This window comes from Vibrio sp. B1Z05 (assembly GCF_052955985.1).
The window spans coordinates 403,700-461,370 of record NZ_CP130464.1; the positions used below are offsets into that span (position 1 = coordinate 403,700).

Annotated in this window: 59 protein-coding genes, 1 pseudogene and 1 riboswitch (2 of these 61 running past the window's edge); of the genes and pseudogenes, 27 read left to right on the top strand and 33 right to left on the bottom strand. The window is 42.1% G+C overall.

Features of this window, described 5'->3' with window-relative positions; genetic code table 11:
* The 3 genes from QV280_RS14600 to QV280_RS14610 all read left to right on the top strand — a co-directional run.
* On the top strand, positions 1 to 531 hold the 3' portion of the coding sequence (locus tag QV280_RS14600) for a cation:proton antiporter (protein WP_152820712.1). It extends 1,257 nt beyond the left edge of the window; the window shows 531 of its 1,788 coding nt (coding positions 1,258–1,788); the start codon falls outside the window, past its left edge; the stop codon is at positions 529 to 531.
* 176 nt (positions 532 to 707) lie between these two features.
* Positions 708 to 1,367 carry an NAD(P)H-dependent oxidoreductase gene (locus tag QV280_RS14605; RefSeq protein WP_152820714.1) on the top strand — a complete coding sequence of 220 codons (660 nt, stop codon included), beginning with the start codon at positions 708 to 710 and terminating at the stop codon, positions 1,365 to 1,367.
* 298 nt (positions 1,368 to 1,665) lie between these two features.
* Complete coding sequence (locus QV280_RS14610) at positions 1,666 to 2,421, top strand: SDR family NAD(P)-dependent oxidoreductase (protein WP_023404652.1); 756 nt, start codon at positions 1,666 to 1,668, stop codon at positions 2,419 to 2,421.
* Positions 2,422 to 2,719: 298 nt separating this feature from the next.
* On the opposite strand, the gene QV280_RS14615 is transcribed toward QV280_RS14610, so the two are convergent.
* Complete coding sequence (locus QV280_RS14615; RefSeq protein ID WP_152820715.1) at positions 2,720 to 3,682, bottom strand: transposase; 963 nt, start codon at positions 3,680 to 3,682, stop codon at positions 2,720 to 2,722.
* Positions 3,683 to 3,961: 279 nt separating this feature from the next.
* Positions 3,962 to 4,789, bottom strand: coding sequence for an ammonia-dependent NAD(+) synthetase (gene nadE, locus QV280_RS14620; RefSeq protein ID WP_152820718.1), 828 nt, complete (start codon positions 4,787 to 4,789; stop codon positions 3,962 to 3,964).
* 94 nt (positions 4,790 to 4,883) lie between these two features.
* On the opposite strand from nadE, the gene QV280_RS14625 reads away from it, so the two are divergent.
* Positions 4,884 to 5,408, top strand: coding sequence for a nicotinate-nicotinamide nucleotide adenylyltransferase (locus tag QV280_RS14625; RefSeq protein ID WP_152820720.1), 525 nt, complete (start codon positions 4,884 to 4,886; stop codon positions 5,406 to 5,408).
* A 45-nt stretch (positions 5,409 to 5,453) separates the two neighbouring features.
* On the top strand, positions 5,454 to 5,933 hold the full coding sequence (locus QV280_RS14630; protein ID WP_367869568.1) for a hypothetical protein: 480 nt from the start codon (positions 5,454 to 5,456) through the stop codon (positions 5,931 to 5,933).
* Between the two features lie 72 nt (positions 5,934 to 6,005).
* On the opposite strand, the gene QV280_RS14635 is transcribed toward QV280_RS14630, so the two are convergent.
* On the bottom strand, positions 6,006 to 6,605 hold the full coding sequence (locus QV280_RS14635) for a hypothetical protein (RefSeq protein WP_152820722.1): 600 nt from the start codon (positions 6,603 to 6,605) through the stop codon (positions 6,006 to 6,008).
* Between the two features lie 199 nt (positions 6,606 to 6,804).
* On the opposite strand from QV280_RS14635, the gene QV280_RS14640 reads away from it, so the two are divergent.
* Positions 6,805 to 7,938: a 1-acyl-sn-glycerol-3-phosphate acyltransferase gene (locus tag QV280_RS14640; RefSeq protein ID WP_023404658.1), complete on the top strand. Its 1,134-nt coding sequence runs from the start codon at positions 6,805 to 6,807 to the stop codon at positions 7,936 to 7,938.
* A gap of 86 nt (positions 7,939 to 8,024) precedes the next feature.
* On the opposite strand, the gene QV280_RS14645 is transcribed toward QV280_RS14640, so the two are convergent.
* Positions 8,025 to 8,327: a DUF406 family protein gene (locus QV280_RS14645; protein WP_023404659.1), complete on the bottom strand. Its 303-nt coding sequence runs from the start codon at positions 8,325 to 8,327 to the stop codon at positions 8,025 to 8,027.
* A gap of 217 nt (positions 8,328 to 8,544) precedes the next feature.
* Here QV280_RS14645 and QV280_RS14650 point away from each other — a divergent pair, with 217 nt between their 5' ends.
* The 4 genes from QV280_RS14650 (at position 8,545) to QV280_RS14665 (ending at position 11,688) form a co-directional block, all read left to right on the top strand.
* Entirely contained in the window at positions 8,545 to 9,006 is a 462-nt protein-coding gene (locus QV280_RS14650) for a TetR family transcriptional regulator (protein ID WP_023404660.1), read from the top strand.
* A 225-nt stretch (positions 9,007 to 9,231) separates the two neighbouring features.
* Positions 9,232 to 9,738, top strand: a complete 507-nt coding sequence (locus QV280_RS14655) for a DUF3087 domain-containing protein (protein ID WP_152820724.1) — start codon at positions 9,232 to 9,234, stop codon at positions 9,736 to 9,738.
* 181 nt (positions 9,739 to 9,919) lie between these two features.
* Entirely contained in the window at positions 9,920 to 11,017 is a 1,098-nt protein-coding gene (locus QV280_RS14660; protein ID WP_152820726.1) for an AI-2E family transporter, read from the top strand.
* The gene (locus tag QV280_RS14665; protein ID WP_253912551.1) at positions 11,017 to 11,688 is read left to right on the top strand and encodes a potassium channel family protein; all 672 of its coding nucleotides are present in this window, start codon (positions 11,017 to 11,019) and stop codon (positions 11,686 to 11,688) included. The genes QV280_RS14660 and QV280_RS14665 overlap by 1 nt, the downstream gene beginning before the upstream one ends.
* 67 nt (positions 11,689 to 11,755) lie before the next feature.
* Here the strand turns inward: QV280_RS14665 and QV280_RS14670 are convergent, their stop codons facing one another.
* Positions 11,756 to 12,295 (bottom strand): YaeQ family protein, encoded by a 540-nt coding sequence (locus QV280_RS14670; RefSeq protein ID WP_023404664.1) that lies wholly within the window; start codon positions 12,293 to 12,295, stop codon positions 11,756 to 11,758.
* A gap of 94 nt (positions 12,296 to 12,389) precedes the next feature.
* Positions 12,390 to 12,599 carry a cold-shock protein gene (locus tag QV280_RS14675; RefSeq protein ID WP_017029576.1) on the bottom strand — a complete coding sequence of 70 codons (210 nt, stop codon included), beginning with the start codon at positions 12,597 to 12,599 and terminating at the stop codon, positions 12,390 to 12,392.
* Positions 12,600 to 12,950: 351 nt separating this feature from the next.
* On the opposite strand from QV280_RS14675, the gene QV280_RS14680 reads away from it, so the two are divergent.
* Entirely contained in the window at positions 12,951 to 13,349 is a 399-nt protein-coding gene (locus tag QV280_RS14680; protein WP_152820728.1) for an OsmC family protein, read from the top strand.
* A 94-nt stretch (positions 13,350 to 13,443) separates the two neighbouring features.
* Here QV280_RS14680 and QV280_RS14685 read toward each other — a convergent pair whose 3' ends face one another.
* Positions 13,444 to 13,737 (bottom strand): putative hemolysin, encoded by a 294-nt coding sequence (locus tag QV280_RS14685; protein WP_152820729.1) that lies wholly within the window; start codon positions 13,735 to 13,737, stop codon positions 13,444 to 13,446.
* A 132-nt stretch (positions 13,738 to 13,869) separates the two neighbouring features.
* Here QV280_RS14685 and QV280_RS14690 point away from each other — a divergent pair, with 132 nt between their 5' ends.
* Entirely contained in the window at positions 13,870 to 14,388 is a 519-nt protein-coding gene (locus QV280_RS14690; RefSeq protein ID WP_152820731.1) for an NUDIX hydrolase, read from the top strand.
* On the opposite strand, the gene QV280_RS14695 is transcribed toward QV280_RS14690, so the two are convergent.
* Entirely contained in the window at positions 14,380 to 15,153 is a 774-nt protein-coding gene (locus QV280_RS14695; protein ID WP_023405705.1) for an ion transporter, read from the bottom strand. The genes QV280_RS14690 and QV280_RS14695 overlap by 9 nt on opposite strands.
* Positions 15,154 to 15,513: 360 nt before the next feature.
* On the opposite strand from QV280_RS14695, the gene QV280_RS14700 reads away from it, so the two are divergent.
* Complete coding sequence (locus QV280_RS14700) at positions 15,514 to 16,134, top strand: LysE family translocator (RefSeq protein WP_023405706.1); 621 nt, start codon at positions 15,514 to 15,516, stop codon at positions 16,132 to 16,134.
* 198 nt (positions 16,135 to 16,332) lie between these two features.
* The gene (locus tag QV280_RS14705; protein WP_023405707.1) at positions 16,333 to 16,680 is read left to right on the top strand and encodes a YajD family HNH nuclease; all 348 of its coding nucleotides are present in this window, start codon (positions 16,333 to 16,335) and stop codon (positions 16,678 to 16,680) included.
* A 107-nt stretch (positions 16,681 to 16,787) separates the two neighbouring features.
* Here QV280_RS14705 and add read toward each other — a convergent pair whose 3' ends face one another.
* The gene (add, locus tag QV280_RS14710; protein WP_152820733.1) at positions 16,788 to 17,789 is read right to left on the bottom strand and encodes an adenosine deaminase; all 1,002 of its coding nucleotides are present in this window, start codon (positions 17,787 to 17,789) and stop codon (positions 16,788 to 16,790) included.
* A gap of 30 nt (positions 17,790 to 17,819) precedes the next feature.
* A riboswitch (purine riboswitch) is annotated at positions 17,820 to 17,919 on the bottom strand.
* Positions 17,920 to 18,125: 206 nt separating this feature from the next.
* Between add and nirB the strand changes: the two genes are divergently transcribed.
* The 5 genes from nirB to QV280_RS14735 all read left to right on the top strand — a co-directional run bounded on the left by nirB (position 18,126) and on the right by QV280_RS14735 (position 23,998).
* Positions 18,126 to 20,684 (top strand): nitrite reductase large subunit NirB, encoded by a 2,559-nt coding sequence (gene nirB / locus QV280_RS14715; protein WP_152820735.1) that lies wholly within the window; start codon positions 18,126 to 18,128, stop codon positions 20,682 to 20,684.
* A 15-nt stretch (positions 20,685 to 20,699) separates the two neighbouring features.
* Positions 20,700 to 21,023, top strand: coding sequence for a nitrite reductase small subunit NirD (gene nirD / locus QV280_RS14720; RefSeq protein ID WP_152820737.1), 324 nt, complete (start codon positions 20,700 to 20,702; stop codon positions 21,021 to 21,023).
* 104 nt (positions 21,024 to 21,127) lie between these two features.
* Positions 21,128 to 21,967, top strand: coding sequence for a formate/nitrite transporter family protein (locus tag QV280_RS14725; protein ID WP_152820739.1), 840 nt, complete (start codon positions 21,128 to 21,130; stop codon positions 21,965 to 21,967).
* A 105-nt stretch (positions 21,968 to 22,072) separates the two neighbouring features.
* The gene (cobA, locus tag QV280_RS14730) at positions 22,073 to 22,837 is read left to right on the top strand and encodes a uroporphyrinogen-III C-methyltransferase (RefSeq protein WP_152820741.1); all 765 of its coding nucleotides are present in this window, start codon (positions 22,073 to 22,075) and stop codon (positions 22,835 to 22,837) included.
* Positions 22,838 to 23,155: 318 nt separating this feature from the next.
* Positions 23,156 to 23,998, top strand: a complete 843-nt coding sequence (locus tag QV280_RS14735; RefSeq protein WP_152820743.1) for a hypothetical protein — start codon at positions 23,156 to 23,158, stop codon at positions 23,996 to 23,998.
* Between the two features lie 107 nt (positions 23,999 to 24,105).
* Here QV280_RS14735 and QV280_RS14740 read toward each other — a convergent pair whose 3' ends face one another.
* The 5 genes from QV280_RS14740 to QV280_RS14760 all read right to left on the bottom strand — a co-directional run bounded on the left by QV280_RS14740 (position 24,106) and on the right by QV280_RS14760 (position 29,975).
* The gene (locus QV280_RS14740) at positions 24,106 to 24,651 is read right to left on the bottom strand and encodes a hypothetical protein (protein ID WP_152820745.1); all 546 of its coding nucleotides are present in this window, start codon (positions 24,649 to 24,651) and stop codon (positions 24,106 to 24,108) included.
* Positions 24,652 to 24,667: 16 nt separating this feature from the next.
* Complete coding sequence (locus QV280_RS14745) at positions 24,668 to 26,812, bottom strand: LruC domain-containing protein (RefSeq protein ID WP_152820747.1); 2,145 nt, start codon at positions 26,810 to 26,812, stop codon at positions 24,668 to 24,670.
* 244 nt (positions 26,813 to 27,056) lie between these two features.
* Positions 27,057 to 27,695, bottom strand: coding sequence for a sugar transferase (locus QV280_RS14750; RefSeq protein WP_152820749.1), 639 nt, complete (start codon positions 27,693 to 27,695; stop codon positions 27,057 to 27,059).
* Positions 27,696 to 27,718: 23 nt separating this feature from the next.
* Entirely contained in the window at positions 27,719 to 28,891 is a 1,173-nt protein-coding gene (locus QV280_RS14755; RefSeq protein WP_152820751.1) for a glycosyltransferase family 2 protein, read from the bottom strand.
* Position 28,892: 1 nt separating this feature from the next.
* Complete coding sequence (locus QV280_RS14760) at positions 28,893 to 29,975, bottom strand: glycosyltransferase (RefSeq protein WP_152820753.1); 1,083 nt, start codon at positions 29,973 to 29,975, stop codon at positions 28,893 to 28,895.
* A gap of 345 nt (positions 29,976 to 30,320) precedes the next feature.
* Here QV280_RS14760 and QV280_RS14765 point away from each other — a divergent pair, with 345 nt between their 5' ends.
* The 6 genes from QV280_RS14765 (at position 30,321) to QV280_RS14790 (ending at position 35,273) form a co-directional block, all read left to right on the top strand.
* A complete protein-coding gene (locus tag QV280_RS14765) occupies positions 30,321 to 30,722 on the top strand; it encodes a VOC family protein (RefSeq protein ID WP_152820755.1) in 402 nt (133 codons plus the stop codon).
* A 415-nt stretch (positions 30,723 to 31,137) separates the two neighbouring features.
* The gene (locus tag QV280_RS14770; protein ID WP_023403703.1) at positions 31,138 to 31,884 is read left to right on the top strand and encodes a nucleoside recognition domain-containing protein; all 747 of its coding nucleotides are present in this window, start codon (positions 31,138 to 31,140) and stop codon (positions 31,882 to 31,884) included.
* The gene (locus tag QV280_RS14775) at positions 31,884 to 32,351 is read left to right on the top strand and encodes a YjiG family protein (RefSeq protein ID WP_023403704.1); all 468 of its coding nucleotides are present in this window, start codon (positions 31,884 to 31,886) and stop codon (positions 32,349 to 32,351) included. The genes QV280_RS14770 and QV280_RS14775 overlap by 1 nt, the downstream gene beginning before the upstream one ends.
* A gap of 9 nt (positions 32,352 to 32,360) precedes the next feature.
* Positions 32,361 to 33,485, top strand: a complete 1,125-nt coding sequence (locus QV280_RS14780; protein WP_023403705.1) for a M20 family metallopeptidase — start codon at positions 32,361 to 32,363, stop codon at positions 33,483 to 33,485.
* A gap of 267 nt (positions 33,486 to 33,752) precedes the next feature.
* Complete coding sequence (locus QV280_RS14785; RefSeq protein ID WP_039970383.1) at positions 33,753 to 34,898, top strand: hypothetical protein; 1,146 nt, start codon at positions 33,753 to 33,755, stop codon at positions 34,896 to 34,898.
* Positions 34,899 to 34,907: 9 nt separating this feature from the next.
* Positions 34,908 to 35,273 (top strand): hypothetical protein, encoded by a 366-nt coding sequence (locus tag QV280_RS14790; protein WP_152820757.1) that lies wholly within the window; start codon positions 34,908 to 34,910, stop codon positions 35,271 to 35,273.
* Positions 35,274 to 35,400: 127 nt separating this feature from the next.
* Here the strand turns inward: QV280_RS14790 and QV280_RS14795 are convergent, their stop codons facing one another.
* The 16 genes and pseudogenes from QV280_RS14795 to QV280_RS14870 form a co-directional block, all read right to left on the bottom strand.
* Entirely contained in the window at positions 35,401 to 36,825 is a 1,425-nt protein-coding gene (locus tag QV280_RS14795) for a GumC family protein (RefSeq protein WP_152820759.1), read from the bottom strand.
* Positions 36,822 to 37,940: a glycosyltransferase gene (locus tag QV280_RS14800; RefSeq protein WP_023403709.1), complete on the bottom strand. Its 1,119-nt coding sequence runs from the start codon at positions 37,938 to 37,940 to the stop codon at positions 36,822 to 36,824. The genes QV280_RS14795 and QV280_RS14800 overlap by 4 nt, the downstream gene beginning before the upstream one ends.
* A gap of 1 nt (position 37,941) precedes the next feature.
* Positions 37,942 to 38,679 (bottom strand): acyltransferase, encoded by a 738-nt coding sequence (locus QV280_RS14805; protein WP_152820761.1) that lies wholly within the window; start codon positions 38,677 to 38,679, stop codon positions 37,942 to 37,944.
* 118 nt (positions 38,680 to 38,797) lie between these two features.
* Entirely contained in the window at positions 38,798 to 40,183 is a 1,386-nt protein-coding gene (locus tag QV280_RS14810) for an O-antigen ligase family protein (RefSeq protein WP_152820763.1), read from the bottom strand.
* Complete coding sequence (locus QV280_RS14815) at positions 40,176 to 41,615, bottom strand: lipopolysaccharide biosynthesis protein (protein WP_152820765.1); 1,440 nt, start codon at positions 41,613 to 41,615, stop codon at positions 40,176 to 40,178. The genes QV280_RS14810 and QV280_RS14815 overlap by 8 nt, the downstream gene beginning before the upstream one ends.
* The gene (locus QV280_RS14820) at positions 41,612 to 42,889 is read right to left on the bottom strand and encodes a glycosyltransferase family 4 protein (protein WP_152820767.1); all 1,278 of its coding nucleotides are present in this window, start codon (positions 42,887 to 42,889) and stop codon (positions 41,612 to 41,614) included. Before QV280_RS14820 ends, QV280_RS14815 begins: the two co-directional genes overlap by 4 nt.
* Positions 42,879 to 44,111, bottom strand: a complete 1,233-nt coding sequence (locus QV280_RS14825; RefSeq protein ID WP_152820769.1) for a glycosyltransferase family 4 protein — start codon at positions 44,109 to 44,111, stop codon at positions 42,879 to 42,881. Before QV280_RS14825 ends, QV280_RS14820 begins: the two co-directional genes overlap by 11 nt.
* Before the next feature lie 150 nt (positions 44,112 to 44,261).
* Complete coding sequence (locus QV280_RS14830; protein WP_152820771.1) at positions 44,262 to 45,365, bottom strand: glycosyltransferase family 4 protein; 1,104 nt, start codon at positions 45,363 to 45,365, stop codon at positions 44,262 to 44,264.
* A complete protein-coding gene (locus QV280_RS14835) occupies positions 45,343 to 46,935 on the bottom strand; it encodes a sigma-54-dependent transcriptional regulator (protein WP_152820773.1) in 1,593 nt (530 codons plus the stop codon). Before QV280_RS14835 ends, QV280_RS14830 begins: the two co-directional genes overlap by 23 nt.
* Positions 46,936 to 46,967: 32 nt before the next feature.
* The gene (locus QV280_RS14840) at positions 46,968 to 47,318 is read right to left on the bottom strand and encodes an Hpt domain-containing protein (protein ID WP_367869569.1); all 351 of its coding nucleotides are present in this window, start codon (positions 47,316 to 47,318) and stop codon (positions 46,968 to 46,970) included.
* Between the two features lie 127 nt (positions 47,319 to 47,445).
* A complete protein-coding gene (locus tag QV280_RS14845; RefSeq protein ID WP_152820776.1) occupies positions 47,446 to 48,156 on the bottom strand; it encodes a hypothetical protein in 711 nt (236 codons plus the stop codon).
* A pseudogene (locus tag QV280_RS14850) lies at positions 48,156 to 50,174 on the bottom strand (SLBB domain-containing protein); the annotation flags it as partial. The gene QV280_RS14845 and the pseudogene QV280_RS14850, both read right to left, overlap by 1 nt.
* Before the next feature lie 52 nt (positions 50,175 to 50,226).
* Positions 50,227 to 51,054: an OmpA family protein gene (locus QV280_RS14855; protein ID WP_152820780.1), complete on the bottom strand. Its 828-nt coding sequence runs from the start codon at positions 51,052 to 51,054 to the stop codon at positions 50,227 to 50,229.
* A gap of 51 nt (positions 51,055 to 51,105) precedes the next feature.
* Entirely contained in the window at positions 51,106 to 51,438 is a 333-nt protein-coding gene (locus QV280_RS14860; protein ID WP_023403721.1) for an STAS domain-containing protein, read from the bottom strand.
* A gap of 272 nt (positions 51,439 to 51,710) precedes the next feature.
* Positions 51,711 to 53,420, bottom strand: coding sequence for an ATP-binding protein (locus tag QV280_RS14865; protein ID WP_152820782.1), 1,710 nt, complete (start codon positions 53,418 to 53,420; stop codon positions 51,711 to 51,713).
* Between the two features lie 24 nt (positions 53,421 to 53,444).
* Positions 53,445 to 53,987: a heme NO-binding domain-containing protein gene (locus QV280_RS14870; RefSeq protein WP_023403723.1), complete on the bottom strand. Its 543-nt coding sequence runs from the start codon at positions 53,985 to 53,987 to the stop codon at positions 53,445 to 53,447.
* 307 nt (positions 53,988 to 54,294) lie between these two features.
* Between QV280_RS14870 and QV280_RS14875 the strand changes: the two genes are divergently transcribed.
* Positions 54,295 to 55,038 carry a DUF1223 domain-containing protein gene (locus tag QV280_RS14875; protein ID WP_023403724.1) on the top strand — a complete coding sequence of 248 codons (744 nt, stop codon included), beginning with the start codon at positions 54,295 to 54,297 and terminating at the stop codon, positions 55,036 to 55,038.
* 99 nt (positions 55,039 to 55,137) lie between these two features.
* Complete coding sequence (locus QV280_RS14880; protein ID WP_152820784.1) at positions 55,138 to 55,755, top strand: beta-phosphoglucomutase family hydrolase; 618 nt, start codon at positions 55,138 to 55,140, stop codon at positions 55,753 to 55,755.
* Positions 55,756 to 55,873: 118 nt separating this feature from the next.
* Here QV280_RS14880 and QV280_RS14885 read toward each other — a convergent pair whose 3' ends face one another.
* The 3 genes from QV280_RS14885 to QV280_RS14895 form a co-directional block, all read right to left on the bottom strand.
* On the bottom strand, positions 55,874 to 56,347 hold the full coding sequence (locus QV280_RS14885; protein WP_023403726.1) for an FKBP-type peptidyl-prolyl cis-trans isomerase: 474 nt from the start codon (positions 56,345 to 56,347) through the stop codon (positions 55,874 to 55,876).
* An 8-nt stretch (positions 56,348 to 56,355) separates the two neighbouring features.
* On the bottom strand, positions 56,356 to 56,985 hold the full coding sequence (locus QV280_RS14890; protein WP_152820786.1) for a thioredoxin domain-containing protein: 630 nt from the start codon (positions 56,983 to 56,985) through the stop codon (positions 56,356 to 56,358).
* Positions 56,986 to 57,054: 69 nt separating this feature from the next.
* Positions 57,055 to 57,671: the 3' portion of an inosine/guanosine kinase gene (locus QV280_RS14895; RefSeq protein ID WP_023403728.1), read on the bottom strand. 688 nt of this gene lie beyond the right edge of the window; 617 of the gene's 1,305 nt are visible here — the last part of the coding sequence; its start codon lies off the right edge, out of view — the gene reads right to left on this strand; it ends in the stop codon at positions 57,055 to 57,057.

Here is a 57,671-nt window from a genome sequence, read left to right on the forward strand (position 1 = left end):
TTGCGTGTGGTGGTTACGGACTCAAACTGGGATTACATTAGTCAAGCTAAGATGTCAGGGTTGGAGTTTTATTATGGTAATCCTACGTCCAGCCATGCGGATGAGTATTTAGATTTGATTGGGGTGGGGCATGTGGTTGCCCTAAGTCCTGATAAACATTTTAATATTATGGCATGTATGCAGTATTTATCTGATTTCGGAGAGAATAGAGTTTTTTGCCTTAAAGATCTAAAAAGTGATGATGCAGATAAACATTCGGTTAGCAAAGGATCTTTTGGACAAATACTGTTTGATGGAAAACACAGCTTTAAAAAGCTCGCAAGCCTAATCAACCAAGGTGCGGAGGTTAAACATACTACGTTAAGTGGGGCTTTTACGTATAAAGACTATTTAAATCAATACCAAGATGCATTATTGCAACCACTTTTTGTGGTGACTGTCCTTAAAAGGATTCATATGGTCAGTGACCACACTTCATTTTCACCGCAACCAGGGGAAACGGTAGTTTCACTTATAAAAGCAGCGGAGTAGATGTTTTTTGCTCATACATAATCCTAACTACAGATAGCAATCAGGAAGTAGCATTACTATGAGTAAAATCATTATGGAATATATAACCAATAATGATTGGATTAAATGAATCTTTTCGATGTCTCTTGAACCTCGTAATATGCACGCCATCGACAACGCTTATGAGGAATTTCTACATGTCGCATCCAATCATTAAAGATCTAAACAGCCGTTATACAGCTAAAAAATATGACGCAAACAAACGTATTTCTGCTGAAGATATGGAAGTGCTAAAAGAAGCTATTCGTTTATCTGCATCTTCAATTAATTCACAGCCTTGGAAATTTGTTGTGATTGAAAGTGAAGCAGCTAAGCAGCGTTTTCACGATACTTTTGCCAATATGCACCAATTTAATCAACCACATGCGAAAGAAGCGTCACACATTATCTTGTTTGCACACAATCCAAAATACACCAAAGATGACTACCGAAAAGTGGTAGATGTTGAAGTTAGCTCAGGCCACCTTCCTGTCGACATGTACGACAACATGCTTAACGGTGCATTTGGATTTGTTGATTTAAATACGGATGAAACAGGCTTTAACGGCAGCTGGACAAAAGCTCAGACCTACATTGCTGTGGGTAACACATTACACACTTTAGCTCGCATGGGGATTTCCTCTACGCCGATGGAAGGTGTTGATTCAAAACTGATTGGTGAAATATTTGCTGAAGAGCTAGGTGATTATCAATGTGATTTTGCTTTAGCTATTGGCTACCACTTAGATGGTGAGGATTACAATTACGGTAAACCTAAAGCGCGTTTAGCTACTGAAGATGTGATTACAGTTATTTAGTCGTGAGTTGCGAGAGATTTAATAGAGGCTAGGTGTAAACCTAGCCTTTTTCGTGTTTGTGACATCGCCATTATATTGGCTACTTTTTATTGAATTCGGTGCCTGTCCTTAAATCTTGATTTAAAATTTGTGAGTTAGAGCACAGAGACCTTATATGCCTATTTAAATAAAAAGCATATTGTATTACAATTATGCGAGTTGCTAGAAGTGTGTGTGGTTTGCCTGTTTATTTAAGGCTTACTCATTGAATTATAGACACTTTTAGTGAAGCCTAAAATTAAACAAAGAGAACATCAATATGTCTAATAAAGTAGCATTTATCTCAGGCGCAACTGGAGGCATCGGCTTTCAAGTTGCAAAACGTCTTGGTCAAGATGGATACACAGTCGTTCTTAACGGCATCGAAGATGACAAAGGCGCTGAGCGTCTAGTTGAGCTTAAAGAAGCTGGTATCGAAGCTGAGTACTACGGTTTTGACGTAACTGATGAGCATGCAGTAACTGCTAACATCAATGCTATTGGCGAAAAATACGGTCAAATCGACGTTGTAGTAAACAACGCTGGTGGCCTAGGTGGTCGTAGCCCAATCGAAGGCATGGAAACTGATTTCTTCCGTAAAGTAATGGCTCTTAACCTTGATAGCGCGTTCTTCGTATCTCGTGCTGCAATCCCATTCTTGAAGAAGTCTGATAATGCATCAATCATCAACTTCACTTCAAACGCTGCTTGGAACGCTGGTGGCCCAGGTGCTGGTATCTACGGTACTTCTAAAGCTGCAGTACACACTCTAACACGTGCGCTAGCTAAAGAACTTGCTCCTGCAAACATCCGTGTTAATGCTGTATCTCCTGGTACTATCGATACTCCATTCCATGCGCAAATCAAAGCGACTAAGCCAGAAGTATTCGCTTCTTGGGCTAACAGCATTATGCTAGGTCGTCTAGGTCAACCAGAAGAAGTTGCATCTGCAATTTCTTTCCTAGTAAGCAAAGATGCTTCGTTCATCACAGCTGAAACGCTACAAATCGGTGGTGGTCAAGCTCTAGGTATTTAATTACCACTTTAAACTAACAATTAGTTTAATTGCTTGAATTGAAACAGTAGGTCTTGATAAGAGATCTGCTGTTTTTTTATATGGTTCGATAATTATCAAGGACACACACCGAATAAAAATTAAGGTTTATTTCTGACATCTAAAGCAACGTATATTTGCTTGATACTTATTCGAATGAAATTGGTTGACCTTTTACTTCATGGTTTTGTGTATGCTTGAATTGGTAGCCGATCATTTTAGGAAAGATATATTTTATCCTGCAATTTTTTCTCTTCACATTTAGAGAGTAATAAACCTCTTAATTTAACCAATACATATGTATCTTCGATTTACCTAGCAGTAACTTAGCATGTTCAATTTGATATAACCTCGTACTGATCGCTGTCGTTCGACGACGCTCAAGATGGGTACAGACCTTAATCCAGTGTTGTTGATCAAAGTTAAGTCTTTGTAAGATAGGGGGTAGAGTATGGTCTATAGATGCTTTTCTTTCCCTGAACTCTCGTGCTGTCCAATCCACTAATTCAATATAATCCATCAGCTTGAATGGAATACCACTTTGAGTTTCATCACTTGAATTACCAATAAACGGGCATAGATAATTTGGTGAAATGCAGCCATTTCCGAGGGCATCTAACCTAGCCTTGATTGAAGTATATTCAGATGCTTCAGGCATTTTAGCTGTACTTGCTCTGATTGGATTGAGATCGACATAAGCCATTGCGGCTAAAAGTGCTTGGTCATCGAGTAATGCTTGGCTTTTAAAACGACTCTCCCAAAAATGCCCTTTACAGTTGTCTTCTCTGTTAGCTTTACATGCGATTTCAAAATTTAAGTCTTTCATAAACCAACTTAAATCCCATAATCTCTTTCGCCAGAGTTCGATGATTTTGTTGCATTTTTCTTCTTCAGCACGGTTAGTTAGTTCTTTTCTTAACCAGCGTTTTATCAATAAAGGCAGTTTATGATCAAGGCTCCATCTTTCTACAACCTCGAGTTGTGATAAAGCTAATGCTTTGTTTTTATTGATATATAAAACCAGGTGATAATGATTACTCATAATGGCGTAAGCACAAACGTCGATACAATAACAGTATGTCAATGCAATAAGCTTTTGCTCGACCCATTGCTTTCTATGATTGTAACAAGTGCGATTTTTGTAGTCGTGACCGCATAAATAACTTTGTCTGACACATCGAGATACACAGTGGTAATAAGGAGTAGCGTCAATCGATACTAGTTGTTTGCGTGCAGTGGTCATATTCATCAACTCTTAAAAAATCAGATAGAGTTTATTTAGCCGTTAATGAATAAAAAATCACGGTATTGCGTAGAAAATCATACTGTATTTGGTACTTTTAAAGGGTTCATATCAAGATTTGATTTAGGGACTGTCCTTGGAAGGTGCTTCCTAATTTTAGGTAGAAAAAGTGAAAGAGATTTAGTGTGTGTCCTTGAATAAGATCGAGTTAAATTCGGTGTGTGTCCCCAAAAAAAGGAAAGAGCCACTCAAGACTGAGTGGCTCTTTTAAACAATCACTTAATCGTAAATTGTTGGGATAGGTTGGCGCTTGTGTTGGGTGCGTGTATAGATGTCGATGATGGTTTGTTTTGCGTCTTCTGCTAGACGTTTTCCTTCTAGGAAGTTATCAATATCATCGTAGGTAACGCTTAGTGCATCTTCATCGGCTTTTTGTGGATCAAGCTCTTCAAGATCAGCAGTAGGGACTTTAGTGACCAGTTGCTCTGGTGCGCCTAGCGTTTTTGCTAGTTGGCGAACTTGGCGTTTGCTTAGGCCGAATAGAGGGGCAAGATCGCAAGCTCCATCACCAAATTTGGTATAAAAACCAGTAATGTTTTCAGCAGAATGATCAGTACCAAGTACTAGGCCGCCAACGTATCCTGCGATTTGGTATTGAGCCTGCATGCGTGCACGTGCTTTTAAATTACCTTTTACGAAGTCAATTTTTTCAGCAGATTCAGGCATTAAACCTGTACCTTCTAGAGCGACAGAAGTGGCTGCGTGCATTCCATCAACACCTGCTGCAATATTTACGGCAACTGAATGGCTAGGCTTGATAAAAGAGAGGGCAAGTTGCGCCTCATCTTCGTCTTTTTGCTCTGCGTACGGTAGACGCACAGCAATAAATTGATACTCATCTTCAGAGTCTTGGTTAAGCTGATCTACCGCAATTTGCGCTAAACGACCACAAGTTGTTGAATCAACACCGCCACTAATACCAAGTACCACTGACTTACAGCCAGCTTCCAGCATTTTCTGCTTGATAAAGTTTACACGTCGTTCAATTTCAAAATCGACGTCGATGCTTGGGAGTACGCGCATTTCTTGGCGAATTTTCTGTTCCATTAGTTAAATGTCCTAAATATTCAAAGGCAACTTTTGATATCATATTGCAAATTCTCATTCGGCTCAATTTTCCAAAGCATAGAGGGCAATAATAATGAAAAAAATAGCGGTATTTGGCAGTGCCTTCAATCCCCCAAGTTATGGTCATTTGAGTGTGATTGAGCGTTTGTCCCATTTTGATCAAGTATTATTAGTACCCAGTATCGCGCACGCTTGGGGAAAGCAGATGTTAGACTATGCAGAACGCTGCACTATGATTGAAGGCTTTATTAGTGATATTCCCTGCCGCAATGTCGCCCTGTCACGTATTGAACAGACATTGAGTGAGCAAGAAGAGGGCAGTATTACCACTTTTCAAGTACTAAGCGCTCTGCAAGCCGAACATACAGGCGCTGAATTAACCTTTGTGATGGGGCCGGATAATTTATTTAGTTTTGCGAAGTTTGCTAAAGCTGAGCAGATAATGAAGCAGTGGAACGTACTGGCATGCCCGGAAACCACCGCTATACGCAGTACTGAAATACGCGAAAAACTTGCACAGCATCAAGATATTAACCATTTGACGACTAAAAGCGTCGTTAAAATATTGCAAAATCAACACTTCTACCGCACAATTTAACATTATTCTGACAGAACTCTCAAAGCAAAAGGACACTTGGATTAAGTGACACGATTAAATGCGACAGTAGCACTGGTATGTGGCACTTTTATGGCAGGAGCTCCTGAGGCTTGTGTTTTTGATCGCGATCCAACAAGAACCATCGTTTTGGTTAATTCTACTTTAGAGCTTTGTGAAGAGATTATCGATACCGTCGATGAAATCGTTGATGATTTATTAGTGACTACGCATTTAAAAGACGAGCCAACCACATTGGATTACTGGTCGAATTGGATGTTGAAAAATGTTGATGATCCCCTGTTAACCCAGCGCGTAGAAGAAAGCTTTTTTGGCCTTGGTGTGTACCGTCCTGAAGAAATGACCACCAACGATGCAGACCTTTCGTATGAAGAGATAATTAAAACATACGGGGTTCAATTAAGTGTAGGCATTGGCGAAAAAGACAAACCGCGCGTACGAGTAGATTATCAATGGCATGAACACTTTGAAGATGTGGTTCATGTACAATTAGAAGTGCCGTTCTAAACATTCACTCGTAAGGCCTTTTCTACTAGCCCCACGAGTTTCCTATATCTATTACTACGAAGCCCGGCTTAATTATTCCCCCAAAACTGCCAAGCGAGCCGCTTGATAGCTTTGTTCACTACCAGCAAACAGTCTCTGCGCAATGTCCGCTTCTTTTGTTCCGGATAAGCGCAGCTTTTCCGCTTCTTTCACTCGCATCACCATTTGATATTCAATCGACAGATCTTTACTTGAGCTATCCCATTGATTTAATTTATGACTCAAAGAGGTAGTTTGTAAATTAGGGTTGAGTTCAAGCAGTTCATATTGCATTGCACTGAGCAATACTTGCTGATGTTCTGAAGGATCAGGCACGTTAGCGAGTCGATCAAATAATGCCACAACGAGTTCACTGGCTTTAACGTAACCGGCTTTATTAGGGAAAGGTTTGGTGAGGCGTTGTGAGGCTTCTACTACTTTACAGCGAGTATTAGGGAAGTAACTCAAAGCAGATAAGCAATTGGCGGGTAGCCAAAAGAAATTGCCTTTATCGATGGCATACTCAAGCTTACCCAAACGCACACTGACCAAACCCTCAACCACATAAATAAGTTGGTGCTTAAGCGTCGGCTTTCGTGAGGTTAATGAGAGGTAGTCAAACTGTTTATCTTCAAATTGTATCGCGTAATGCATGGGCAAGTTCAGTGTATGTTAAGCGTTATTTTAATTAGGTTAGCGCGATATGATGTGCTCTGCCAATAGCAACAATGTAAATAAATGGGGAATAATGCGACCTTATATGGTCTGACCTTACAATTTCATGTGCTAACTTGCTGTAAATTGTTTAATAAGCGCGTAAAATCGGCATGATTTTTTGCAAATGATGATGAATATGTCTACTGATAACGATATTTACCAAGAGATTAGACCCTATAACAACGAAGAAATCGCTCCAGCGATCGGTCGCTTAATTAATGATGAAGAATTTATCTCCGCTATTCTTAATCACAAATTCAACAATCACGCAAAATGGTTTCAGGCTCTCATGTCACCACTTGTGAAATTGTATTTGAAAAACCGTTGGGGGAAACTGGACTCTATCGACTCAGTGCAGATCGAGGTGGAAAAATACCTAAAGAAAGCTCTTGATGCCACCACAGACAATGTGAATTTTGATGGTCTTGATAAACTGGATCGAGATACGCCTTACTTGTTCATTTCCAACCACCGTGATATCGCGATGGATCCTGCACTAGTCAACTATGGCCTGCATAACACTCAGCATAAGACCGTTCGTATTGCGATTGGCGATAACTTGTTAAGTAAACCTTGTGCAACCGAATTGATGAAAGTCAACAAGAGCTTTATTGTTAAACGCTCGGCAAAAGGCCCGCGTGAGATGTTGAAAACATTGGGTTTACTGTCGTCTTATATTAAGCACTCTTTAGAAACGGGCAATTCTATCTGGATTGCACAAAAAGAAGGGCGCGCAAAAGACGGCAATGACTTTACCGATCCGGCTATCATTAAGATGATTCAGCTAGAAGGGCGCAAACGCAAAATGTCTTTCTCTGATTACGTGAAATCATTGAAGATTGTTCCTGTGGCAATCTCTTACGAAATTGACCCTTGCGATATTGCTAAAGCCAATGAGCTTCATCAAAAAGCGACCAAAGGTGAGTATCAAAAGTCAGAGTTTGAAGATATCGAAAGTATCGTAAAAGGCATCACGGGCTATAAAGGAAGAGTGAACGTGAGTTTTGGTGATGTGATTGATAACGACTTAGACACTCCAGAAGCTCTGGCCGATGAGATTGATCGTCAAATCCATGATAACTATAAACTGTTCCCAATTAACCTGTTGGCCGCTGGCGTAGAAGATGACACTGTTATCGATCAAGCCACTAAGAACAAATTTGAAGAGAAATTAGCGCAATTGGAAGAAGGGGCAAAAGCCTTCTTAATTGATGGTTACGCAAACCCTGTGCGAAATCTATCAAAAGATAAATCTGAGTTGGTTGCTTAAACCTTCTTCGCTAAATTAAGAAGCCAGATAAAGAAAAGGTTGAACTTAGTGATAAGTTCAACCTTTTTAATTCAGATAAGTGAATATTAACGAGAAAGAGTACGACTCTTAAGATCGAAGATAAGTTTTTCAGCACTTACTTCAAATTTCAGTTTAGCGTGAAGCTCAAACTGATCATCGTTTTCTACGATTTCAACTTGCGATTCAACCGCAGCATTCACTTCTTTAGCAAGGGCTAAATAGTTTTGAAACTCAACTTCTACCGCTTCTTTGCTTGAAGAAAATAGTGATACTTCAGAAGTCTCATCACCCACGTTGATAACAAAGCCCATCTCGCCTGCCACACCGCATGCTTCACAAACTTCTGGTTCTTTTGTTACTTTAGACATAGTCAATCTCCTATAACGATTTGTTTCAGTTTACATAGCAATGATGTGATCAGCTACAAAAATATTTGTAAGATCTAAACATTTATTTAATAACGTGTATTGGGAATGTCATTTTGTCATTTGATTGTCAGAATAAAGGGGCATGCATTGAATCTATATCGCGACTATATGAGTATGATCTAAAACAAGATTTACTCTCCAATTATAGGTCGGTGTAATGCCAAAGCGCAGTAAAGAAGATACAGAAATAACCGTGAACATGATTATGGATTCGGTGCTCGAGCAAATGTTGACGATCGGCTATGACCAAATGTCTTATACAACATTAAGTCGAGCCACGGGTGTATCACGCACAGGTATTAGTCATCATTTCCCTAAAAAAGCGGACTTTGCTTTAAAGTCGCAAAATCGTGTCTTCGATTTACTACTCACTCACCTTGACTTTGATTCAGGTTTAACAGGTTTTAGTAAAAGTTGGCAAGCGTCATTACAGTCTTCACAATTTCTAGCAATCTTGCGCTTGATGATTCACCACATTACCGTTTTTGACGGGGCGAAAGCGTTTTCGTTGCAAGGAATCGATCGTCTATTTGCTTTGCTACAAGAACAATATGGTGAGGAAAGCAAAAAAGAACTTGAGTGGTTGTTAGGGCTTGCTGTGATTCGTTTAGTGAACTGAACGAATACAAGAGCACAATTAGTCGATGAAACCTTCTTCAGTGAAACACTGAAAAGTGCATTTACGTGCAATACCACACCAAATGTCACGGTATGCAACGACCTGAGTAAAACTTTCAATATGAGTTACTTATCCAACTCGTTGAGTTGTGTATAATCGGCGTTGCAAAAGGCTAACTAGCACTTATATTCACGCACTCTACCTTGCTTAAAAAACGGACAACTCATGCAGTTATTAGACATCAACAAGGCACAATACCGCGCCCGCTTAAATGTGGTCATCGTTGCTTGTATCGCGGGTTTAACGGCATCAAGCTTAGCGATTTCTCAAACTTTAATTCATTTACTGCCGTCTGAATCAGGTAGCCATTTTCATTGGAATGCACTCGGCGTAGTGGTGAGCGCAGCTCTGTTAGGTATCACTCTACTTAATTTAAAAACTCACCCAAAGATGAAAGAAGTAGTGTATGTGTGGGAGTTAAAGCATGCTCTAAATCTTATTTATCGTAAGAATCGCCAATTACTTGAACACGCCAAACAAGGAAACGCACAGGCAATGCTAGCGTTGCAGTTTAGCTACGATGGTTCTCGCCAGTTATGGAAATTAGACGATAACACCATCACTATGGACAGCTTACATAAGTCTCAAGCTCAACTTGATATTTGGGCGCGTGAATATGGTGTTGAACTCGACATTCGTCAATATCATTCCAAAATATTAAAAGCATTTTAACCATTCAACCTTCATTGGCGTCAGTGAGCCGTTAAGTAGACTAATCACGACGCCTTTCTTCTTATTTACATTAAATCCCCTTCTTTTTTTAACCGAAATATAAAAAGTTCAATACTTGTTGATAACTTATTTAGAAAAGCATCTAAACTACAGTTAGAAGATTGTATTACAAGGACTTTTTATGAACACTTCTCAGGATTTCTCTAAGCACGCAATCGATGCTTTTATTAAAATCGTCATCGTCGGCATATTGCTCTATTTGTGCTTTCAGATACTCAAACCCTTTATCTTGTTGGTGGTTTGGGGCGCAATTATCGCTACGGCACTCTTTCCTCTGATGAAGGGGATCGAAACCAAAGTGGGGCTATCACAAGGCAAATCGAGTTGGTTATTGTCACTTGTTGGCGTCGCACTGCTCATTTTACCGTCGTATTTAATTGGGGACAGTCTATTTAGCAGTGCTGGGGATGTGTATGAGCAAGTGCAAAGTGGCACACTGCAATTAAAACCGCCGTCAGAGAGTATTCAAGATTGGCCTATCATAGGTGAGCACTTGTATGCCACGTTACTGGGCTTTTCTGTCAATCTTAGCAATGCATTAATTCAACACTCAGAGCATGTAAAAGACCTGCTTGGTACGGTGATTGCGACCGTTGGCAGTGTTGGCGGTAGCGTTTTACAGTTTACGATTTCTTTGTTGATTGCGGGCGTATTCATGGCAAATGCACAGGCGTGCGAAAAATCATTTCAACAAATATCAGTGCGCCTTGCCGGCGATTATGGTGCTCAGTTCACACAAATATCGGTGGCGACCGTGCGTAGCGTAGTACAAGGCGTTATTGGTGTTGCCATTACTCAATCTTTGATGGCCGGAGTCGGGCTCTATTTTGCTGATATTCCTTTTGCAGGGTTATGGATGTTAGCGGTGCTAATTGTTGCCATCATTCAATTGCCACCTATTTTAGCCTTAATTCCGGCGCTGTTTTTTGCCTGGACAACTGACACGACGCTAGTGGCAGGAATCTTTACCGTATGGTGCGTGTTGGTCAGTGCCAGTGATGCGATACTAAAACCTATGCTGATGGGACGAGGGACTGATATCCCCATGCTAGTCATATTGTTAGGTGCCATCGGTGGTATGGCAATGTCGGGCATTGTGGGCTTGTTTGTTGGGGCGGTGGTTCTTGCTGTGACGCATCGCTTGTTCGTCGCTTGGTTAGCTCAATCTGAGGTTGAGAATGAGCAAGGCGATAAGGCGCAACCACAAAAAGAGACATAATGATGGCCAAAATGACAGAGCGCGATAATTTTCTATATTTGTTGGTTGCGTTAATAGTTTTACTTGGCGGGTGCGCCATCATGGAGCAGTTTTTTGGCACTGGCCAGAGCGTGATCTTACTGGGGCTGTTGTTTTGTATGTCAGCTTCTATTTTTGGTATTGAAAGCCAAAAAATAAGAACGCGTGGCTGGCTTGGCTTTTTGATTGTATTGGTGATGTTGTCCTCATTAGCTTCCATTTTTGACGCAGCCAATCTTTCCATAGTCTCGCTTGCCGCACTGATTATGTTTATTGGCCAATACTTAAAACATGCCACGTTATTAGTATTAAAAGCGCCAAGTATCGATAGGAATCAAATCGTCGGCTCTATCTGCATTTATTTAATGATGGGGCTGTGGTTTGCGTTCGTGCAATTGTTGCTGTTAGAGCTATTGGGGGGAGGCTTTAATGGCATCGAATATGGGCCATGGCTAGATAACCTGTCGAAAATGATTTATTTCAGCTTTATTACCATGACGTCTGTCGGTTATGGCGCGATTTCTCCTAGCGAGCCATTGACACGGTTTGTTGCGTATTTTCAAGCTATTGCGGGAGTCTTTTATTTGGCAATACTGGTTTCTAGTTTAGTCAGTGGGGGACTGTCCCAGAAAAGTAGCGCAAGTGATGAATGATATTTATTAAATAACAAGCAAAGGCTAAGTAGGGTCATTGGCTATCAAGGACCCTACTGAATATTTTTTACTGCACTTGCAGTTCAGTCACTTTAATTTCCGAATTTATGTCGCCTAGTGTGGCAAACATAGAATCTCCAGAGATCATTAAACTCAAATCATTAGTACGTTGTAATCCTGCCACTAATTCTGTGATAGGAGCAAAATCAAATTGCGTGACACTGGTTTTAATGTCGCGCAATGCGGATTGATTTTTTGCAAACCAAACATTGGATTTATTTTCGTTGAAGGTATAAATGTGCGTTTGCTTTGACTTACGTGCCGCTTTTTTTACGCGATCGGTTGATGGTTCACCCACTTCAATCCACGTCAAAATGTCACCAATATCAGATAACTCCCAAATATCTGGCTCTTCTTGATCGGACAGACCTTTAGTGAAAGTCAGGTTAGGGGTAGCGTTGAGACAAAAGGCCAAAATACGAACTAGCATGCGAACTTCATTTTCCGAAGGATGCTTAGCGATAGTGAGGTTGATATCTTCAAATCGATTGCGATTGGTGTCCGCAATGTTTACACGAAACTTAAAAATAGTGGGTTTGAGCGCCAAAGTGGGAATTCCAGAGAGTAGGAGATAGGCGGTGATTATATAGGTAACGGCAACTAAAAGTAAGCCAGCAAGGTACTGGCTTACTTAGCGCAGATTATACAGCGCGAATTTGCTCTGCTTGTGGGCCTTTTTGACCGGTAGTAACAACAAATTCTACTTTTTGGCCTTCAGCAAGAGTACGGAAACCGTCGCCTTGGATAGCTGAGAAGTGAGCGAATACGTCTGGACCGTTTTCTTGTTGAATAAAACCAAAACCTTTAGTTTCGTTAAACCATTTTACGGTACCAGTAACTGTGTTTGACATTGTCAGTTTTCCTTTACATTTTAACTAAATTTGGCCTGTTGCGACCATTCTAAGAGCTTGAAAATAGATTGTATTGACCGCTGATGAATACGACGGTGACAAGTCTCCAACAGTACTGTACAACATCAAAAACAAAACTTTTCCTGCCTGATTCAGTGTATAGAGCAGAGTAGATAAGTCAATGAAATCAAAGGTAGTTACTGGGGGCCAATTTGTAAAATTGTTAGGCGTATTCAACTTTTTATACATGAAACTTAAACTTGCCGGTTTTGCAACGTAGTCGTCATCTTTTGCTTGTTGAGTTACTCTGCTCCTCTGTACAATGAGGCAAAACGAGTAGAGGAATTGATTATGCAAGCAACCGTATCTTGGGTTGAAGATTTCAAATTTATTGGTGAATCTCAGTCGGGTCACTCTGTAGTGTTGGATGGCAGTGGCGGTAAAACAGCGCCAAGCCCGATGGAAATGGTGTTAATTGCCGCTGGTGGTTGTAGCTCTGTCGATGTTGTGGATGGATTAAAAAGTGCAGGGCAGAAGGTCACAGGTTGTGTGGCGAAACTGTCTAGTACTCGCCGTGACGTAGCGCCAAAATACTTTACCCAAATTAATATTCATTTTGAAGTTTCTGGTGAAGCGCTCGATCCTGCCATTGTGGCGAAAGTGGCGCAAGACTCGCTAGAGAAGTATTGTTCAGTGTGTCTGATGCTGGATAAGGGCGTACAAATGACCCATTCTTGGGAAATTGTATAACGCTATTTATTAATTAAGTCGCTATAATCGAAGAAAAAGCCCCGTTCATCGCTGAACGGGGCTTTGTTGGTTTTATCGCTAGCCAAAGCGCTGCTTATTTTGCTGCAGTCTCGTCGGTCTGATTTTGATTGTCTGGACGCTCATCTTCATGATTTTTGTAATAGTATTCCCAGATCTCATATTTTTCGCTGTCAGAGAGCTCACAATAGGTAACACGGTTATTGTTCTCTGTCGCACGCTCAATCTCGTGATTTTGTTGTACACAATACATAGATGCTTTACTGGTAATTGGATCCCAGTCCTTTACCGTGTATTCGTCATCTTTGTTTGCACAGCCTGCAAGCAACACAGTAGCTGTCATCACAGATAATAGGAGGATTTTCTTCATTACTATTGGCTCCAAAGAACTAAATGATTTTATCTTGTTTGATTTAGTGTACGAGATATCCCAATTAATTCAATAGTTAACCAAGTACAACATGTTAAAATAACCCCAATTATTCTTTTGAAAACTAACGTAATGCGCCATTTAACAACCCGAGTACACCCTAGCTTATCTCAACTTGACCAACATACCATCATTCAAAGACAGGCAACCCGAGCGATAGCTCTACGTGGTGAGCAAATACTGCTGATGTATACCGAGCGTTATCATGACTACTCATTGCCCGGTGGCGGTTTGGATGAGGGGGAGGATGTCATTGAAGGCTTAGTGCGTGAATTACAAGAAGAAACGGGCGCGCAAAATATTCGCAATATTGCTCCGTTTGGCGTATTTGAAGAGTTTCGTCCGTGGTATAAGAACGATGCCGATGTGATGCACATGCATTCGTATTGTTATACCTGCCAAGTAGACCCGATTTTAGGTACGCCTAATTTTGAAGAGTACGAGATAAATAATGGTATGCAGGCATTGTGGGTCAACATTTATGATGCGATTAGGCACAATGAACACACGATGGCGACCAGTGACAAAAAAGGCTTAAGCATTGAAAGAGAAACCTTTTTGCTGCACTTAATCGCCCAAGAGTTACTGTGAGTGTTTTTGTTTAATCAGCTCTTTTAATTCGGCGACTTCATTGTGCAAGGTAGCGATATCTTGCTTTAATTCTTGGCGCTCTTTTTGTTCTTGGCGGTTCTCTTGTTGTTCGCCTTCTAGCATAAACCAGTTTGCCACTAAGCCGGTAAAGGTACCAAACAAACCAACCCCTGCGGTCATCAATACCGTCGCCACCATGCGACCAAATGTCGTCACAGGATAATAGTCACCATAACCTACGGTTGTGATGGTGACAAAAGCCCACCACAGTGCATCGCTGGCATTTTGAATGTTGGAATTAGGTAAGCCTCTTTCAAATTGCAAAATCCCAATCGCGCCAAAAATAACCAGCAGCACAGAAACGCTAGCGACAATAGTAAAGGTACCTTTGCGACGGTTATGAAATAGGAAATTAAGAATGACTTTGGTTGAACGTATCGCTCTTAAGATCCTAAAGAAGCGAATTAAATGGATAAATCGGCCATAGCGCAGGGTATCAACCATAGGAATGCTCGAAAGCAGGTCAATCCATCCCCACTTCATAAACACCAGTTTATTTGGCGCGCGATAGAAACGTTGGAAAAAATCGACTAAGAAAACCCCGCAGACGAAGGTATCCACTATGGTCAGCAAATCTAGAATATCATCGGAAAGGTCGAAGGCATTTTCTACAAATAACACCAATAACACATAGATAGACAGAACCAGAGTTAAAAACTGTATTGGTCCCAGCTCTCGTTTCGCTTCTTGTAATTTAGGATTCATAATTTACGTTAATTAGTGATCATCGAGGTGCTACTGGTAACAGCCATTAATACCTAGGCCGATGGAGGGGATAGTTCCTTGCAAGCAATATATCCCAATCGATAAGGTAATTATAGTGCTTAGGCTTGGTTTAGTATCTAGAGTGCGAACACAGAGTAAAACGGTTAAAGAAAAGCAATCAATTAGTGACGGTGTGACTTTTTAAATTAATGACAAGTTTTGAGGGATTATACGATAAACAACAGTAACACTATGAAAAATAGTCAGTAATACATAATGGGCTAATGTTAAAAACTTGTGTATTCCCTTGTTTGAGTATAATTTGTACCTCCTGTTTTAATTATCTGTGAGACGTTGATTTTGGATATCGCCACTTTATGGGTCTTTATTCCCACTTTCTTATTTGTATCCATTACTCCTGGTATGTGTATGACATTAGCGCTAGGTTTAGGCATGAGTATTGGCTATAAGCGAACCTTGTGGATGATGCTCGGTGAGGTGCTTGGCGTTGCTGTGGTGGCGATCAGCGCCGTATTGGGCATAGCGGCGATTATGATCAAAATGCCAGCCTTATTTATGGGCTTTAAAATCGTTGGCGCAGCTTATTTAAGTTATCTCGGCATTCAAATGTGGCGTTCCAAAGGCAAAATGGCGCTCTCTGAACAAAACCTTGCCTCTTCTGGCGCCAGTAATTATGGTTTGGTGGCGCAAGGCTTTATTACTGCTATCGCCAATCCAAAAGGTTGGGCATTTATGATTTCTCTGTTGCCACCTTTTATCAGTCCAAAATTTGCGGTAGCCCCTCAACTGGTAATTTTGGTCGGCATTATTATGTTGTCTGAGTTTATTTGCATGAGCATTTATGCCTCGGGAGGTAAGGGGCTTAGAATGATGTTGGCAAACAGTGACAACGTCAAATTGATGAACCGTATTGCGGGCAGTTTAATGATAGGGGTGGGGATTTGGTTATTTTTAACCTAATTCAAACCCTAAGCGGTATGGGTCAACAAATGTGTGCTTATCCTCCTGCATCGCATAATAAAATATGCTAATTTAACGGTTATACCAGTAGCGAATACCAATTATAGTTATAGATAGATCGTAAGTAGCGTCGCATTCTAAGCGGTTACAGCGATCCGTTGATCACTAGCAATGGTCTAAATTAATGTGGAAATAAAGATGTCTTCTTCAGATTTTACAGGTAGTAGTGCTGCCTATGCTCGCAAAGAGTCCGGCTATCGTGATAAAGCACTGAAACTTTATCCTTGGGTGTGTGGTAATTGTGCTCGTGAATTTGTCTATTCGAACCTACGCGAATTAACGGTTCATCACAAAGATCACGACCATACTAATAACCCGGAAGATGGAAGTAACTGGGAGCTGCTTTGCTTGTATTGTCATGATCATGAGCACTCAAAATATACCGATCATGAACGTTATGGCGTCGATCCTGTGGCTCGCGCTGATGATCATCAAGTGGCGACTCATAACCCGTTTGCTGACTTAGCAAAAATGATGAAAAAATAGCGTTATAGACGGTATAAGAAAACTGATTCCATAAAAAACGGCCATGTGTGATGCACATGGCCGTTTTTCTATCAATTCTAGTGAGTCTGTCACTGTCTATATAAGTATTACAACTCGTCGACGTAATTTCTCAGCTCTTGTTTGATTTCATCACTGGCAAAGCTTTGGTCTACGCTGTTTAAATAGATAGACACATAGTCTTTTTGTGAAAGATAAAACTGTTCACACACTTTTTGCACTTCTTGAGTCATAGTCGTGTTGGATACTGTTCTGTTATCCGTATTGATGGTCACTGCCAGACCTTGCTTATAAAAGCGCTTAGCAGGGTGTGACTCAATATCTTGTACCGCTTTGGTTTGCACATTACTGCTAGGACAAGTCTCTAAGCCCACATTGCCATTGCGTACGGCTTTAAAACCACCTGAATGATCAATGATATGGATGCCATGTCCAATACGCTCCGCTTTTAAAAGCTCAACCGCATCTTGTACATTTTGTCCATTACCTTGTTCGCCAGCATGTATGGTGACGTGAAACCCTTTTTTACGTGCATACTTGGCTTCTTTTACAAAGTCATGGCAAAAACCTGCCGCTTCAGCACCTGCAAGATCAAACGCAACAACGCCTTTCGTTAAGTATTTAGCGCCTTCATCGATAACCAGCTGAATGTCATCTTTTGGCATGGTGCGCAGAATACACAGTATGTAGTTACCACGAATATCATAATCAAGCTCTGCACGTTTCATACCTTTCACGACAGATGAAATGATTTGCTTAACGGTTAGCCCTTTTGCTGTATGCAGTAGGGGAGCAAATCTCAGTTCAAGGTATTTAACGTTTTCTTTGGCCGCATCTTCAAACACTTCATATGAGATTCGTTCAAGTGCTTTTTCTGTTTGCATCACTTGTAGAGGCAGCTCAAAGCGAGTCAGATACTCTTTTAGATCAACACACGTTTCCGGTGCAATCATCAAGTTTCGGATCACCTCAACGTCTTGGCTAGGTAATTCGATGTTTTGACCTTCTGCTAGGTCAATGATCGTTTCTGGTCGAACACTGCCGTCTAAATGGCAATGTAGGTCAATTTTTGGCAGAGAGCAAAAATCCATAAGTCGTCACCTTTATTAAGAGACAGGAATAAATAAAGACAATGAATTCATAATCAAAGGTTATTGGCCTTTGGTAGAGACTCCCACACCGTATCAGAGGGATTATATGAAGCTCGATTGCGAGCTGATTTTAGCAACACAAACGCCTTGTTACAAACTGTAAAGAGTAGGAAAAATGGGAATTTATTATGAATCAATTACTTATTTGTAGTTTTGTATGACAACTACCCAAAGAGGGGTATATTTGGTCGAAATTGATCTAGATCAATTTTACAATGCCGTTCCTACATACAATCGCGCAAGTTTTGTAAATTTTAAAGCCTAAAGGAATCCGCTATGAGCAAGATGAAGCTAGTTATCATCGGGAACGGCATGGTTGGACATCGTTATATTGAAGATCTGGTAGAAAAAACAGATGTTTCAAATATGGATATTACCGTGTTCTGTGAAGAGCCCCGTATTGCCTATGATCGAGTCCACCTTTCTTCGTATTTTTCTCACCATACCGCTGAAGAGCTTTCTCTTGTTAAAGAAGGTTTTTATGAAAAACACGGCATTAACGTTTTAATAGGTGAACGCGCCATTAATGTTAACCGTGAAAACCGTATTGTACATTCTAGTACAGGTCGTGAAATTGCCTATGACAAATTGGTGATGGCAACCGGTTCTTACCCATTTGTACCGCCTATCAAAGGTAACGAAAGCAAAGACTGCTTTGTTTACCGCACTATCGAAGATTTAAAATCCATTGAAGCAACAGCCAAAAACAGCACAGTAGGTGTGGTTGTCGGTGGTGGTTTGCTTGGGCTTGAAGCAGCAGGTGCACTGCGCGCATTGGGCGTGGAAACACACGTAGTTGAATTTGCGCCAAAACTGATGGCTGAACAGCTTGACCAAGCTGGTGGCAATCAGCTGCGCCAGAAGATTGAGCGTATGGGCGTGAATGTTCACACCAGCAAAAATACCCTTGAAATTGCCCCTGACGGTAAAGAGTTGCGTAACGTTATGCGTTTTGCAGACGGCAGTGAACTTGAAACTGACTTTATTGTGTTCTCAGCGGGTATTCGTCCGCAAGACAAACTGGCGCGTCAAATGGCGTTAGATATCGCGCCTCGTGGCGGTATTGCGATCAACAACCATTGCCAAACTTCAGATGACAATATCTATGCTATCGGTGAATGTGCGTCGTGGAATCAACATTTCTACGGGCTAGTTGCGCCGGGTTACAAAATGGCAACCGTAGCGGTGGATCATATTGTCGGCAATGAAAGCCAGTTTGAAGGCGCTGACATGAGTGCGAAATTGAAACTGCTTGGCGTAAAAGTAGGTTCAATTGGTGATGCAAATGGTCGTACTCCTGGCTGCAAAAGCTTTGTTTATCAAAATGAAGAGCTAGAAGTCTACAAGCGTTTGATAGTTTCTGAAGATGGTAAAAAACTGCTTGGCGCTGTTATGGTCGGTGATACCTCTGACTATGGCGATTTGTTACAGCTGATGCTTAATGAAATTGAGCTTCCAGAACACCCAGATGCCTTGATTCTTCCTGCACACGCAGGCGCTGAAAAACCGACTCTGGGCGCGGACTCTCTGCCAGAAAGTGCGGTAATTTGTTCTTGTTTTGATGTGACTAAAGGCCAAATCGCAAAAGCGGTCGCCGATGGTCATCATACAGTGGCAGATATTAAAACTGTGACTAACGCGGGCACAGGTTGTGGCGGCTGTATTCCTCTTGTGACGTCGGTACTTAATGCTGAGCTTGCTAAAGCGGGCGTGGAAGTGAAAAGCGATGTTTGTGAGCACTTTGCGTATTCGCGACAAGAGCTATTCCACCTTATTCGCATTGAAGAGATCAAAACTTTTGATGAGCTATTAGAGAAGTACGGTAAAGGTTATGGCTGTGAAGTGTGTAAACCTTTAGTGGGTTCTATCTTAGCGTCTTGCTGGGGCGAGCATATTCTTAAGCCGCAACTGGTTAAACTGCACGATACCAACGATAACTTCCTCGGTAACATCCAAAAAGACGGCACTTACTCTGTTATCCCGCGTATGGCCGGTGGTGAAGTGACTCCGCAAGCCTTGGCGGCCCTAGCAAATGTGGCGGCGGAATACGACTTATACACCAAAGTGACTGGCGCACAGCGCATCGGTTTATTTGGCGCGCAAAAAGACGATCTTCCGGCTATTTGGCGCAAGCTGATTGAAGCGGGCTTTGAAACCGGTCAAGCGTACGCTAAAGCGCTGCGTATGGCGAAAACCTGTGTTGGCTCTACTTGGTGTCGTTACGGTGTGCAAGATTCTGTGGGCCTTGGCTCTATGATTGAGAATCGCTACAAGGGCATTCGTACGCCACATAAGATGAAGTTTGGCGTATCGGGTTGTACTCGTGAATGTGCCGAAGCACAAGGTAAAGATTTAGGCATTATTGCCACTGATGCGGGCTGGAATATGTACGTATGTGGTAATGGTGGCATGAAACCTCGTCATGCTGATTTACTGGCAACCGACCTTGATCAAGAAACCCTGATCAAATACATCGACCGCTTCATGATGTTCTACATTCGCACGGCTGCACCACTGCAACGCACATCAGTGTGGCTTGAAAACCTAGAAAGTGGCGTTGACTACTTACGTGACGTGATTGTGGAAGACAAGCTTAACATCAATGCACAGCTTGAAGCTGATGTGGCAAAACTGGTTGAAGAATATCGTTGTGAGTGGACTGACGCTATCAATGATGAGCTACAACTGACTCGTTTCTCGCACTTTATTAACTCAGATCTTCGTGATGATAACGTTGTCTTTGTCGATGCACGTGAGCAACACCGTCCTGCGACTTTCACGGAAAAACATCCTGAAGCCAAAGGCGACATCTTTCACGAAGCGATTATTGATTAATAAGGGGAGTCCACAATGAGTTACCAATCGATCTGTAATATTGACGACATTGTACCGGGAACAGGCGTTTGCGCGTTAGTTGAAGGTCAACAAGTTGCGGTATTTAGACCTTCAAATGAAGAGAAGGTGTTTGCTATTTCAAATACTGACCCTTTTGCTCAATCAAATGTGCTTTCTCGCGGATTAATCGTAGAGCACAAAGAAGAGCTTTGGGTAGCAAGTCCGTTAAAGAAACAACGCTTTAACTTAAGTACTGGCGCATGCATGGAAGATGAGCGTTTTAACGTTCGCGCTTTCAAAGCACGCGTAATTAAAGGTGCGGTTGAAATTTCTGCATAAGAGATTTAATAGCGAAAAGGTTCCTCGTCTTGTCTTTTTCAAGGTAAGAGCAGGGAGCCTTTGACTATTCAATTTTAACTTTTAACTTTTATATGGATAGCAAAATGAATGATTTAAAACCTGCAGAATTTGTGCAAACGATGGTGGATGTTGGTGAAGCCAAGGTAAAAACCAGCGCAAGGGATCTAATTCTTCGTGGCATTATGGCGGGCATTATCTTGTCTATCGCCGTTGTGGTTGCCATTACAGCAATTGTACAAACTGGCGTTGGTGTAGTGGGCGCACTGGTCTTCCCTGTGGGTTTCTGCATTTTAAGCTTGATGGGCTACGATTTGGTTACGGGCGCTTTTGGTCTAGCACCATTGGCTAAATTTGATAATCGTAAAGGCGTAACTTGGGGCAAAATATTGCGTTGCTGGGGGCTTGTCGGTTTTGGCAACCTTATCGGTTCACTGATTGTGGCCTACCTAATTGCAGTATCGCTTACTGCCAACTTTTCTATCGAACCTAATGCGGTCGCACAAAAATTTATCGCCGCTTCTACAGCGCGTACCGTTGGTTTTGAAAACATGGGCGTAGATGGGTGGATCACCTGTTTTGTACGCGGTATTTTCTGTAACTTAATGGTGTGTCTTGGTGTTATTGGCAACATGACAGCACGCACTGTGGCAGGTAAAGTAGTCGCCATGTGGTTACCTATCTTTATCTTCTTTGCCTTAGTATTTGAGCATACTGTTGTAAACATGTTCCTATTCCCACTAGGCATGATGCTAGGTGCTGATTTTGGCATTGCAACTTGGCTGAACTTTAACCTTATTCCTACTATTTTAGGCAACATTGTAGGTGGTTTATTCTTCACCTGTGTACCGCTTTACCTTACTCACATTAAAACAGCGCCAGCAATTGAAGCGCAACAAGAGAAAGCAGTAAAAGCAACGGCTTAAGTTCAAAATGACCTTATCGTGTCAGGCGGTAAGGTCATTATTTATAACAAGTGATCGGCTCTTTTTTGAGGTCACTTCTTATAAATAATATTTGTGAGCTTTACGATGACATGTAAACCAACCTCAATAAATCCAATGGGATTTGTCTCTCTGGTCGGCGCAGGCCCCGGTGACCCAGATCTATTAACGGTAAAAGCCCTACGTTTAATTCAACAAGCCGATGTGGTTGTTTATGACCGTTTGGTGTCAGAAGAGATCATGGCGCTGGTTAACGTCGATGCTCGTCGTATTTACGTGGGCAAACAGCTCAATCATCACTGTGTGCCACAAGATCAAATTAACCAAGTATTAGTTGAGCACGCTAAGCAAAATAAGCATGTGGTGCGTCTAAAGGGCGGCGATCCCTTCATTTTTGGGCGTGGCGGAGAAGAATTAGAGAAGTTAGCGCAAGAACAGATCCCATTTGAAGTGGTACCTGGCATTACAGCTGCTGCTGGGTGCACGGCTTATGCGGGGATACCTCTGACTCATCGCGATCATGCGCAAAGTGTGCATTTTATAACAGGTCACTTGAAAAAAGAGGGTATGGATATTGACTGGGCAAGTCTATCCAAAGGCAATACTACCTTAGTGTTTTACATGGGACTTAAAGAGAGCGCTAATATTCAGCACAAACTGATCAATGCGGGCCTTTCTGAGCGCACTTCCGTTGCTATTATTGAGCGTGGTACAACAGCGCAACAGCGAGTACTGACTGGACAATTAAGTGAGTTGTCCAATATTGCTGAGCAGGCGATTAGCCCATCTTTAATTGTGGTGGGTAGTGTAACTAGTTTGCATTCTCAACTCGCTTGGTTTAACGGATCATAGATAAAGTAAAAGGGATTACTTTGTCTATGATTTAGCGAATTAAAGCTCTTCTTATACTAGCTTGTCGCATAGAGTTAATTAGGTTTATTGTTTTTAGGTTAATTGACGTCAGCCACCTTATTTTATGTCATTAAATCATGCATATAAAATCGCTTTTTGTTACGTTATTTTCAGCTTTAGTTGTGAACTAAGTAGGGTTTTTGGGGTTTTATGGTATAAAAACACCGAAAACTATCCATTGTTACTATAACAAGTTGTAATATAAAGCTTCAGGAGAACCTTCAAAGTAATACATTGCTTTAGCAGGGAAAGCTAAATATGAAAAAACCTTCTCTGAGGGTGACACCACTCTCAGGAACTCTAGTGTATTTTCTAGGGTTAGTACTAGTGATAACACTGTCTACTTATCAAGGATATTCGGCGTCTGTCCCACAAGCGTCCTTCTTTGTACATAGTTGGAAGTGGCTGGTCAGCATCCTCTTTTGTTGGGGACTATTACTGATCTTCTTTACTAGTGCGAGACAAACCCTTCGAGCTATTTGGGCATTGGTTGCCATTATAGCGGCATTAGGGATTGGCTGTTTTGCCGGTTCGCACACCAAAGAACCTATTCGAGACGAGCCTATACGCTCCCTGACTGCGCTAACTTCGGTTGCGCAAAATACCCCTGAACCGATTGTGCTGCCACAACCAACAGAACTGAGCCCAAGCTTCCAGCAAGCAGTCATGGAGTCAGGTTGGTACTCTATTTTAGATCTTTCGCGTCTACAAAATGATCGTAACCTTATCGAAAGTTACGCCATTATTAAGGATACCCGTTCGGTTATTTTTGATCATTTGCTAAAAACACAGCAAAAAGTACATGATCTTGAGCAAGAACTTTATGAGCACGAAGCCAGTGCCGAAATTGAAGCAAGCTATATTGATGCGCAGATTTTGTATGCCAAACAGCAAAAAAAATTATGGGAATCAGAGCTATCCGCCATCAATGAAGTGCAAAGTATTATTCAAATGCTTGATGCCAATCGCGATGGTTGGGTCATACAAGATGGCGCTATCGTCTTTTTCTCTCATTTAGATACCCGACAATTCACCGACATCACCGCAAGAATCCAAGCGATTGCGATGCATCAGAAGAAGTTAATTGAAGCCAAAAATTAACGATGACAACGGTTTAGCTTTTTGCTTTAAATATCCCTTTTCCCCTAATACTACTGATCAATTGACCTGATTGAGCACGGCTTTATTAGTCGCATTAGGGGGATATATTAATACCGGATGCTATTTTTCTCCTCATTGATTAGGTATTGCAGTGGCTCTGAGCCATCATAAAACCAGATCTCTGCCAATAGTGAATGGTATTCTTGAGCATAGGTGATGTCGATTTCGGTCGCGCCTTGATTAAGTGAGCTATTGGCAATTCGATAGGCATAGTCGGGAATATAGCGGCCATCTTCAGCTAGTTTATATTGACTATACAGTGAGATATACGCACGTTCGGTACTAAATTGGCTAATATCTACCATTAAGCTCATTGAGCGGGTTGGGTCATAGTCAAAATCTTCTGGTACCGTAAGGTCTTGCATAGATCGCAGGATCACAGTGTCTGGGGTATTTTTCTCTGTTGAGGTTTCCTCTGTCAACATCGCTTCATCGTTGGCAATTGGGTTTTCAATTATTGTGGGTTCAATTTGAGGTTCTTCCGCTGAATCGGAACCACCTCCGCCACAGCCACTTAGTAGTCCGCTTAGTATCGTGCTTAGAGCTAGGGTCAATAAAGTGGGACATGTTATCCATTGGGTCAATGTATTCATAATGATCGCCTCTGCCTTAGTTTGATAGGTTGTATATTTTTGAGGTAACGGCGCGACTGCGCTTATGCCAACTACTTTTTTGTTTACCGCCAGATTCGGCATATTCGGCAAATTCTGGATAAGCATGTACCAGATCGGTGCGCTCTAGAGGCCATTGCCATTCTTCGGTCATTAACAGTGCCCAAGGCAGATTGCGGTCGGTTTTAAAGTAAATACCTTGTTCTGGGTTACTTGCATCTACTCCGAGATTAAACATGGCGTCAGCATTAAATTGCTCGGTAGGTGCAACATCAGCAAGGTGGACTTCCCATTGGCGACCAGGGTGGAAAGGCAGTCCTTCACCGTGATAGTAGCCAGGAGTGGCAAAAATGAAGGGGTCATAAGGCATAGCGATCAAATTTGAGCGATCACTGTTATCTTTCAAAGTGATATGCAATTCAAAATTGAAGTTTTCATTTTCTATGCAGCCAATTTGGGTTCTAAAAAATGCGCAAGTGTCGGTTTTATAGAGGGTTAAATCCTGTTCAACTATAAAGATAGCTTCGTTGCTACTGAGCTCTAATCCATTATTTTCAAGTTGGGTACCATTGTGATATTGACGAGTTAGCTCGGTATCGATGCTGTTTTTATCTAGCCCTTGTAAGCGCACCGCAAAGCCATTGTGATAATCAGCACCGACAGCGGACAATCGTCCTTGGATCAGTGATTTTTCTACTTGTTGATTACGCAGTACTTCAGTAACTCGATAATGAATAACGACATCATTCATATCGTAATCAGCGGTATAGGGCCAATTATCTTCATAGGCAAGGGTGGCGTATCCGGTTTCACTAGGGAAGTGTCGAATAGAAATGCCTTCGCTAGAAACGGTAATGGGATGATCTTCAACTTCGCCAGATGTGGCGCCACCATAGTAATTCAATCCTTGCTGCTGACTGAATCTAAATCGAGACCAAGTGCGTCCATCGACGGCGTTATACGCTACCGTATAAGTAAGGGGGTTGATCCCTGGAGATAAAAGTACGTCGGAAAACACTTTTTCGCCGTCATCGTCAAAGTCACCGTCTTGGTTCCAATCAAACCATGCGGATAAGTAGCCTTGAGTAGAAGCATTCACAGTCACAATCGAGTCAAGCCCTGGCTCTATAGCCGTGACAAACCCCACGCCTGATTCGTCTGAAAGCCCCGTGCTATCGTCACTTAAAGGAGCGACAAGGCCATCTTGTTCACCGTCGGGCGCTTGGTCGCCTAAGTAAGTAATGCCGTCAATTTGATGACGAGGTCCGTTGTTTTCTAAGGTGGTTTGGTAGCTTTGCGGTGCATCACCAAAGTCTATTGTAGAGTCTTCATCAATGAGCGGGGCATTGGCACAGCGTGCACCGTCGTTTTGCGATGAACTTGGGCCATCGGCAAATTTAAGAGCAGGGACTATTCCTTGGGCAATTTTGTTGGGATCAGAAAGATCAATGCGGTAAATATGACCATCTTGGTTTCGCGAAACATAGTAGTTACCGTTAACGTCAAAATAACCAGCGCCAAAGGTTCCCGTTTCTCCAGTATCACCTATCTCAGTTGCGACTCCAGTGTCAGTATCGAAGCTGTATAAAATGCCGCTGCTGTTGTCTACGCCATATAACTGTCCGTCTTGTGGGTGAAATGCAAAGTCCGTTAGGTTGATAGGGGCGTTAGCAGTAATTCTTTCGACTAATAATTGTGCGTTAGGATCATTATCCAATGGCGCAAGATCGACTTTGAACAAGCCTTTTCCTTTGCGATACAGAAAGTAAACGTTGTTGGCGACATCGCCCACATAAAAGGTGTGGTCTGTTGGTAGGCCCACCGTATTTAAAACCTCTGCTTGAAAGTCTTCACCTAAACGAACGAGCTGTTTATTGCTGGTGTCATAGCCATAGATATAACGACTATCAAAATCAAACCCTACGCCATTGATATTGGCATCTAAGCCCGTGTCTGATTGCAGCAGGGCCGTTTGGCCTGTGACTAGGTTGATGCCATATACCTGAACAGGGTTGGCTTGAAACAAATACGCTTTACTTGGGCAAGTTTCAAAAGAGGAGGCATCGCTATCTAACGGAGCAAGGATAGCTGACGCAACCAAAGCTCCTAGTAGAGAGTTATTGAATAGTGTGTGGTTTGGCATGGTGATTTCCCTATACATTGTTGTTAACTAAATGGCTAACTATGTTCATGTTTTTCGCATGTATTGTTTATCTTCCAAGATGTGTGCCAGTTTTACGGAACTTAAATCAGGGAAATCATTGGGTTTTATACTGTTTTGATTCTCAATATGAGAATTAGCAAAAAATGACGATAAAAATGAAATAGCCCAACGCATAAAGAGAATACGTTGGGCTAAGGAAGGCGTGTATGTAAGGTGGTTGGTATTATTGGCCTCGTCCGTCAACCATAATCCAAAGTGTTCTTACGGTAATATGAAAATCGGTACTGAGCCAACTAAGGAAACTGCTATGAGAAAGGGCATAGCTATGATCAAAGCCAACTTTTGAACGTACATCATCGATGCAGGTATCGTAGCCTTGATTTACTTGTGCCAAACCGGTAATACCGGGTAATACACCGTAAGTACGGTCAGCAAAAAATGGGATTTGATCTTCAAGGGTTTTATAGAAAATTGGACGCTCAGGGCGCGGACCAATTAATGACATTTCGCCTTTTAATACGTTAATTAGTTGTGGCAATTCGTCCAGTCTGGTTTTACGAAGTATTCGTCCAACTGGTGTGATCCTAGGGTCATGCTGGGTTGCCCAACTGGCACCTTTTGCTTCTGCATCTTGGTACATGGTGCGAAATTTAATGATTTCAAACAATGCCATTTCATTCGGGGTTGATTTGCCGACACGCAATTGACGATAAAACAGTGGGCCTTTTGAGGTCGCTAAAATGGCGATGCTGATGACTGGCAATAAAGGCAGTAACAAAGCGATGCCAATAATAGAGCCGGAGATGTCGAAAAATCGTTTGCCGATGCTGATCGCGGCATTTTTTTTGGTCAAGGTGTACATAATAATTCCTTTTATATGATGCGTTAGTGATTGTTTTTAATAATTAAATAGCGAACCCCGCCAATGAAATTTGCGGTATGTCCCATGCAAAGATAATGGATAAGTCCTAAAGGCTTAATGCTAGTGAGTGATGGAAGTAACCAACACACAATGCTGGTGGCAAAAATGGCGATTTGAGCATAAAAGGCCAATTGGAAAACAGCATACTGCTGCAGGATGGCACTGGTAATTAGGGTAATGAAGATCAAATAGGGAGTGAGCAGTCTAAGGCCTTTTCCAGAAAAGAAAGCAAAAGCGATGTTTTTAAATTTAGGGTGAAACAAGCCGAATAATGTGATGGCTTGTTGCATGTTTCCGGCCGAAATTCGTAACCGACGAGCAAAGTCATCCTTTAAAGAGGTTGGCTGCATTTCGGTAGCGATAACGTCAGCATCATAGTCGGCCAGATACCCTTTTTTAACAATTTGCATCGGTAGGATGAAGTCATCGTTAATACTATTGGAGGCAAGCGGTTGAAATAGGTGACTGCGGAAGATATAAAAAGCGCCATGAGAGCCAATAGATGTCGCTAGATTGGCTTCAGCAGCTTTTAATTGGCTTTGATATTGCCAATATTTTTGTTCGCCATCACTACCTGAGCTAAATAATGAATAGCTCCCATTGACGACGCCTACCTTTTGATTATTGAAATGTGTTTCAGCCACCAATAGAGCATCAATGGAGACCAGTGATGTCACATCACTGAGCACGGTTAAGTCACTGCTGATATTAGGCACAACTTCGTTAATAATGGCGACTTTGCCTCGGTTTTGCTTATGCGCAATCACTTCAAAAAGAGTATCGGCGCAGATGGCTTCTTGAATTGTGGCGGTTGCCACCTCAAACGTGTTGTCTGTACAGCCATCGCAAATGATTTTGACGACCAGTTTTTGTTTTGGGTAATCCAGTGAAGCTGTGTTGCGAATCTTGTCGGCTATCCATGCTTGTTCGTTGTATGCCGGTATCACAAAAGTGACAGTGGGGCGGTTCGAGTCTTGTTGACACTGTCTAAAGTGACGTTGACTGGCCCGAGACGATTGTTGGGATGTGTGTTTTGTCCACCATTTAAGAAGCAATGGATAGCCGGCATGATGATAAATAACCAGTAAACTAGCGACAATAAAAACAATGCTTAGCAGCATATGATAGTGAGACATGTTAAGCCTCCTTGGCGAAGAGCTGTGAATATCTAGTGACAACGTCACGAATGTCATGGTTTTTCACCACAAAATCACGAGGTGAACCGGTGTTAAATTGAAAGGATTCAATGGCCGATGCCAATTCGCTAGGGCTATTGGCAGCAACAAGTCGTCCACTGTTGGGACATAAGGTTTCGTTGCTAGCACCGACATCAGTGACCAGTGTTGGAATAGCACATGCTTGAGCTTCAATGGCAGTAAGTGGAAATCCTTCATGTCGAGATGGCAGACAAAACAAGTCTAAACTTTGATAAAAACAAGGCATGTTATCCACACGACCAAGAAATAATACTCGTTCTTGTAAATTCAATGATTTGACTAGCCCAATTAATGACGTCATTTGCGAACCATCGCCTGCGATGGCAAGCACGTATTGTTTGGGCAATAGTGAAAAAGCGTGAATAAGCAGATCGTGGCCCTTAACTGCCTCTAATCGTCCTGCGCTACCGATGATAGTGGCATTTTTCGGGATATTTAGGGTGTTGCGTGCCGATAGCTTGTCACCGGGTAAAAAATGTTTGGTATCAATGCCATTGTGGATGGTGGTTAATTTAGCGTAAACAAACAGATCATTTAAACGCTGCTCTACTTTAACCGCATCTGCAACCAGAACTGGTTTCACCCAATTAAGTAGAAGCTTTTGAATTTGTTGATGTTTATAACGATTGAGGTGCCATACATCATGCTCGGTGTGTACTTTTGAGCGCACGCCACTTAATTTTGCAGCCACCCCAGCATACAAAAGAGGGCCAATGTGATGAGTGTGCACCACATCAACGGATAACCTTTTAAACAGCGCACACAAATCAGAGATAGTTTTGCTGCAAAATCGCTCAGGCTTATTTAAGAATATCAACTGCTGAGAAAATGCCTGTAAGCGTGGCCATTTGGCAATAGCATCTGTTTTTGTCCCTTGTAGGCTAACAATATAGACATCATCATTAGCATCACCAAAGGTAATAAAATCCAACGCTAGGCTCTCTATACCTCCGGGCGCTAAGTGTTGCACTACATGAATGATTGTTCGGCGTCCTTTCTTCATAACAATTCCTTGTTCAGCTTTATATTACTTCTTGGGTAATACGATGCATGACTCGTGCCAAACGATAAGTGATTGAAATTTAGAGTAATTAATTTTCATGGTGATTTTTTCTTACTATGAGAATCAATTTGAAATTCAGCCAAGACAAATAACACTTTCAGTGTGTGTCCTTAAAACAAAAAGGCCCGGATTCGGTGTGTGTCCTTAATTGCGCTCAATTGCGAGAGTGCAAATTTCAAGACCTGACCCCATATCACTGGCCCCATATAATTGCTTTTTGGAGAGGGCTTACTGATAGTAAATAGACAATACGACGAATACATTTTTAATCGTGGGAGTTCAAGAATGACGCAGGAAGTTAAGCAACAAATAGGCAATATTGCCTTGGTCGTAGAGAACTATGATGACGCGATTGAGTTTTATACTAAAAGGCTCAATTTTACGTTGCTGGAAGATACTGACCTTGGCGGAGGAAAGCGTTGGGTTCAAGTCTCACCACCAAACTCTAATGGAACCAATTTATTATTGGCGCAAGCCAGTACAGAAAAACAAAAACGAGTGGTTGGAAATCAAACGGGTGGGCGAGTGTTCTTATTTTTGCAGACTAATGATTTCTGGCGAGACTATAACCAAATGAAAGTGAATGGGGTTAAATTCAACGAACAGCCCCGTACAGAGAGTTACGGAACCGTCGCAGTATTTCAAGATCTCTATGGTAATAAATGGGACTTATTACAACTCAATTGAATGCTTAAATTTGGTGTGTGTCCTTAAAATATTAGAAAAATTTATGGTGTGTGTCCTTAAAATTTTAGCGACTAGAGTATGCAAATTTCAAGACCTGACCCCATCATCTGCCCCTACTATCGCATAAGCACTCGATTGCATTTATATTCATAATTTATTTCCACTTTTTGTTATTTTTTATGTTTTAAGAAAAACCTAAAACACCCATCTATGAATCATATGTCATATATAATTCTGCACTGATGTATAAAATCTAGTGCTTATAGTGTGTTCACAAATTAATACACTATTTTACTCTTTATGTTTTTTTTAGAAAAATTTGTTGACCACCGTCAATTTTTTTAGATTAAATATGCGCATAATACCGCCTAAAGGGCATTTCTATATGCTGTAGTTAACTAAAAAAGAGGTGGTTATGACTCAGCCGTTTGATAAAGACGTTAAAGTCGGAATTGGTAGTTACGTAGCGTTAGCTTTTGCTGTCGTGTTCTTTTCTGGATTCATGCAATCAAGTGAGTGGTATGGGGTTTTTGACTTTACAACTCTAAATGGTTCTTTTGGCAAGGTTGCTTATGCAGTATCCGAGACGGCAGATGGTGTGCAAGCTGCTACAACGTCTTTGCGTGGTAAAGGTGGTAGTGGTGCTCGTGACGGTTTCATTTTCGCATTAACTCTTATCCCAACCGTGATGTTTGCTCTAGGTATGATCAACGTTCTTGAGCACTATGGTGCACTTAACGCAGCTCGTCGATTATTGACTCCTCTTCTTCGTCCATTAATTGGTATCCCAGGTAACTCGGGTCTAGCACTGATCGCTTCTTTGCAAAGTACCGATGCAGGTGCGGCAATGACTCGCCAGTTAAAAGATGAAAAGCATTTAACTAAGCGTGAAACTGATATCTTCACCATGTTCCAATTTACCGCAGGTGCTGCAATTGTGAACTTCTTCTCATCAGGCGCTGTGCTGTTTACGTTAACCAACCCAGATGGCTCGATTGCAGTTCCATCGTCGATTGGTCTGGCTGTAATTGTAATGTTTGCCTTCAAGTTTATTGGTGCAAACTTGTTCCGAGTTTATCTAAACATTACCGAAGGTAAAGAAGGTCAAGACAACGAGAAGAAAGACAAACAAGAGAAAACATTGACTGAGGAGACAGCATAATGAGCGAAGTCAAAGCGAAAAAACCTATGGTGACAGATATTTTTGTTGAGGGTGCTAAAAAAGGCTGGGTTATCGCAACTACCTCAACAGTTCCAAATGTTTTAATGGCATTTGTTATCATCAAAGCATTGCAAATTACTGGTGCTCTAGATCTTATGGGTTCTATCTTTGCTCCTGTGATGGCTGTTTTTGGTCTACCGGGTGAAGCAGCAGCTGTGTTAATTGGCGCATGGATGTCAATGGGTGGCGCAGTGGGCGTGGTGATTACTTTGTTTGACCAAGGTATTCTAAATGGCGCACATATTGCGATTCTGGCACCTGCTATTTACCTAATGGGTTCGCAAGTTCAATATATGGGTCGCATCATGGGACCTATCGGCACTGAAGCTCGTTATATTCCGGTGATGATTGCTATCTCAATCATGAACGCATTTGGCGCCATGTTTGTCATGAATATGATTCTTTAAGGACTCGCGATGAATTTTTCCCTAAACGAATATCTAGAAGAGCTTCGCCCTTTAATTAATGTAGATTGTGGTACTTATACCGTTGCCGGTATTGAGGTGATTGCGAACCTCATGGCTGAAAAATATCAATCAATGCCTGGCTGGACAGTTAAGCGTATTGACTGTGGTAAAGCGGGTGTAGGGCTTGAAATTCGCAACCAACCTGATGCTGATCATATCGATGTAATGATGATCGGGCACATGGATACGGTGTTCCCTGTTGGCACAGTTGCTGAACGTCCAATGTCTTTGGATGCAGAAAAAGCTTATGGCCCAGGTGTTTCTGACATGAAATCAGGTTTGCTGAATGTGGTATACGCATTACGTAACCTAGATCAAGCGGTATTAGACAAGCTATCTATTTGCATCTGCATGAACCCAGACGAAGAAACCGGTTCCATGGATTCGGTTGATTGGATTCAAGCAACGGCTAAAAAAGCTCGCAATGTGTTAGTGATTGAAGCGGCGCGCGCGGACGGTGGCTTAGTTAAAGCTCGTAAAGGCATGGCACATTACAAAATTACCTTCAATGGTAAAGCGGCCCACGCTGGCAACGAGCCAGAAAAAGGCCGCAGTGCGATTACTGAAATGGCCAACTGGATTTTAGCAATCAATGCGATGACTAATTTTGAGTCAGGCACAACGCTAAATGTCGGTGTCGTTTCAGGTGGTGCAGGGGCGAATATCGTACCTGATCTTGCCACTGCTATTGTTGATGTTCGTTTTTGGGATAATGCGGAATACGATCAAATTGATGCTCTTCTTAAACAAATGATCGAAACCCCATTTGTTGAAGACGTCACTATTGCCATTGAACGTGAAGCCTACAAACCGTCTATGGTACCTTCAGAACTCACTGAGCCACTAATGGCAATGGTGCAAGAGTCGGCCGATGAGCTAGATATCGATATTAACTGGAAAGAGGTCGGCGGCGGCTCAGATGCTAACAACACTGCTATCTTAGGTGTGCCAACACTCGACGGATTAGGCCCTATTGGTGCAGGCTTTCACAGCGCGGACGAATATCTGCTGCTTGAGTCGATAGAACCACGCATCAAATTGCTAATGAGTGTGCTAACTAAGCTCGCTAAATAAGTTCATTTCTTAGCTCTAATTAAAGCCGCGAGTATGGTTACTCGCGGCTTTGTTGTTTTACAATTATTCTCATATGACAATATTAAATCTGATACGCACATATATTCACATAAAACTAAAACTATGTGGAATATACTTCATATGCATTAAATTATTTGTAATAGAAAAATTCATTGAATGTTGATCTATAACATATAGATGTTATTTCTCTGGTTCTTTGTCGCTATGAACAATAGGTAATTTCCATTAATATATTTGAATAAATATATGATGGTTTTTGGTGATGAAGTGTTGAGTTGGAAGACTTGGAAACAACGATATTCAAAACAAATAGAGCATGTGGCAGGTTATGAGGAAGCATTTGTTGATCGAGTCCTGACTCAACTACCCGAAGTAACGCCTAATGATGTTGTTCCTCAATATCACTTTAAGGATGATAATGGGAAAAATCGTTATATTGATTTTATGATAATTAATAAATCGAAAGGTTATTGCCTCCCAATTGAGCTTGACGGTACTTATAAAGATGTTAATCATCAGCGATGGAAAGACTTTTTAGTTCGTCAAAATTCACTGATTACTAAGTTTGGTGTTGTTTTAAGGTTCACAAATAAGCAAATGCTGTTTGAATCAGATAAAATAATTCGTAAAATCAATGATACTTTATATATTCAATCAAAAAATAAAATGACCGATGAATATAAACAAAAAGAGCGAGAGAACTTAGTATCTTGGTATGACGAGAAATTAAATAATTTGGAAGAGAAGAATAAGAATACTACTGATATAAGATTACAAATTAATGAGCTTCGCTCTTTAATTTTGGATATGCAATCAAAAAACGATACCAATAATAATCTGGATACACATCAAAAAAGTAACAATAGAAATAAAGGTATAGCTATTGGTGTTCTTGTATTAATGTTAGTTATTGGTGGAGTATTCTTTATATCTAGTAGTGATAATATTTATGATATTAACGAATCTACTCCAACTAAAATAGAACCTAAAAATACTACTAATTTTGAACCGGAGTCTTCACCAGTTAATACATGGAAAGAAGTTTCAGACTCCGAAATAAAACAAGTATTATCTTCCGCTTCTTGGATGCCTAATGGTGCAGTATCTTCTAAATCTGCATCGAAGTACGTTGGTGATTATAAAACTATTTGTGGTGTTATTTCACAAATTAGTGATTTTTCAAAGGGTACATATTTGAACTTTGATGAAAAATTCCCTAAATCAACATTTAGCATGGTGGTTTGGAGTAATGACAAAAAAAATATACTAAACGGTAAGTTATCGTTTGAGTATTTTCTACATAAAAAGGTATGTGTGTCAGGAAAGATTGCCAAATACAAAACCCATATACAAACTACGGTAAATTCAAGAACACAACTAGATGTTTTTTAAGGAAGCAAAATGAAAAAATTACTCATATCATTATTTAGCATGCTTGCTATGTCATTTAGTGTCCATGCGACCGAGGCAAGAATAGAAGCATATAAAGCTCCTTTTCATGTAGGTGAAACCGTAATGGCGTGTGGAAAAGTAGCACAGGTATCTCAGGGAAAGAAATCGCAGTATCTAAATTTAGATAAATCTTATCCAAATCAAACTCTAACAATATTAATCTGGAATAGAAACCTTAACCCCTTTGAAGAACGTTTTGGTAAATTAGATAATCTTGAAGATCAAAAAATCTGTGTTCGTGGAAAGATTACAGAGTACAAGAATAAGCTTCAAATTCAAGTTTCCAATCCTCAGTATTTACGTTTAATGGAATAAGAAAAGATTAATACGGTGCTTCTTAATAGAAAATAGGAGCACCGTATTTTTATTGAGCATATATTATAATTTTTATCGGCTATATCAAGGACAGGCACCGATACAAAAATAAAAAAACGTAAATTAATCAATGAGAAGCAGGCGATATCACCATAATGGGTATCGACGTTACGGATTTGACATCCGCTTCATTTCGTATTGTGGTGTCAAACAGTTCTAATATAATGGCAATGCCTGTGCCAAGTCCTAATCCACCGATTAATCCAATAATGAGGTAGATAAACATAGGCCAATTTGAAGGTGAGCTTGGGGTGAAAGGCAGATCGATAATTTTGACTCGCTTATTTTCTTCAAACACGCCCAACGCCCCTGTGAGTTGCGCCATTTCGTAGCGTTGTACTAACTCTTCATACAACTGACGTTTCATTTCTACTTCTCTTTTCAAGCTATAAATTTCTTTGACGTTGTCTCCATAGCCTTGGGTTTTTGTTTCTAGTTCTTGGATCATACTGCGCAGACGGTCTGTCTCTTCGGTGAGGGCTTCAAAACGGCTGCGTATTTGTTGTAGATTTTGCAATTGGCTCATCAATAAAGGCTGAATGCTCGCGATATTGTTGATGCTTTGACTGCTTGCCATATTTCGTAATTGATCGGTATTTAGACTTGGTTGATTGGAATTGAGTAACACCTCACGTTCTTGTTCCAAACGGTTTAGTTCTCTTTGTTTAGCTTGAACTGAGCTGTGATTTTGGGTGTATCGTGCTTGAAGTAAGGTTAACTGGCTGCGAATTTCGATGATCTTGTCTTCAATACGTCCCACTACTGGATTGGTGCTCGACAGTTGTTGGTCTAGCGATCCTAAGCTTCGCTTCACACCAAATAACTCGGCTTCTTTTTCAGCAAGGCTTTGCTTTAAGACAGCAATGCGAGCATAGCTTTGGCTTTGGATCTCTGGGGTAAGAGAGGAGTGAATATTGGTGTAATCTGCCAGTTTTTGCTCCGCCAACTGCAACTCTTCAAAACGTTTGTTGATGTGTTCGGTTAAAAAGGTACTTGAATCGCGAATGGACGAGCGTTCAGGGGCCAGTAATTGTTCAATAAAATGGTAACTGACGGACTCTAATAGTTCCTTCATACCTTCTGGTGAGCGCGCAGAATATTCTATTTTGAGCAAGTCTTTTCCTTGTTGGATTACGCGTAGATTCATCGCAATTTTTGCCATTATTTGATCTTTTTCATAATCAGAACTGCTGTCATCAACAAGCGCTAATTCTTGCGCGACTAAAGACAAAACATGCCGACTTTTTAACAGTGTCTGCACGGCACTGAAGCGATCATTTAACCCAGTAGAGACTGCAAGATCTTGTAAAAATGGGTTCATTTTGGCTGTTTCTTGGATCAGCATGCTGGTATGTGCTTTGTACTGTGTTGGGGCCAGTTGCGCAACGCTAACCGCGACGATAGGTAATATCAAACTTGGTAGAAATATGACCCAGCGTCGGCGCCAAGCACTGACAATAAGTTCGGCGATGCGTATTTTTAATTCAATCATAACAACTCCAAAATCCAATCAACAAATTCAGATCTTTGCTGCCAACTTTGCTGTTTTACGCATTGGCTATCGCAAGGGCTAAGCGCTTGAACATTCTGTAGTCGTTCTATCAATTGCTGTGTGCTATTTATGCAGTTAACTTGCTCGATAAATGGGGTAATTGCAGGGAAGTGGGTGCTAATGATCGGAGTCCCACAAGCAATGTATTCCATAAGTTTTAAAGGGCTACAGGCTTTGATTTGCTCATTCAATAAAAATGGCAGCAAGCTGACATCCCAATGCTGGCAATAACGGGGCAGTTCATGGTGAGGTTTAGGACCTAGTAGGTGAATGTTACTGAGATTAGCAAAGGGATTGTGGTTAAGCTCATTGTGTCCAATGAACACAAAATTCCAATTGGGGAGGGCTTTTGCTGTTTGATTGATCAAATCATAGTCTAGCCAAGTTGATAAGCTGCCGTAAAATCCTGCGATTGGCTTGCCGGTAGGTAAATCGTTTGCAGGTGTTGTGGGCGTATTAAATAGCGGATAGTTTACGCCATGACGAAGCAGTTGCGTTTTGCAGGCAGGAAATCGCTGTTGCATTGCTTCGCTGGCAGTCAGGATCAAATCGGCTTTATCCGTCAGGGTGCTTTCATGCTCTAAAACAGTGGCGTGATCGACTCCGGCCAGCGAACCAAAGTCATCTCCGCAATAATACACGACTGACGAGTCATTAATATGTCCGCAAAGATCGGCCGCAGTTGGCAAGGAAGTCCATAAAATTGGATTGTTAAACTGCAGCTCATTTAGGATTGGACGCAACTGTTGACTCATCCATTCTTTAGCAAAATGACGTTCCCATTTGAAGCGAGGTGCAGGTAAGGTTTTAAGGTTGATCACCTTGATGTTGCTGGGAATCGCCTGATTGGATTGAAATGATGGCAGTTTTTGCTCACTGACAGAGAATAATTTACGACAAGCACGCTGCACATCTCGTACTGATAAAGTAGGTTTTCGCAGGCCAATGGAGTTAACCCACAAGATGCGGCGCTGAGGGTTTAAGCCCGTTATGATATGTTGCGTACTTGAAGGAAGGCCGCCGAAATCTTCACCAAAAACAATGAGATCGCGCATATTAAGCTCCTTGCTTTGTGCTGTAAGTGTGGGCGATGTGCTTAATCACTTTTGCTGGAACTCCAGCAGCAACCACATAATCGGGAATATCGGTTGTCACCACGCTGCCAGAGGCAATCACAGCGCCTTTGCCAATGCTCACGCCCGCTTTAACGATGCAATTAGTCCCAAGCCAGCAATCTTTTTTTAAAATGATGTCGCCAATTTGTGAAATATCATCCGGTTTTCCTTGGGCGCGTTTCGTCGCATCCAATGGGTGGCCTGAGTAGCCAAATAAATTGGCTTTTCCAGCAATGCGAACATTATCTTCAATGACGACTTTGGTTCCGACGGCTATGGTCGTTTGCCAACCTATACCGACGTTAGAGCCGATTGTCAGTTGTGGATCACTGACGTGCGCGCTGGCGCTAAAGGTGGAGTGTCCTGAAATGCGGCAGTCATCGCCAAGGCTTATTGATAAGGGACCAGAAATAAAAGGGATGCCACCGTAAAGATAGAGAGACTTGCCTGATTGTGAGCAGTAACCTCGAAAAGCGGGAGTGTAAAACAGCACTCTTGTCAGAAAATGTACGCTGTTGCGTACTAGCACATATCCGCTATATAGGGCGCGATTGATACCGTGAGGAAACCGAATATCACACACGCGAAGGGCTTTTGCGATAGCAAACAACTTCTTACCGAAAGGTGTTTGGCTTGTTTTGAGCTTTTGTTTACATTGATTAATTGTGAACACCTTCATGGCAACCATCCTTAGCGCACTGATATTGGAAAAATTCTGTATTGTTCAATTTAAGTAATACACAGAACGTGCCAGAAATATAAAGGCTTAAAAACAGTGGCTTACCAATTAATGAAAACTAATTCTTAATTTGAGAATCATTTTGAACTATGTGAGACACGCAAATAATCAACGCCGCTAAAATATAGATAGGCCAAACGAAGGCTTGAGTTAGGAAGGTACCCGAGACAATAGTGCCAATTAGTCCTGCGTATACGGCATTGGCAGAACTGACTAGGTAACCCTCAGGTTTTGGCATACGTTTTAATTGCCGATTGGAGCGTTTAGCGGTGCGTAAAAGAGAGACAATTAAGGCGATAAATACGGTTAATCCCACAAACCCAGTTTCAGCAAGAACACCGAACCAAGTGCTGTGCACTGCATGATTAAGCCCATCCCAATGCGAGCTGTAAAAATAATAGTTGGAATAAAAATTATTAATTCCGACACCGGTAAAAGGGTTATGCACAGCCATTTTTATTGCTGCTTGCCACGCATATAAGCGTCCCATCGATGAAGAATCAATTCCGGCTTCAGCTGCGCCGCCAGAAGCTCTATCAGCAATACCGGCTACAAAATACAGCGCAAATAACCCGATTGCCCCCACACTAACCAGTAGCAATTTTGAGCGAACAGCTTGGCTAATAAAAACCGCATACACGGCAATCATCCCCAATAATCCGCCACGACTTTGGGTGGCAACAATGGCCATCGATAATAAAACCAGAACGCATAACCCGACCAATCGAGGAAAGAATCTAAGGTGAGGGTTAAATAGAAAGCTGGCACAAAAAGCCAGTGGAAATAACAATACTAACGCCAAATCATTAGGGTCCCCAAGCATCGAACCTATTTGGCGTCCAATAGTAACGCGAGTGCCTTCTACCAGCCCTATGTCATTGATTGAGTTGTATAATGCAACGCACGCCACTAATGCGCCTGCGATAATGATGGCCCAACATATTTTTCGCAGCTGTTGTTTGTTATTGATGATCCAGATAATGGCTAACGTCATCAACATTATCTTCCAATATACGCCTTTAAAGGTTGCGATGGCTTCAGCTCGGTTTGTAGCAAATGCCAACCCTATGCTAACCAATACCCAAAATGCCACTAACCATTTCATTGAAGGGTGCCAATAAATGCTCAGTTTTCGACTGATAAAGGCATGCCAACACAAAGAAGCAAGCGCCCCTAATGACAATAGTAACGGCAATTTGAACGGCATTAATTGGGGTATCACCTCATGAATTCTAAAAAATGAAAATAAAACGAATAGAGTGACAAACCAAAACAGATGTTTGATTACCAATAAAGCCGCGATTGGAAGCAGGCACAACGCAAGCCCCGTAAGTGGATGAGGCACTTTCCACCACAACAAAGCAATTATACTGATGACAAATAGTGTCAGGGTAACACTGACAGCAATCTTGTTATCTTGTAAGCCTTCGCCACCATTATTCATGAGCTTGTGCCTGTTTTATTGAGCCGCTTTTGGCTTGTTGTAGAGAAATGGTTTTCTTTGCAGGTAACTGATAAATAGCCAAAAACAGCAATGAACTTATCACAACAAGTAGCAAGCTCATGAGTGGCGAACTGTTGTGGATACTAATCAGTGTCGAGATAGTAATCAAAGGGTACAAGCATAGCCTGATTGTGCGAAAGGGAAGAAAACAGCAACCTTGAGACAAGTAATAAACAAGCGCTGCACGCAGCAACTGCGCACAACCAATACTGATCATGATTGACCAGATACCCCATTGATAAGTGATTGCGCACCAAGTCACAGTACATAAGGTGATGCTAAAGTTGACCCACAAAATAGTGCGTGTTTGTTTTTGGTAAAGTAGTCCAAGATTAAGTAGTTCGGTAAATTCTTTACCCAGCACCATAAAAATAGCGCCAACAAGTAAGCTTGCGGCAAATGCATACTGCTCGGTGAGCGCAAAATGCAGTAAGTATTGGCCAAATACAGCAACGCTAACAGAAGCGATACAGATATAGATAACCCCAATTTCGGTGATTTTGGCTGCTTTTTGTTTGTTTTTATCTAGCATAGCGTAACGTTTTGGTAACCACCACATACCAAAAGGTTGGATGAGAACGCACAATGCTAAGGCAAATTTAGCGGCAATGGCGTATTGCCCCACCATATACAGTGATTCAGCTTGAAGCATAAACCAGCGCTCAGCCCCATTTAACCCAAAAGCGATAATACTCGATAGCATCAGGGGTAATGAATAACTTAGTGCGGTATTTACCAAACGGACATTAGGTAAACAAAATCGAAGTTGACTGCTGTAGATGAGTGCAAAGAATTGTGCACAATGCGCTATAAACCCTGCTAGAAGCACTCCAATAACGTCAAAATCAAGCAAAAGAGCACCGATCACTAAAGTGACTTGTAACACACTGGTACCAATACAAATCTGACAAAAGGCTTTGATTTTGTCTTGCATCCGAAGCCACGCAAGACAAACCGCAATCGCTCCTTCAATAGTTAGAGAAAGCCACAAAATCAACACGGTGTCTTTCGAAAGCACCCAGCTTGCCGACCATTCTATTGCTGTAGTGAGCAACAACCCAATCGTTGCTAAGCAAATAGAAATCATCAAGGTCATTGAAAACAGCTGATTGGCCACTTCATGCTTGCGCTGACTAGAGCTATTGTTAGAGCAGTAACGGTACAAAGCTTCATGCAAACAACCAGAGAGTAAGATGCCGATGAATGAGGCCGTTACGGCTAAAAGCTCTAATTCACCTATTTGTACCGGCGACAGAAACCGCGTAGTAATCGGTAGCATGATTAAGGACAGGCCTTTCATAAAAAATAACGAAAGGGCGTAGCAGACCATTTGTGTCTGCCCGTTTGACAGGCGAATAGTGAGCTTTTTCATGACTCTTCTCCTGATCGCTCAGCAGTCATTGCTTGCTGATGACTCTGCAAAGGGTCAGCTTTAATAGCATTGACTATTTCTCTATAACATTCTTTGGCTAAGTAAGTGGCGGCAAGTTCTTTGCCTGATTGAGCAATAGCATAGAAACGTTTGATATCACGACTAATATCACTCATCACTTGGCTTAAACTATTGGCATTATTGGCCTCATATTTAACACAATGCACACCATCTTTTAGGTGCCTGTCCCAAAAAGCGCCGTCTTGGGGTATCACGACAATCAGGCCTGAAAAGAGCGCTTCGAGGGTGGACAGTCCGAAAGGTTCATTGATGCTGGTGGAAATATAAACATCGGATTGAGCGCGGATATCATCAAGGTTTTCTGGCTGATGATGCCAATGTATCGGCTTAATTGTGGTGTCTATTTTAGATTGTTCGAGATTGGCATGTTGCGGTTTGATGTAACATACCTGCACGCTTGATGATTGATTAAGTGGCGTGATAGCAGTGGCATGCAGCAGAAGATCCAAGCCCTTCCATTTCAATAAAGATGCTGCCCAGAAAAATTGAACTTGATGGGGGTTGGCTGAAAAGCGATGCCTAGAAGGCAGATTTTGTTCATCTAAGCCATTAGCAAAAGGCATAAAATGTTTAGGCAGTGAGGTGACTTGCAAGCAATCGAGTAATGTGCGCATGCTTGATTGCAAATAAAAACAGGCATGCCCTTGCATTAAGCACCACTGCACAGCGCGGCTTTTTCCAACCGGACCGTGGATAAGTTGAATGACTCGAATACTTAACAGCTTACCAACCACATAACCGGCAAAGTCCACTCCAGGTCCTGAAGCCAGTAATATCGAAGTGGGTTTTTTACCTTGGCTTAGCCAAATAATGAGCGTAAAAGCCAGTAGGTAAAGGGATAAATAGACTTGTTTGACCCAATAATATAGACCTTGTGTACGGGTCGCTAACCCTTTTGGAAGCCACAATGCGCTGCTCGATGTGTCCTCAGAATTGAGCCAACTTTGCTTGCATGCGCTTAACACATAAAAGTGTGTGTCCTTAAAACGAACAGCCTTAGAAGGGCGTTGAAAAAGGTGTGTGTCCTTAATTGAGGCCTTGTCATTTGTAGGGTTACCAGTTGAAGGATTGCACGTTGAATGTTGCTGGCGGTTAACTTGTTTGATGGCAAGTAGGGTCGCCACTTTTGAACCTCCGTGGTAAGGGATTGGGTCAAACACAATGCATGGATTAGTTGGCTGGTTAGGCGTCATAGTGACCTCGCAATTGTTGTTGAATAGGGCGCATTACTCGAGTGTGGAAGAGGGTTTTTAGTGGGCGTAACAAGCCTTTCATTAAATCCAACCATGTTAGAGAGGGCTTATTGAGTAATTGTTGGTAAATGCTCTCAATGTTGTCGGTATTAGTTTGTAATGAGAAGTGCGCCTTTGCTATTTGTCGTCCATTGTTTGCCAGAGTGTGTCTCAGGCTTGGATCATCGATGAGTGTTTTAATTGCTTGAGTAAGCGCCTTAATTTCATTATGTCCATTTTGGTAAAGCAGCCCATTGACCTTATCTTTAATCACTTCAGCAATCCCGCCAACGTGAGGGGCCACCACGGCAAGTCCGGCCAATGAAGCTTCGACAAGCACTAAGCCAAACGCTTCACTTCTGGCACCGCTGACAAAAAGATCGCATCCGCCACTTAGCCATTCATCGACATTGCTCTGTTCGCCCACAAAATGAACGTTATTTAATAGATGCAGGCGTTTTGTTTGCGCAATTAGATTCAGACGCTCGCTTCCTTCTCCAATAATGATCAGATGGTATTCGTCCGGGGTATTGTTTAAAGAAGCAAGGGCCTGAATGAGTTTATCAAAGCCTTTTCGATGAATAAGAGAGCCGACACTGATCAAAACCTTTGCACCTTGTGCAATGTTAAGTCGTTGTCGTATATCGATATTTTGGCTAAGACGTGTGTTTGGTATGCCGTTATGGACCACAGCAAGCTGAGAGTTTGGGTAGCCTTCGTTTAATAAAGGCTTAGCAACGGCATGACTGACAGCAATCAGTTGCTGCGCGCAATGCAGGGTTAGGGTAAAGCGATCATGCAGATTATAAGGACTATGTATTTGGCACAGCAGCGGCGTGTTATGGATTTTTGCTGCCAGTGTCATCCATTGACATGCTGCGCCACTGTTTACATGAATGAGCCCAATGTTGTGTTGTGCAAGGATGTGGGTTGCAGTTTGGTATTGCCCAAACCACTTACTCAGTGAAAAGGTACGCTGCTGCAAATCAATCAGAGAAAATTCAGAGTAATAAGTGATGATATTCTTTGACTGTAACTTACTGTGCATGACCGAGTTATTGGTCCAAACCACCGCAGTAAAACGCGATGAAAGGGTTGCAATGAGATTGAGTAGACACATCTCACTGCCTCTGATCCAATGGTCCCCATAATGGACAAAAAGGACTTGGGTAGTTGGGGGCATTGCGTTCTCCCTAAAGCGTACATTTAATGACTACTTTAGGTGTTGCAATTAGGGTGCCAATTTTAAGTTGTTGTTTTAAATGCAGATTATATGGAGAGGGATTTTATTCTTAAATTGAGAATCAGTTTAAGAAAGATTAAGTAACCGCCGTTAACTTTGATAAAGAGATAAGATTTTTGGCACTATCGCCTGAGTTGAATAGTGCTGCTCAATGGTGTTTATGGCATTGTTTGCCATGTGATCTTTTTCCTGTGTTGTCATTTCAAACCATTGCTGTAAGCATTGCGATAAGGCGGTAATATCATCCACAACCCAACCATTGCTAGCTTGATCAATCAGTTTTTCTAATGCGCCAACATTGAGCGCAAGCACAGGTATTCCTCTAGACATGGCTTCTAAGGCGGTCATAGGTAGGCCTTCAAATCGTGAGGTAATAATAAGCAGTCCAATGTTTTGCCAGCATTGATGCATGTCATTGCTAAATCCGAGCAAATGAACATTATGCAGCGCGCGTTGGGCTAATTCTTCTTGCATTGGTCCGTCGCCGTAGACATAAAATGAATGTTCAGGATGTAGCATAGCCAAATCTAAAAAAGAGTCGGGACCTTTTTCGTGACTCAACCGCCCGACAAACGCCAGTTGTTTACCTTGGCTCTTAACGGCTGATTGCGTACCGACAAAATTATTTAAGCAGTGGCTTTTAACTGGCAGTCTTGCTTGTATTTGCGGGCTGACGCACAGACTATGCTTGGACAGTGGCGAGCTGTATCGGTCAAGAGCGTCATACAGACGAACTTTGCCACTGGGCACTTCTCCGGCATGATAGGTTGTGATTTGTCGGGTGAGACCCGGTACAGTTTTCACTGCCAATTTGCTGATTATACTGGCTTTATAGCCATGCGCATGAATGGCCATCGGTTGGTGTTTTTTTATCGCGCGTCTTAGTTGCCAGCATTGTTGTGCGATAGAGTGATTTGATGGCGCTTTTGTTACATTGGGTTGACTGGCTAAATTTTTAGGGCGAGTTAAATCGGCAAGATAATGGAAAGCAATAGATGCTTGTTCAAGCTTAGCCACAATAGCGGAAGGTGTTGAAAATTGGCTCAGTAGCACTACTTTAACCGGCACATTAAAATCGGCAATGCCTCGCGCCAATTCAAGTACATGAGTTTCGATACCACCAAAGGTGAAGCTATCTAGCAATAGCCACACCTCATTTGGGGTAGTGGGGTTATTCGCTGGTTTGCAAATCATCTTCGGTTTCCCATTGTTGCTTTTTGCGATAAACCGTAGAAGGGCTAAGGTCGAGCAACACCGCCGCATTGATCACGTTACCGTCACAATGTTTGATGGCATTTTGTATGGTTTCCCGCTCAACTTGCCACATAGGTTTGATAACGTACTCTTCTGCTCGGGCTACATTGTTTGGCATAGCTTGAGCATCATGAGTTGTTGGAGCGTGAGTTGTTGGAGCGTGAGTTGTCGGAGCATGGTGAGTTTTTTCATCTGGCGATGCCGATTCAAATTGCGTTACAGGCGCAGTCGCTTGGTGACGATCGGCATCTACCGGATCTGGGGTAATAGATTCTGGAGTTATATGCACTGCAGAAACGGGCTTAATCGGAGCCTTTGTCACAGCTGTGGTGTTGACAGATACAGTGTTCAAGGGCGGTGGCAGTTGGCTTACTTCCACTTTAGTGCCATCGTTTAATACCACAACATTGCGCATAATATTTTGCAATTGACGCACATTGCCGGGCCAAGGATAATTTTTCAGTCGTGCTTCTGTTTCAGCGGTTAAGCCGGTGAATTTTTTACCATCTTGTTTGGCATACAGTTTTACAAAGTGCTTGGCTAAAGTGGCGATATCTTTGTCGCGTTCTCGTAAAGGCGGCAGCGTAATAGGGATAACATGCACTCGATAGTACAGATCTTCGCGAAAACGACCTGCTTCTATTTCTTTTAATGGGTCTTTATTGGTGGCGCAGATGATGCGTACATCACCCTTTAGTTCTTTACTGCTACCAAGGGGAGTCACGCTACCAGTTTGCAAAAAGCGTAGCAATTTTTTTTGCATTTCCAGTTCCATTTCACACAACTCGTCCAAAAATAAAGTGCCGCCATGCGCCTGCATTGCTGCCCCTTTACGGTCGGTGGTTGCGCCGGTAAAAGCGCCTTTAACATGACCAAAAATCTCACTTTCCATTAAGTCGCGCGGTATTGCGCCGCAGTTTAGCGCAACAAAAGGCTTATCGGCGCGTTTACTTTGTTTGTGGATGGCTTCTGCGCACACTTCTTTGCCTGTACCACTTTCACCATTAATAAAGACGCTGGCGGTGGTCGGCGCTGCGGCATCAATAATTTTATACACCGCTTGCATAGGCAGGCTTGAACCAATAAAACCATGATAGTTAGGTCGATCAAATTTTGATTCAAACTTGTTAACTAAGCTCTCTAGTTTTGTACGTTTAAGGTGCAATGCTACGGATGTTTTTAGACGGTCAGCGGTAATGGGTTTTTCAAGAAAATCATCGGCGCCTTTTTGAATCAAATTCACCGCAGTATTGACTGAGCCATGTGCGGTAGCAATGATGACCGACGTGGCGATCTCTTGCTCATTGATCCAGTCTAAAATTTCTTCACCTGTGGTGTCGGGAAGTTTTAAATCGAGAATGACGAGTTGTGGGGTATGATGCTGAATAAACCGCTTTGCATCTTTACCTGTCTCCACATGAAATAGGTCGTACGCTTCATCCTTGACGTATTGTTTGTATAAAATGGCCAGTGAGTTGGAGTCCTCAACCAGTAGTACTTTTGGTCCCATAAAACATCCTTTTAAACCAATGAGTTACTAATTTATAGTTCGTCTTTTAAGCTTTGCAAAGCGGATTGTGATTCGAGGGCTAAATTTGTTAGCAATTCGGCGTTTTGTAGTGCATTAACGTATTGTTTATTTTGACACTCTAGCTCAATCGTTTTGGCAAGTTTACCTAACGCACACACACCAATGGCTAAAGACGTCCCTGCGAGCGTATGACTTTCAAACTCTAGAGTTGAGTAATCTTTATCTTTGGCAGCTTTGGCCATTATGGTGATTCGTTGTTGCGATTCTTCAAGGTAGCTGTCAATCAGAATAGGCAAGACTTCAACACTGGTATCACTGATGATTTGTTGTACGGTAGTATGATCAATAAGAGGCTCTGGCACGGCAATAACTTCCTTGTGTTATACTGTGTTGATTTGCTTTTTTGTAAATAGACTGTAAAAAGCCTTTAACATTGAGTATTCCTCTTATTTATCAATATTTCTAGTATTAATTAACCCTTTTTAGAGGCTACACGGCGTGGTTTAAAAAGGACCAGCGACGAACGTATTGATTGAATCGCTCTTTCATCTTTTTCGGGATAATGCGATTGCGTCCTATCAAGTGACATAGCTGTTGCGATAACGTCTGTTGAGCGTATTGATTGAGCAATACAGCAAATATATTGGCATTAGCTGTGGTCAAATAATCGATGGCTTGGCTCAGTTGTTCTTTATTGCTATTGCCGGCTCCTAATGTAATAAAAGTTGTGTCACAGGCATTGGCGATAACAGATTGAGAAATGCGGGTTTGATTCTGATTGATAGCGCCGGCGTCAATGACGATTCGATCATATTTACTAAACCAAAGCTCAAACTGCTTCGCGAGTGAGCGAGGGTCTCGATAGGGCATTTGTTGATTTAAGGTGCTAGGGACAGCCACACCACTAAATATTTGTAGCGTGTGGCGGTTTTGCACCCAATGGACTTCTGAACTTTGAAGATCAGCCTCTTCAATCACAGAGTTTTTAATAGGCCAAGTGTGTTCAAACTGCGGATTTTCTAGATTTAAATCGACGAGCAAAGTACGATAACCCGATAGCATATATTGCTCGGCGAGTGCGCAGGCAAAGGTAGTCACACCCGCACGAGGTTTGTTGCCAATTAGGCAAACACTGCGCATGTTGGCCAGTTCTAATTGCAGAAACATTGGCGTCAATTCTGAATGGGTGCTGTGAATCATTACAGTGCTCCTATCAATATGATGGTGGTAGCAATTTTTAAGACATCATCCAGTCCATTGCGCGCCTTTTCCATTAAGCTTTCGCGTTGATGAGGAATGTAAACGGTGTCTCCTGCGCGAATGACAGGTAATTTGCGAAAGTTAGCTGTTTTACTAAACTCCACCAAATCAAAAACTCGAGCTTGGCTTTGGCAACAAGACATATTGACCACGCTGATTTTTTGCAAATAGGCTTGCTCACTTGGGCCTCCTGCTTCTGCAAGCAAGTCTAAAAGAGTCATGTTGTCATCAAACACATATCGTCCGGGATTGTTCACTGCGCCTAATACGCGCACCGTAGATTCTTTTGAACGGTCGAGCCAATTTTTGTCTTTTTCTGGGATATAGATGGTGTCGCCAGTAGTGACAACGGGAAGCAGTGATTCATCTCCCGTCTCGAAATACAAAGACAAATTCAATTTACTGACCTGTGAGTAGGTCTTATCACGATGAGTAATGCGGATGTTATGAATGTCAGCGTCTTTGGTTGGGCCATCGGCAGCCGACAGAATATCTAAAAAGTGCATTTCTTTGGTGAAACGATAGCGCCCGGGAGCATTGACTTGACCAAACACATAAATAGACGCTTCTGATTTTTGACGTACCCACTGAGATTTATTGTCAGAAGGGTCCTGTGGCAGGTCGTGCACACGAATGATAGAACCCGCCGCGATATGAGGCAGTTGTGAGCGTTTAGCGCCATTTCTGATATAAGCATCTAAATCAAATACTTGTACTTTTCGTTCGCTATCAACCACTTCAATGGTGGTCGTATCGGCGCGCAAGGTAGGGCCACCCACATGGGCTAACAGATCCATGAGATCCATTTCATCGGACCATTCAATACGTCCCGGACGTACCACCTCACCAATTACGTTAACCGCGCGATCTGGGGATATTTTTAACCATGACTTCTCGTTCATATCGGTTTTTTCAGGAACGAAAATAGCATCCCCGTTGGCAATAGCCGGTGGTCGAGCGCCGCCTAGACCTTCAGTGAAAGCGGTAAGATCAAACTTAATTACGCGCCCATCTGCTTTGATCAAACGGATTTGACGAGATTCTGCAAAGCGGGTTGGCCCGCCAGCATTGGCTAGAATATCCATAAAAGTAGCGCCAGGTTTACCTTCAAATGCGCCGGGTGCGGCGACTTCGCCCATGACATACACCATGTTGGCACCTGATTTGATCTCTTCTTCCATTTTCGGCACAAACACAATGGCACCGGGATTTAAGCGCGGCAGTAACGATTCGTCGCCACTATCTAGATAGCGCTTTAAGTTAAAAATGGTTGGGGTATTGCCAGAAATAACGCGAATTTGCTCAACGCTGGCATAACGAGTTACGCCTCCTGAGCGCATGATGATATCCACCAAGTCGGTATTGGTTTTAAAGCTAAAAGAGCCGGGCGCATTCACTTCACCAAATACTTTAATGGCTTTGCGTGAATCAGCGCTATCGCCAGCATTTGCCAGTTTGGCAGCATCAAATTCTTGCTCAATGTTACCCACCATTGGCGAGGCGGGAACAAAGATCGTATCTAACGATTTCAGTTTAGGCAGGCTAGTTTCACTTCCTGTATCTAAGAACGTTTTGTAGTTAAATTCATTGATGTCACTGCCACGCTTAATTTGCAGTTTATTTAGTTGAGCACCAGGGCGAATGCCCCCTGCGGCGTACAGCGCCATTTGAATGGTGGAGGATTCAGGGAGTGTGTATTCTCCCGGTGAGCGCACATAGCCTTGAATTGATAATAAGATTTGACGCTCAGATACGTAAATACTGGCGTTAGAGAGATCGCGGTACACTTTGCTTAAAGCGTCTTTAACCACTTTGCTTAGCTGCTCTTCCTCAAAGCCGGCCACATACGTTGGGCCCACTTCTGGCAAAGTGATTCGCCCTGATTTATCCACCTGAAAGCCCTTGTTTAAGGATTCTTCACCGGGAAGATTGACTTGGATAAGGTCGCCAATTTGCACCGGTTTCGCCATAACATGGAAACTGATACTTACCATCATAATCAGTAAAATCTTAAAGATGTTCATAGCCGCCTCCTTGGGCTTTAGTCGAAATAATATCGATACTGACTCGACGGTTTGTTAAACGAATAGCAGGGGTATCACCTTCGGTAAGTGGTAGAGTTTCACCAACAGATAAGGTTTGGATTCGGGCGGTTTCTAGCCCAAAAATAATCAAATAACGTTCGACTTGTTTTGCGCGGGCCATTGCCAGTTTTTCATTGTATTCGGCGCTGCCTGACATATCGGCGTGGCCTGTGACGCTTAGTTTCAAATGTCGATGCTGCTTTAAAATACTGGCGGCTTGCGCAAGGTGTCCCATGTATTTTGGGTTTATTTCGGTGGAACCGACTGCGAATTGATTATCAATATTAAGCAAGTCAACTAGCTTGGTGATGATGACTTTATCACTTTGAAATGCACTGTTTTGCGAAGGTGGCACACACTGAGTTTCGCCAGTGACATAGTCCAATTGAAGCTCAAGTTTATTAAGGTTTTTTCTTAAAATAACAATGTCGTTAGCGGCATCTAGCAATAAGTGACCTTCTAACTCCCTAGCAATGCGCTTTTCTTTGGTTTCTGCTTGAATAACAGCCGCGGGAAAACACCACTGAGCACCTTGGTTTATCAGGCTATCCAGCTGCAGCTTGGCAAGGTGGAAATCAAAACGTAAACCATGTTCAGGACCTAGCGGCTCCTCTGGGAATACGGGAGAGAAATCAGACATAGCGGTATATTCTCCCATACCACCAGCCCCATCATCAGGGTAGCTTGTACAGCCTGTCAAAATTAGTGTGGTTAATAATATTGGGCTGATTGTGCGAGGATGTATCCATTTCATCGTTTCTCTCCATCTGACGTTGTGTTACGACTCACTTCCTTGTGAGTGACTTTAGTGTTCAAGAGCGGCGTCTTGCGTGGTCACTGGAATTGCTTGTCCAATGCGCAGCAGTTCCATCATTTTCAATGGTTGTCCGTGTGCATTTTTGATACTCATATTGCGATCGCTTTCAACCAAACGTTTATACAAATACACAATGGCGCCAATTCCAGAGGTGTCCATAAAGTCCACATGTTCTAGGTCGATTTCAATTTGCGGATGAAAATCATCGCTGAGCACATCATCAATGCATATTTGCGCCTGTTTACTGGCTTGAGCATTAAAATCACCAAAGACCGCTAGAGTCAGTAGAGTGTCGCTTGATTCGATTTTTTGTAGTTCCATGACATGATCTCCTAATTAAACATCGCTCTTGTGAGCGTATTTAATAGATAGCAGGAAGCGTGCCAGAAATATTATCATTTAAAAACAACGACTTATTGGCTTTTCTTAAATTGAGAAAAGCCGTTTCCTATTTTGATAACGTTGGATTCTTAAATGGAGAAGACTATGATTAGGCTCATTTAAGAGTACAAGGACAAACGATAAAGGGGCTTGTGGCTAGTAGTTAAACGACAGCTTAATGTTGCTAACGAAAAACCTAAGGTAAACAGCTTTTAGTTTTTACACCATTTTACTAGCATGTTTTGAATATCGGCGGAGCGATAAGGCTTAGTTAATACATCATCCATACCACAGTTAAAACACATCTCGCGCTCAGAAAGTGTGGTGCTTGCGGTTAGGGCAATAATGGGCATGTTCATCCCAAGACCGCGGATTTTTTGCGTTGCTTCAAAGCCATCCATAGTTGGCATTCGGCAATCCATTAAAATCATGCTGTAAGATTTGTTTGAAGTGGCGGTTACGGCTTCTAAACCATTGTTGGCAATATCGGGCACGATATTGAGCTTAGCCAGCATCTCTTTGATGATGATTTGATTCATACGTATATCGTCTACCACTAATACCGACAGGTCTTGCGGTAGCTGTTTGGTTAATTGCTTTGCAGGGTCTTTCGCGGCACTTGGCAGATGATCGACCTTGCGTAGCGGGATTTGGCCAGTAAACGTGGTGCCGACGTTGAGGGTACTTTGTAGGCTAATAGAACCGCCCATAAGTTGTATCAGTTGGTTACAAATGGCAAGCCCAAGCCCGGTACCTTCAAAACTGCGTTTGCTTGAGCGGTCAACTTGGGTAAAGGGTTGAAAAAGTTTTTTCTGCGCTTTGGGGCTAATACCAATCCCCGTATCAATCACTTGAAACTGCAATTGACCATTATTCCAACCTAAATTGAGCGTCACCGAGCCTTGGTCTGTAAATTTCACCGCATTGCCAATAAGATTGACAAATATTTGCGTGATACGCTCCATATCACCTTCTACGGCGCAGGGCACATCATCTGCGAGGTTAATGTGAAAGCTGAGAGCACGCTCCTGCGCTTTAGAGTTAAAAATGCTGGATAAAGTTTTTAATAGCGAACGTATTTCAAACTTACGCGGCAGTAGAGTAAACATGTCGGCGTTTATTTTGCTGTAATCCAGTAAATCATTAATGATGACACGTAAGAACTCGCCCGATTGCGACAGGTTCTCTACCAGATCTTGTTGGTGATCATCGAGTTCTGTTCCTTGTAGCAACTCGGAACTGCCCAATAAACCATTGAGCGGAGTGCGTAATTCATGGTTGATCATGGCTAAAAAATCGCGAGTGGCGCGCTCGGATTGTTCAGCCTTTTTCCTCGATTCAATATTGCGATAAATAATTTGCTGACGGTTAACGGCGCGACACAAAAGATCGGCAATTAAACGCAGAGGTTGCTCAATAAATTGGTGATCTTGTTCGGTGTCTTGTACGCCGATACTGAGTTGGCCTATCTTTTCTCGATTAACAATCAATGGAATATCAAGCTGTGACCCTCGCCACTGCAATTTGAAACTGTCTGGGTTTATCTGGATTTGATGGCCATAAAAGGGATGTTTAAGTCCTAAATTGAGAGTGGCGTTTAATTGCAGGTAGCAGGTTTTAATAAGCGAGCTTTCACACACCTTGCCAACCAATTGCGATAGTAAAACGTCATCCAAGTGGTGGTCTAAAAATGCTCGTCCAAAATAGATAAGTAGGGCATCGATTTGCTGTTGAAACTCAAGTTTAAGAATGTCTTGTGCCGATGACTTCTCCAACTGAGCGACAGCCAGTTCAAGCTTTTGATTGGTTTCAAAAAGCTCTAGGCTTTTTTGCTCTAACAAGCTTTCCGCTTGTTTTCGAGATGCCATTTCTCGAGCCAGTTTGCGTTGTATTAGCTTTAAATCAACATCTTGATCTGTCATAGCAATTCTCAGTATTGAGGTAAATTAATCAAGTAAAGTGATGTTAAAGCGAACTTCACTGCCGCTGTCATTTAAAGGCTTCATCTGTATATTGAGTTGCTGTCCAAAGTGGTTGGCACAACCTTTGATCAGCCCTAAACAAACGTGCGACATACAGCGAGCACTTTTATAATTCAGTATTAGCTCAGTTTCTGTTTCGGAAATAAACTCAAATGAAGGTGGCACAGCGTCAGGGTAGAGTTTTTTCACTTCTACGTGAATATAGTCTTCAACATGACGAATAAACTCAAAGCTATTGGTGCTATGCGCTAGTGCTGCGGCTGGTGGCATAGTGGCGAGCAGTTTTTTAAATACTGATTCACCAAACACTTCTTGCAGGTGTGCTGCCGGAATATCAGAAGTTTTACTTAGGTTGACAATAAGCGTGACCAGATCTTTGTGATCGTAACTGCCGACCGAAGTGTAAATACCTTCATCTTTGGACATTTCTAATACTTGATCCAACACCTCTAAGCCAAAGTGATTTTCAACCAACTCTAAAAACTCAGTGAAAATGATTCCTTTCATTGTTACTTTCTCCTAACAAACGTGCATTATCAATAACGATTCTTGTACAGGATCATAAGAAAAACAATAACTTCAGGTTAATTTGTCGATAAAGTGTGTGTTAGAGGGGAAATTACATTCCATTATCCATGAAGCGCAAGGTTAATTCTTTGTGAACACTTATTTTTTAATCAGGGACTCAATCACTCTTTTGATGAAAAGGTAAGCCTGAATCACTGCTTTGGCTGTGGATTTAGATTTGATGAAAATGAAAGATAAACATCCAAGGTAAGGTCTTTAAATAAACAGTCAGCTTAAGGAGGCTTGTATGCGCTTTATTTTATCGACGTTCCTTTTACCTTTAGTGACACAAATAGTGAGCTTAGGTACAGCCTATGCGCAAAGTGATTATCAAGTCTGGTCACATCAAGGAAAGCCGGCCCGCCTCATTGAGCTTTTCACCTCTGAAGGGTGTTCTAGCTGTCCGCCAGCGGATACATATTTGTCGAAATTTACCGCTAGGGAAGATTTGTGGCAGGGGATCATTCCGTTAGCTTACCATGTAGATTATTGGGATTATATTGGTTGGAAAGATCGCTTTGCCCATCCCTCTTTTAGTCAAAAACAACGTCTTTACCGCAGTTATGGGGTAGTCGCGAGTGTCTATACTCCAGGTTTTGTGGTGGATGGTAAAGAGTGGCGAGGCTTTTTCAATCCACTGAGTCGCACGCTTCCGCAAGCTCTAGGAGCAGTGGCGCCTAAATTGCGGTTAGAGCGTCGTAATGATAATTACAGTGTCACGTTTTTAGGCGAGGGAACTTATACCGCGCATATTGCATGGTTGGCGATGGGTGAGAAAACAGCAGTGAAAAAGGGCGAAAATAGGGGCAAAATCCTACACCATGATTTTATTGTGTTAGAACAACAAATAGCGGATCAGCGCACTCAAGCTCAGTGGACGTTTTCCCCGAATGATAGAGATAACACTAGAAAGATTGACGCTGTTGCAGTGTGGCTGACTAAGCCAGGTGAATTTGCCCCTTATCAGACAGTGGCAGGTTGGGTACGATAAATTAATCGAAATAGAAATAAGTTTGTTTCATTTATGAGATTGTTTTGTCTTTTTAGTTTGGTAGAGTGGTCAAAATACTTAATTAAAGAGAGCAGACGGATGCAACCAAAACTTGAAAAATATCAGGGTGTTATTTTTGATATGGACGGCACTCTTATCGATACTATGCCCGCTCATGTGGCGGCTTGGCAAACAACAGCCGATGAGTTCGGTTTTGATTTTGATCCTGCTTGGTTACACAGTTTAGGCGGAATGCCTAGCCATAAAATAGTGCTAGAAATAAATCGTCGTTTTGGCTTGGATCTGGATCCTGTTTTAGTGTCTGGCTTTAAACTGCAGCAGTTTGCGCAAAATGAAGTCAAAGGTGAGTTGATTGAGATCACGCATCAAGTGCTGCTAGACAATATGGATGACAAGAAAGTGGCGATAGGCACCGGCGCTCAACGACAAGGGGCGCACGAGTTACTAAAATCACGTGGTGTATTTGATTATTTTGACGCGGTAGTCACAGCAACTGAGGTTAATAATCATAAACCGTTCCCGGATACCTTTTTGTTAGCCGCTGAGCAGATAAAATGTCAACCGAGCCAGTGCGTAGTGTTTGAAGACACACTATTAGGTTTACAAGCGGCACATGCGGCCGGAATGGATTGTTATTTAGTGACCGAGACAGGCTTTGTGTTTAAACCCGTAGCGGAAGCGGTATTTACTGAATAATACCAATCACACTAAGTAAGTGATCAGAACTAGCGCAGGAAAAATGAGTTTATGAAAAACAAAAAGGACTTCCGTTATGAAGTCCTTTTTCAGTTTATATCAATTACTACTACTGGCGTTATTTAATATCCAGTAGTTCAACATCAAAAATTAGTGTTGCAGAGCCAGGGATTGGACCGTTGCCACTTTTGCCGTAGGCAAGGTTGCTCGGGATAAAGAAGCGGAATTTATCACCCACAACCATCAATTGTAAGCCTTCTTGCCAACCGTGAATCACGCGATTAAGTGGAAATTCGATAGGTTTATCACGCTCAACCGTGCTGTCAAACACTGTGCCGTCGATCAGTGTGCCATGATAGTGCACTTTGACGATACTGGTTGGTTGTGGGTGGATTTCTCCATCACCTTTAACTAACACTTCGTATTGCAGGCCGCTGTCTGTAGTGACTACGCCTTCACGCTGTCCGTTTTCTTGCAAAAATGCCTGACCAATAGCGATATTTTCTTTCCCCGTTTTGTGATTGGTCCAAACGCGGTAAATCATGAATGAAGCCAATAGCACGACTATGGCAGGAATGAGAAACTTAGACATGTGAGGCATTATCCTTTAGAAATTAAGAAGTTAATTGTATTGGCAATTGATTGAACATCATCATGAGCTGATGTGATCACCATATATTTGCCGTTTATGATAAAGGTAGGAACTGAGTTAATCATGCCTTTACCGGTAATATCGGCCGCGTTTGTAACCGCTGCGAACAGTTTTTCTTTCTGCGCTTGGTTGAGATCATAAGGTGAGGTCATGCCTTTATTATGAAATGCATTTTCTAATTTTTGTTTTCTCTGATCAGAGGTTAAGTCGTCACTGGCATGATAGAGGTTAAACAGTTCTGTCATCATTTCTTGATCAGGTTTACCTGAATCGGATTGCATGGCAGCGGCATAGTAGAACATGGCTGCAGCTTGTGCGCTTTCGTTGAAAGTAACGTGCACTTTACCGATAGGCTGATTAATACCTTGTTCTATTTCAGGCAGAAATTTTTCCATTTGTAGGCAATGCCCACAGGTTAATGAAAAGACTTCCACAACAGGCTCTTGTATCAAGCTACTGATGTCGTTAGGCAGTTCAGAATATTGCTTGTTTAATTCTGGTGTTTGATTTTCACTGCAGGCCGTCAGTAAAACCAAAGAAGCAAACAGCAGGCTAAGTGTTTTGATTATTTTTATCATAGTCTGTTAAGTCTTTATTGTAGGGTGGGTTAATGGGCGATAGAGATTACCGCCCTTAAAGTAATGTGTTTATCTGTCCCAGTACGCTTCCTCTAGGCTGTCTTCTCGTTCTGGCAGTGTTTTTGAAAGACGAGGAGAGTGTTGAGTGAGCAATTCATAACTGACACGGTTTGCGTATTTGCAAATTTGCGATAGAGACGAATAGGTTAAATATGGAGCATGATGTTTTTGTGACGCTGGAACATTTCTTTTGTGGTACGTGTTCGCCGCAATATCATGCAGCAATGCAGATAACGCGCCATCGCCTGCGCCATTGGTATTTTTAATTTCCAGAGGGCCGCCTAAATAAGGCGATATGTGCGAGTAAATGCGCACAGGCTCTTGGCAGTCGGTATAACGCATAGGGCGGCTATATTCGAATTTATTAAATTCAGGAATATTTCCTGGTAACAAGATAGATTCAGTTGGGCGTTTGCGTTCGTTTTCAGTGTAACCGGCCATATACAACCCAACAGAGCCTGCGGTACACAAGACCAAATCTACCCATTCTAAGGTTTTATCGGCTGCCAAAAGAGGATCTTTTTCACCGGTTAAGGCTTCCCCTTCTTCTTCGTTCATCGCTACGATAGTGACATTCGCTTTGATGAATTGCTGCCACCAATCGGCATTGCCTTCAATAACGTATT

Coding starts and splice junctions, on each gene's coding strand:
- QV280_RS14675 (WP_017029576.1), bottom strand. CDS start 12,599: ATGTCAAACACAGTTACTGGTACCGTAAAATGGTTTAACGAAACTAAA.
- QV280_RS14835 (WP_152820773.1), bottom strand. CDS start 46,935: ATGGGACCAAAAGTACTACTGGTTGAGGACTCCAACTCACTGGCCATT.
- QV280_RS14745 (WP_152820747.1), bottom strand. CDS start 26,812: ATGCCAAACCACACACTATTCAATAACTCTCTACTAGGAGCTTTGGTT.
- QV280_RS14625 (WP_152820720.1), top strand. CDS start 4,884: ATGAAAAAAATAGCGGTATTTGGCAGTGCCTTCAATCCCCCAAGTTAT.
- QV280_RS14755 (WP_152820751.1), bottom strand. CDS start 28,891: ATGTCTCACTATCATATGCTGCTAAGCATTGTTTTTATTGTCGCTAGT.
- QV280_RS14705 (WP_023405707.1), top strand. CDS start 16,333: ATGTCTTCTTCAGATTTTACAGGTAGTAGTGCTGCCTATGCTCGCAAA.
- nadE (WP_152820718.1), bottom strand. CDS start 4,789: ATGGAACAGAAAATTCGCCAAGAAATGCGCGTACTCCCAAGCATCGAC.
- QV280_RS14855 (WP_152820780.1), bottom strand. CDS start 51,054: ATGAAATGGATACATCCTCGCACAATCAGCCCAATATTATTAACCACA.
- QV280_RS14665 (WP_253912551.1), top strand. CDS start 11,017: ATGATGGCCAAAATGACAGAGCGCGATAATTTTCTATATTTGTTGGTT.
- QV280_RS14815 (WP_152820765.1), bottom strand. CDS start 41,615: ATGAAAAAGCTCACTATTCGCCTGTCAAACGGGCAGACACAAATGGTC.
- QV280_RS14690 (WP_152820731.1), top strand. CDS start 13,870: ATGCGCCATTTAACAACCCGAGTACACCCTAGCTTATCTCAACTTGAC.
- QV280_RS14685 (WP_152820729.1), bottom strand. CDS start 13,737: ATGAAGAAAATCCTCCTATTATCTGTGATGACAGCTACTGTGTTGCTT.
- QV280_RS14805 (WP_152820761.1), bottom strand. CDS start 38,679: ATGAAGGTGTTCACAATTAATCAATGTAAACAAAAGCTCAAAACAAGC.
- QV280_RS14790 (WP_152820757.1), top strand. CDS start 34,908: ATGAAAAAATTACTCATATCATTATTTAGCATGCTTGCTATGTCATTT.
- QV280_RS14820 (WP_152820767.1), bottom strand. CDS start 42,889: ATGACGCCTAACCAGCCAACTAATCCATGCATTGTGTTTGACCCAATC.
- QV280_RS14645 (WP_023404659.1), bottom strand. CDS start 8,327: ATGTCTAAAGTAACAAAAGAACCAGAAGTTTGTGAAGCATGCGGTGTG.
- QV280_RS14660 (WP_152820726.1), top strand. CDS start 9,920: ATGAACACTTCTCAGGATTTCTCTAAGCACGCAATCGATGCTTTTATT.
- QV280_RS14615 (WP_152820715.1), bottom strand. CDS start 3,682: ATGACCACTGCACGCAAACAACTAGTATCGATTGACGCTACTCCTTAT.
- QV280_RS14680 (WP_152820728.1), top strand. CDS start 12,951: ATGCAAGCAACCGTATCTTGGGTTGAAGATTTCAAATTTATTGGTGAA.
- QV280_RS14810 (WP_152820763.1), bottom strand. CDS start 40,183: ATGAATAATGGTGGCGAAGGCTTACAAGATAACAAGATTGCTGTCAGT.
- QV280_RS14650 (WP_023404660.1), top strand. CDS start 8,545: ATGCCAAAGCGCAGTAAAGAAGATACAGAAATAACCGTGAACATGATT.
- QV280_RS14655 (WP_152820724.1), top strand. CDS start 9,232: ATGCAGTTATTAGACATCAACAAGGCACAATACCGCGCCCGCTTAAAT.
- QV280_RS14740 (WP_152820745.1), bottom strand. CDS start 24,651: ATGAATACATTGACCCAATGGATAACATGTCCCACTTTATTGACCCTA.
- QV280_RS14885 (WP_023403726.1), bottom strand. CDS start 56,347: ATGTCTAAGTTTCTCATTCCTGCCATAGTCGTGCTATTGGCTTCATTC.
- QV280_RS14780 (WP_023403705.1), top strand. CDS start 32,361: ATGAATTTTTCCCTAAACGAATATCTAGAAGAGCTTCGCCCTTTAATT.
- add (WP_152820733.1), bottom strand. CDS start 17,789: ATGGATTTTTGCTCTCTGCCAAAAATTGACCTACATTGCCATTTAGAC.
- cobA (WP_152820741.1), top strand. CDS start 22,073: ATGACATGTAAACCAACCTCAATAAATCCAATGGGATTTGTCTCTCTG.
- QV280_RS14880 (WP_152820784.1), top strand. CDS start 55,138: ATGCAACCAAAACTTGAAAAATATCAGGGTGTTATTTTTGATATGGAC.
- QV280_RS14610 (WP_023404652.1), top strand. CDS start 1,666: ATGTCTAATAAAGTAGCATTTATCTCAGGCGCAACTGGAGGCATCGGC.
- QV280_RS14845 (WP_152820776.1), bottom strand. CDS start 48,156: ATGATTCACAGCACCCATTCAGAATTGACGCCAATGTTTCTGCAATTA.
- QV280_RS14875 (WP_023403724.1), top strand. CDS start 54,295: ATGCGCTTTATTTTATCGACGTTCCTTTTACCTTTAGTGACACAAATA.
- QV280_RS14785 (WP_039970383.1), top strand. CDS start 33,753: ATGATGGTTTTTGGTGATGAAGTGTTGAGTTGGAAGACTTGGAAACAA.
- QV280_RS14695 (WP_023405705.1), bottom strand. CDS start 15,153: ATGAATCCTAAATTACAAGAAGCGAAACGAGAGCTGGGACCAATACAG.
- QV280_RS14825 (WP_152820769.1), bottom strand. CDS start 44,111: ATGCCCCCAACTACCCAAGTCCTTTTTGTCCATTATGGGGACCATTGG.
- QV280_RS14795 (WP_152820759.1), bottom strand. CDS start 36,825: ATGATTGAATTAAAAATACGCATCGCCGAACTTATTGTCAGTGCTTGG.
- nirB (WP_152820735.1), top strand. CDS start 18,126: ATGAGCAAGATGAAGCTAGTTATCATCGGGAACGGCATGGTTGGACAT.
- QV280_RS14870 (WP_023403723.1), bottom strand. CDS start 53,987: ATGAAAGGAATCATTTTCACTGAGTTTTTAGAGTTGGTTGAAAATCAC.
- QV280_RS14635 (WP_152820722.1), bottom strand. CDS start 6,605: ATGCATTACGCGATACAATTTGAAGATAAACAGTTTGACTACCTCTCA.
- QV280_RS14860 (WP_023403721.1), bottom strand. CDS start 51,438: ATGGAACTACAAAAAATCGAATCAAGCGACACTCTACTGACTCTAGCG.
- QV280_RS14865 (WP_152820782.1), bottom strand. CDS start 53,420: ATGACAGATCAAGATGTTGATTTAAAGCTAATACAACGCAAACTGGCT.
- QV280_RS14830 (WP_152820771.1), bottom strand. CDS start 45,365: ATGATTTGCAAACCAGCGAATAACCCCACTACCCCAAATGAGGTGTGG.
- nirD (WP_152820737.1), top strand. CDS start 20,700: ATGAGTTACCAATCGATCTGTAATATTGACGACATTGTACCGGGAACA.
- QV280_RS14770 (WP_023403703.1), top strand. CDS start 31,138: ATGACTCAGCCGTTTGATAAAGACGTTAAAGTCGGAATTGGTAGTTAC.
- QV280_RS14760 (WP_152820753.1), bottom strand. CDS start 29,975: ATGAAGAAAGGACGCCGAACAATCATTCATGTAGTGCAACACTTAGCG.
- QV280_RS14735 (WP_152820743.1), top strand. CDS start 23,156: ATGAAAAAACCTTCTCTGAGGGTGACACCACTCTCAGGAACTCTAGTG.
- QV280_RS14800 (WP_023403709.1), bottom strand. CDS start 37,940: ATGCGCGATCTCATTGTTTTTGGTGAAGATTTCGGCGGCCTTCCTTCA.
- QV280_RS14640 (WP_023404658.1), top strand. CDS start 6,805: ATGTCTACTGATAACGATATTTACCAAGAGATTAGACCCTATAACAAC.
- QV280_RS14765 (WP_152820755.1), top strand. CDS start 30,321: ATGACGCAGGAAGTTAAGCAACAAATAGGCAATATTGCCTTGGTCGTA.
- QV280_RS14750 (WP_152820749.1), bottom strand. CDS start 27,695: ATGTACACCTTGACCAAAAAAAATGCCGCGATCAGCATCGGCAAACGA.
- QV280_RS14725 (WP_152820739.1), top strand. CDS start 21,128: ATGAATGATTTAAAACCTGCAGAATTTGTGCAAACGATGGTGGATGTT.
- QV280_RS14775 (WP_023403704.1), top strand. CDS start 31,884: ATGAGCGAAGTCAAAGCGAAAAAACCTATGGTGACAGATATTTTTGTT.
- QV280_RS14605 (WP_152820714.1), top strand. CDS start 708: ATGTCGCATCCAATCATTAAAGATCTAAACAGCCGTTATACAGCTAAA.
- QV280_RS14890 (WP_152820786.1), bottom strand. CDS start 56,985: ATGATAAAAATAATCAAAACACTTAGCCTGCTGTTTGCTTCTTTGGTT.